A 56533-nucleotide genomic window follows, 5' to 3' on the forward strand; every position below is an offset into this window, starting at 1 on the left:
CGGCGGCTCATGAAGGGTTCGGCAAACAGTCTCGCCGTTCCGCAGAGGGTCTGCCCGTGCTGGGCGAAGAGTGCGTCACGTGAGTCGAAGTGACCGAGATCTGTCCGGACGTAGGCCGAAAGATCGCACGAGGGCCCGGTGGCCGGGCAGACCGTCGTACCGTCCCAGTCGATCGCCGTCCGGGACAGCGCCTCGAAGAGTGTCTCCGGGCCGGTGTTGGTGAAGTGGATTCGTTCAACTCGTCGAGGTCTCCGAAGAGTTCCGAGACCGTCAGCCACGGTGCGGTGGGACGGCCGTTCCGCGGCGGACCCTCTATGTGGAACTCCGGCCACGCGAGCACGACTTGGTGCGGGACCAGCCGATGGATCCGGGGGAAGCGCGGGTGCCAGAAGCTGCCGTCGACCAGCAGGCCGCGCACGCGCGTGGCCACTCCGGTTGCCCGCGCGACCGCTTCCAGCACCGCCAGCCGCTGACTGCACGAGCCCCGTCCGCGGCGCAGCACCTCCGAGACGGGTCGCTCGTCCTGCACCGAGTACACCGGCCGCACGGCCGTGGCGATCCGTCGGTGGGCCTGCCGCAGGGTCGCCGTTCGGCAGGCGTCCGAGGCGTCTTCCGTGTCCGTCGGCAGGTCGAGACGGCGCAGCAGGGACGAGACGTTCGGATGCCGCCAGTCGAGAATCCGCGTCGGAGCCGTGCTGCCCGCCGCTTCTCCCAGGTCGGAGCCACGTGTGCGGACACGGCCTCGCGGCATGAGAAGTGAGCTCGTCATGACGGTGATCCTCTCCCCCAGCATCCTTCCCGGATGGCAAGACCCATCATGGCGGAATTTTTGAACGCGTTCAACTATGAGGTGAGGGGATCCGGGTATCGGGAGATGCCTGCTGTCCGGACGCCCGAGCGCCCGGACAGCGGGCGATCACCGGGCAGAAGAGCCACAGATCGCGCGCACAGCTCTCCCGCCGACCGAGCCGTCCCAGTGGGCGGCCGCCGCCAGAACGGCCGCAGCCGCACCGGTTCCGAGGACGGCGCCGGCGACGACGTCGCCCGGATAGTGCACCCCGGTGTGAACGCGCGAGTAACCCACGGCACAGGCCAGCAGGCCGAGAGGGACCGTGACGGCCGGGAACGCGGGCCCGACCGCCGCGGCGAAGGCGACGGCGGACGCCGTGTGACCGGAGGGGAACGATGCGGACGCCGGCATGGGTACGTGCCGACCGGGGAAGGGCGAGTCCTCGGCACGGTGCGGGCGTGGCCGCCGTACAAGTCGTTTGCCCAGGAGGTTGGCCGTGGTGGAAGCGACGCCGATCGCTGCCACGCCGAGCACCGCCGCGCGGCGGGAGTGGCCGGGGCGCAGGGCGAGGGTGGCGGCGATCAGAAGGGAGATCTTGGAGTGATCAGCCGCCGCGGACAGCCGGCGCAACGCCGAGTCCAGTGCGGGTGTGCTGGTGACCGTCACGGCCTCGTAGAGGGCCTGGTCGAGGCTGGCGAGGTCGCGCAGCAAGCCCTGCGGTACTTGCTGTTGCCGAGTCCGACGGTCAATCATTTTTCTGCTCCTGGTTCTTGTCGCGTGAGGGGGCTGCCCGGTCGTGGCTCCCGCGTGCTTGGGGCGACCGGTCGAAGGCGAGGCGCATGACGCGGTACCAGTCGACGGTCGGTGCGACGTACGGTGCCCCGGGACGCTCCCGTGGCACGCGGACCCGCAGCACGCCGGGCCGTATCGAGCACACGACGGGCGGAGGCAGGACGAGTGCCTCACCGTCCACGGCCACCGGGATCACTTCCTCGTCGGACTCCACGACGACGCTGCGCGTCGTCAGGACCGTCATGCCGCTGGCCCGCTCCCCCAACAGCGCCAGTTCGGCGGCCTGTACGGCTCCCCCGACCCGGACCGCGATCACGCCGAGCTCGCCCGTGTCGAGCCGCTCCCTGCGGCCACCGGTCAGCGGGTCGGCCCGCGCGTAGGGGTTGTTGCTGACCAACACCGCCTGCGGGGCCTCCAACCGCTCTCCGTCGGTCCGGGCACTGAGTACGGCGCCCGCCTCGCCCGCCAGCAGGTCCGGCAACTGGTCGAGCGCGGTGACCGCTTTGGCGTCGCGGTAGTCGGGGCTCTGCACGATGTGCGCGTACGTACCGAACGAGGCGGTGTTGACGAAAGGCCGGCCGGCGATGTCCCCGAGGTCGACGCGGAGTTCCACGCCGTCCGAGAGCGCGTCCAGGCTGCTCACCGGATCATCCCGGTCCAGGCCGAGGTCCATGGCGAAGTGGTTGCGGGTGCCGGCCGTCACGACCATGAACGGCAGACCGTGTTCGGCGGCCACTCCCGCCACCAGGGCCTGGGTGCCGTCGCCGCCGGCCACACCGAGCAGGTCGGCTCCTTCGGCTACGGCCTGCCGGGCCAGTGCCACCGGATCCGGATCCGTGTCGAGGTCGAGCAGGATCACTCGCGCGCCCAGTGCCTCGGCCCGCTCCACCAGTCCGTGCTGCACGACCTTCCCGCCGCCGGACTTCGGATTCATGATCAGCACGGCCCGACGGGGCGGGCGTACGGTGCGGGTGTGCATGCCGTGCGGCCTGCGCAGACGGCGCAGGGCACTCCGCGCGCAGCCGAGCGCGGCCGTCCACGCCGCGAGGGCGACGACCGCGACCACCCACAGGCCGGAGACGGCGTACAGCACCAGGACGCCGACGGGTGCGGTGATCGCCAGCAGTGCACCGAGGAGCCGGGCGAATCCGCGGTGCGCCAGCGCCCACCACAAGCCCGCGCCGGCCAGTCCGAGACCCGCCAGGCCCAGCAGCAGGATGAACCAATGGTTGGTGCCGACCACCACTGCGGCCACTGCCCCCGCGATGCACAGCAGGGCGAGACGGGCCAGGGCTCGCGCCGAGCGGAGACCCTCGTCGGGTCCGTGGCGTTCCGTCTCACGCGTTGTTCTGATCTCGTTCAATGTCGATTCCCCGTCATGAATGAGGCGGACGGCCGCGATCGCGCGGCGGGTTCTTCGTCTGTCCGTCACACCGGCGATTCATGTCGGTGTCCGTGAAACCTACGCGGTGTGCCCCGCCTCGTCCTCGACCGGGCTCGGTCGGCGGCTCGTGCGCAAGCCACGAAGCGGATCGCGGGGGTGTGCCGGTCCGCGCCGGTCGGACTGCCGATGCCCACGACACGGCTCCCGCGCGACGCATCCGGGGCGCGGTCCTCACCATCTCAACGACAAGCCCTTCCAACTACGGCCTCGTGTCCCTCGATACCGCGAGTCCGGCCGGCTCCGTCCACAGTGAGACACCGCCTCGTGGCGGTGTCAGTCCTGCCGTGCACAATGCCGCCCATGAGTGAGCGCTACGAGGTCGTCTTTTCCTGCTACTTGCGCGACGACACCCCCGAATGGGTCATGGCCGCCCTGCGGTGGCACTTGGGCATGGATGCGGAGTTCCCCGAAGGGCTCGATGACGAAGATGAATATCTGTACCCACTGCTCGTCCCCGATGACTACGCCAACCGCCGGATGCCCGGTGGAGACGTCGTGTCCCTCCGTCGCGAGGTGCAGGAGTTCACGAGCTCCGGGAAGCGGTATGAATGGGAGCTCTTCGCGCACAACGGCTGGATCGACGACTCCATGCTTTACCTCCGGAGCCTGTTGGACCTGATAGCCCCACACATCGCGCGACCCGGCTACGGAGGACACTTTCGCCACATATCCGACACCGAGGTGACTGTCTTCGACTTCCACGATGGAACGTACGAGCCCATCAGAATATGGGGAATCGACCCGCGGTAAGAGGACGGCAACGGGGCCGTTCCCCCGCGTGCTCATCCGAGGAAATCAGCGGAGACCTGGTCTTCGTCCGGCGCGCCCACGGCCACCACCATTCACCGCCGTACGCGCGCTCGTTCTGACCTGCCCGGTGAACCCCTACGAACGCCTCCGGACTGCCGCGCGGACAGGCTGCAAAGCGTGTTTGTTCAACACGCGGAGATGGGCGACGGGCATAAAGCAAGTGCCGGCGCACGCGCCATGGTTGAGGATGCCGCCATGACCAACGACCTGGTGGCGTTCCTCAAGGCGCGCCTGGACGAGGACGCCGAGGTGGCCTGGCGCTGTGACATGGCCGGATTCTCTGCGGAGTGGATCGCGTACAGAGCGGCGGTCGACTTCGGCCGAGGTGATCTCACCAGCTTCCACACCGCGATCGCGCAGCACATAGCCCGGCACAACCCTGCCCGCGTGGTGCGCGAAATCGAGGCCAAGCGGCACGTGCTGAACCGGCACACACTCAGCCCGGCCGAAGACGACCCCGAGCGACCTTGGGACGACCGCGACGACTGCCAGTTCGACGGCGACCTCTGGCCGTGCGACGACCTTCTCGATCTCGCCCTGCCCTACCAGGAGCACCCCGACTTTCCCGAGCGCTACAAGTCGAACCGGGTAACCGAGGAACGGAACGACCGCACCACAAGCGCACCAGACAAGGCGGGGAACCACGGTGAAGACAACCGAGCCCGTCGAAGCCGCACATCCGCCGTACGCCCTGGTCAACGCCAAGACCAGCCCCAAATGCCCGCAGCCTCCCAAGCCTGTGGCCTGAAGCTGTGAGCAAGGACCCCGCGTTAACCACATTCCCGGCCTCGCTCCCAGCATTGCCCAGTCGATGGCTCTGACTCACGATGATCGGCGTGCCGTCCATCGCGGATCCTGCCTGCTCTGCGCAGGGACTGTCATTGCCACCGACTGCAAAAGGGCGGCGTCCCGCTTCCACGCCAAGGCGATGAGTACGCAGCGGAACAGGTCACCCCGTATCTACGGCAGCTCTCCAGCGGGGCTGTTGCTCCTCGGAGTGACACGGCTCTTCCAGATCCTCGGCGGCACTGGCGTGGCCGCTGTCGGCGTCTACGCCCTCAGCCGATAGTCCCCAAGGGCCCCACGGCTTTTCGGTTGGCCATCCCTGAACCCTCATGGACCGCTCGGCAGGGGCCACATCGACATGGGGCTACCGTCGGAATTCGGTGACCTGCGGAAACGTGACCTCTGGCCGGTGGGGATCCCGCGCGGGTCCGTGCGGTTCCCGATGACCTTCCGGCCGTCGGCTGTCGCTGGTTCGGGTGTTCTGGAGGTTGCCGGAGTGGAACCCGTCCGTCAGCTGACGGACACTCGGGCGCAACCTTCCGGTGTTCTGGCGTGTCCACGTTGCGTGCTGACGATACGTAGAACATGGCGGACAGCGACTGCCGCCGCCTTCGCGACCGCCGTCATGGCAGTCGCAACCCCGGCCGCCCACGCCGCCGGAACGACGCTCGTCCTGGACACCCAGGAGAACTACTACCTCCCCACCGGGGGCGAGGGCCCGAACCTGGATCTCGGCATCACCGCCTCGGGCGGCGACGCCCATGACGTCTCGGTCGCCATCGACGCGTCCTCCCTCGCCGGGAAGGCGACGATGGTGATCACGGGGGACTGCGTGAGCACCGGCACCCTGAAGGTGAGGTGCGACGTGGGCCCGCTGTCGGGCAAGGAATCGATCGACCCGTTCTTCCTGAAGCCCACCGCCGCCGCCAAGACGGGCGACACCGGTGCCATCACCTACACCGCCACCGCCTCCGACGCGGCCACCGTGGCGGGGAAGACGGACGTCCTGGTGGGCGGGCCGAAGCTCGTCGCCCGGCCCTACCCGGCGCTGAAGGGCATCGCGCCCGGCGCCGACTTCGAGCGCACCCCGGCCTTCACCAACGCCGGCACTGCCCCCGCCGACAAGGGCGTCATGCTGCTGGTGCAGGACTCGGAAGGCATCGCTCTCGCCCGTGACCACTCCAACTGCCACTACTCGGACCGGCCCGACATCGGCGCCTGGTGCCGCTTCGACACCCCGGTCGCGTCCGGCACGGCCTACGAGACGGACGCGCCGCTGCGCTACACCGCCGCCAAGGACGCGATGTACGGCTACAACACCTACGTCGTGTGGCCGGTCGGCGGCACCGCGCCCGACTCCTTCGACCCGTCCGACTTCCCCGACACCGGTACCGGCGCGCAACTCGGCCTGAAGTCCGTAGCCTCCGGCTCCGGATTCACCGGCTCCGGGTACGGCACCTTCGCCACCACCCAGCACGCCGACTACCAGGCGCTCGGTGACACGGTCGAGGGCAAGGTCGGCGAGACGGTGAACATCACCGTGGGCGTGCGGAACAACGGGCCGGGCCGGATGGACTTCCGGTGGATGGACGCCGACAACTCCGGCACGTTCGTGGTGACCCCGCCCGCCGGCACCACCATCACCGGCGCCCCCGGCCCCGGCGAGCAGGGCGACCCCGGACCGCGGTGGAGCTGCACTCCGGGCAAGGTCGGCGCGAAGAGCTACACCTGCGACATCGCCAGCACGGACTTCCGGCCCGGCGCCTCGGTGAGCCAGGAGTTCACGGTGCGGATCGACAAGGTCGTCCCCGACGCGCAGGGCAGCGTGCGGGCCGCGGAGAACCCCGAGTACCCCAACCGTGACGACGACGCGTCGAACGACACCGCGGCGATCGCGGTGAAGGCCACCGGCTCGGGGACGGCCAGCCCGTCGCCCAGCGCCTCCGCGTCCCCGTCGGCCACGGCCACCGCGACCCCGTCCGGCTCCGGCGCGGGAACCAGCGGCGGGACGACAACTGGCGGCGGGCTCGCCGCCACGGGCGCGGACGGCGTCCTGCTACGGGCGGGCACCGCCGTCCTGCTGATGGCGGGCGGCGCGCTGGCGTTCCTGGTGGCACGGAGGTCGCGGATGCAGCGCAGCCGCTGACGCCGGTGCCCTTGGACATCGAAGGTGGTCGCGTGCAGCGCGCCGGGCCGCTGCCGACGCTCCTTCGGTTGCATCGTCGTGACCGCAGGGCCCGGTGACTCACCTCCGCCCCGCGAGAGTTCGACCGAGTACACGTCTGCTCGCGACTCGGACGCGGAACTGGCCCAACGCCGTGGCACGCGTCGACCGCGCGCCACGGCGTCCGAGACGTCAGGTGCCGTAGACCTGGAATTCCCAGAGGGAGTAGCCGTATTGGGTGGAGCGCGCGGTGCCGTTCATCCGCACATACCGCCCGGAACCGGTGACGGCCAGTGTCTGGTTGCCGCCGGTTCCGGCTGTGGTGGTGTAGATGGTCGTCCAGCTCACCCCATCGGCCGAGGTCTGAATCTGGTACGAAGTGCCGTACGCGGCCTCCCAGTTGAGCCCCACCGAGCTGATGGCGTGTGTGGCGCCGAGGTCCACCTGCAGCCACTGGGGATCGCTGAACGCACTCGACCAGCGGGTGCCGGTGTTGCCGTCGACCGCCATCGCAGCGGCGAAGCTGGTGTTCTCCGAGGACGAGGCGGTGGCCGGCCTGCCCTGCGACAGCAGCGTCGTCTCGGGGTTCCCGCCGGTTGTCGAACCGTAGAGTCTGAACTCGTAGAGCGAGGCGCCGTAGGCCGAGTTCCTGCCCGTCGCATAGATCCGCACGTATCTCCCGGACCCCGACAGCGCGGTGTCCTGGAGCAGTTGTGGACTGTTGTTGTTGGAGTAGATCGTGGTCCACGTACTGCCGTTCGCCGACGTCTGTATCTGGTAGGCCGATGCGGCCGCCGCCTCCCAGATCACCGTCGCGTGGGTGAGGTTGTAGGTGGCGCCGAGGTCGACCTGCAGCCACTGCGGGTCGCTGAACGTGCTCGACCAGCGGGTGCTGATGTTGCCGTCGGTGGCGTTGGACGCCGGGAACGAGGCGCTCTCCGCCGACGACGCCGTGGTGGGCTTGCCCTGGGCGATGTTGGTCCCCGTGGTGCCGGCCGGAGCCTTGTTGTAGACCGCGACATAGTCGATGTTCATCGAACCGCCGGACACCGTGGCCGCGGTGGGGCCGCCGCCGTAAGCGGCCGGGAAGGCGCCGCCGATGGCCAGGTCGTAGATGATGTAGAAGCTGTGGTCGACCGCGTTGGACCAGGCGGTGGCGTCGACCTGGTTGGAGCTGAGCGTGTAGTTGAGGGTGCCGTCGAGGTACCAGCGGATCTGCTCGGGAGAGGTCGAGCGGTCGATCTCCACGGCGTACGTGTGGTACCCGGTCTGGCAGCCGGAGCAGGCGCGTTCACCGGAGCCGACGCCGGTGGACTCGTTGCACGGCCCGCCCGGACTGACACCGCAGTGCAGCGTGCCGAAGGTGGAACTCCGGCCGTTGATGTCCTCCATGATGTCGATCTCACCGGAGCCGGGCCACACCGTGCCGACCCGCAGCGGGGAGCCCAGCATCCAGAACGCGGGCCAGTATCCGAGGCCGTTCGCCGTGCTGACGTTCGGCTGCTGGATGGAGGACTGCATCCGTACGACGCCACCGGGCAGCGCGCCGAAGCCGTCCGCCTGCGTCTCGACTCGGCCCGAGGTCCAGCCGGCGACCGGGTCACTGCCCGTGTGCAGAGCCTTCAGCACCAAGTGACCATTGCCGTCCTGGTAGACGTTGGCAGTGCTGTTGGTCATGGTCTCGACCTCGCCGGTCCCGAAGGTCCAGCCCTCACCCGCGTCGTAGCGCCAAGTGCCGGTGTCCAGACCGGTGTTGGCGGCGCCGGAGAAGTCGTCGCTCCAGGTGGTGGTGAAGCCGGCGGGCGCGGCCGGTACGGCGGCGGGGGCGGCGGCGGCCGCGGGTTGCGCCGCGATGGCCGTCACCGGGGACTGTCCGGAGGCCCCCTGTTCGCCGGGCGCACCGGCCAACACGACTGTCGCGAGGGCGGATACGAGCGTGAGCAGACCAACGCCGGTTCGTCGCCTGCCTCTTCGACGCGGAAGTCGGTGCGAGCTCATGTCTCTGATGGACATCCGTGCTCCTTCCCCTCGTGGGGGGCGAGGAGAACCACTTGAACGAGGTTCCGTCCGGTGGTGTCCCTGCGGGGTGGAGGTGAGAGCGCTCTCGGGAGCGTGTTCCTTTGGTCTGGTCCATGTCAAGGGATGCGACGGTGTTCACGGGCAGCTTCTGCCCGAGGCTGCGACCCGGCCTCGGGCGGCACGGGCGACGATGGCGTCAACCTGGCGGACGACGGCCTCCGCGTCGCCTTCAGGTACCAGAAGGCGGATGGCGGTACCGAAGCGATTCGCCAACCCTCACGGCCTGAAGTGCGCGCCGCCGGAGCGGGTCCGGAGTGCGTAGCCGAACTCCAACGCGCGGGTGGGTATGGTGACCACGCAGCCGTCGGCGTACTCGGCCGCCTCGATGTCGGCGCGGATGCGGAACGGCGCCCCGAAGCCGGGCTTGGGGAGCATCGGTCCCGCGGTCGGCGGGGGTGGGCACGCGCAGGAGCTTGGCAAGCCGGGGCATCTTGGTAAAGCGGTCGGTGTGGGTAGGTGCCGGCGACCGCGCCGGAGCGCGAGCGGCACGGCGAGCCGGGCTCGGCTCGGCAGCGCGGGCAGGGGTGGCTCTCGACATCGTCCGCGTCGCTCGCAGAAGCCTCTTGAGGGACCGTCATGGTGCCGGAGACTGTCCCAAACGATTGCCAGGAGTACGCCGAACCCACCTTTGTGTGAGAACGAGTTCCGCGACCCGAACCGCCGGTTCCCGATCACTGGGACGTCATCTTTGATCTTGCTCAGGCAAAGGACCGTTTGTGATAACCGATTCCCCGGGCCGTCTTTCCGGCTGATTCCGATTGGTGGAATGACTGTCTGTCAGAGAGACGTGGCGTGGTGGTGAGGTGCGTGACGGCTCGTGGCCGACCCGATCTGCGACGGTTACTGCGCAGGAGGACCACACGTATGCCGCTCGGTGCCTTTCTCTGATCCCGTTGAGCAGTTCGGGACAGGGACCGGGGAGGTGGGCGGGTGCCAGGTGAGAATCCAGCCGGCGGTAAGTGCCGCCGCGCCGCCTGCCAGGGCGATGGCGCCGCCTGTTCCGATGCCTGCGGCCACCGAGCCGAAGCAGACCGGCCCGACGCCTTGCAGCGTCATGCCGCCGGAGCCGAGCAGACCGAAGGCCTGGCCCTGGCCATCCTGCGGCAGGGCGTCCAGGAACGGCCGTTGCAAGCCGAGACCGTAGGCGAATCCGAAGCCGCAGAGCAGCAACAGACAGGACGAGACGCCTACTCCGGGTTCGGCGGCGAAGCCGAGCAGCGGCAGTCCCATCAGCGCGATCAACGGGACCACCAGTCGCTCCCGGGTGGGTGGTGGTAGGAGTCGGCCCACCAGCAGGTCACCGACAAGCATGCCGACCGGCAGGCAGCCCATCAGTACCGCGTACCAGCCGGGCGCGAAGTGGCGTCCTCCGGCGTAGGCGACGATCAGGCCTTCCGCGCCCGCTACGAACGCGGGCGGTAGCCACAGGGCCAGCATCAGTCGTCGCACCGTGTGTCCGCGCAGCAGCAGGCCGGCACCGCGCAGGCTTGACCGGACGGCCCCGCCGTCGCCCCGAGCGCTGCCGGGTGGGCCGTCGAACTCTCCCGGCTGCGGCCGGGGTAGCCGGATGCGGATAGCGAGCGCGCAGCCGAGGTAGAGGGCGGCGCTGACCGCGAGCGCCCGGCGCGGGCCGAGTGCCGCGACGGCCGCACCTCCCAGCGCCAGACCGAACAATTGCGCGCCGGAGGCAGCGATGTTGTTCAGTGAACGGCCCAGTACATAGGCGTCGCCCTCCAGCGACTGCGCGACCAACCGACTCGACGCGCCGTGAAACACCGGCGTGGCGAGGGCGACCAGCGCCACGACACCGAGGCTTGCCACGATCGGCATCCGCACCAGGGCGAGCAGCAGGGCGGCGGCGCACGTCAAGGCATAGCCGCCGCTGATGAGCGCGCGGGGCGGCAGTCGGTCGGCCAGTGAGCCCAGCAGCAGCGAGCCGAACAGCTGCGGGATGAAGCCGATGCCGAAGGCCAGTGCGCTCAACAGCGCGGAGCCGGTGGCCGAGAAGACCAGAACCGAGAACGTGGTGATCCGCAGCGCATCCGCAGTGATCGCGACGGTGCGGGTCGAGAAGAGCAGCCGGAATCGCGGCTCGGCCAGCACCTCCCGGTAGGTGGCACGGTGGTTGTCCTGCGCGGGTTCGGCGGTTGGGGTCATGACGCCCAGCCTTGCCGTGCGGCCACACCACTCACCAATGATTCGTCGCTCGACGAATCGGAACAGAAGTCCCGCGGTAGCCTCGCGGGGTGCTGCGCTTCGAAGTCTCCGTCGACGACCTGCTGCGCAGCCGCTTCGCGCTGTCGCCCGCGATGGACCTCTGCTTCCTGCTGCGCTCACTAGCCGGCCAGGACCGGCCGCTGCCGCGAGCCTGGGCCACCCGGCTCATGCCGGCCTTTGAACGGCTTCGCCGCGAGACCGAACTGAACGCCGCCCTCGCCCTGCATACCCCGCAATCCGGACCGGACTTCGTCGCCCCGCCCCCGCGCGGCCTCAACCAGACCTGGGCAGACGACCTGGCGATGATCCGGGCCACACCGCTGGAAGCGGTCCGCCACGAAATCGCCACCAACGGGACCGGCCCGTCCGCCCGTGATCCCCGCGTACGCGCAGTGCTGGACTCGACGGACGCCGCCTCCAGGATCGCCGAGGCGATGGACCAGGCGTGGCACGAACTGCTCGCCCCGGACTGGCCGCAACTGCGCGCGATCTGTGAGCGCGATGTCGTGCACCGGGTGGGTGTGATCGGCGAACACGGGTGGGCCACGACCATCGAGAGCCTGCACCCGAGCATCGCCTGGCAAGCCGGCGGTATCGAGATCGGCCACTTCCTCCAAGTCGGCACAGTCCGCCTCGCCGGCGACGGGCTGCTGCTGATCCCCTCGGTCTTCGTCGCGAATATCGCCGCCCACCTGGAAGACCCCTGGCCCAGGACCTTGGTCTATCGTGCCCGCGGCACCTCCGCCCTGTGGGGCGAACAGGAGACCGTCCCCCGACCGGACGCCCTGACCGCTCTGATCGGCCGGGCCCGAGCCCGGCTGCTGTTGGCGCTGGACGCCCCGGCAAGTACCAGCCACCTCGCCCGAAGCCTTGCCATGGCACCCGGCGCGGTAGGAGACCACCTCGCCATCCTGCGAGGCGCGGGGTTGCTCGTCCGCGCCCGGTCCGGACGGTCGGTGCTCTACCGGCGCACTCCGCTCGGCGAGGCACTGGTCGACCACGCAGTCCGCTGAGGATGCGCACTCGACGCGAGAATCCGGGTCTGCGCGCGCAATGAATCACGCGACCCGCGCTGCTGCCCATGCCGATCCTGCTCTGCACCGCGCGGGGGTGTGACCGAGGTACGCGCGAAAGGGGCAACGAGGTGATCTTGAAGCCCTGAGCGCTCGGCCCCCGTATTTCAGAGGGATACTCGCGCTGCTCTGCCGGGGGCAGAACAGCGGGCATGACCCACGCAGATATGCCGGCACCAGGCTTGCTCGGCGTCGGGCACTCACAGTCCCCTCCCTTCACGTCCTCATAGCGCGTTTCCCCCGACGTGATCGGAGCGCCAGTGCGTGTTGACGACCGGATCGACGCGCCCGGCATGGGCACGGGCCCACGCGGCGGCCGTGCAGCAGGAGCAGGTTGGCGTCAGGGTACGGTCTGCGCCGCCAGGTCACCCAGGTCGGGAGCCGCTCGCCGTGATCGTCATCCATCGGCAACCTCCCTGTATGGCGCGGGAGTTGGCGCGCATGTCACCGGACGAGGCTCACCATTCGGCGGGGCGCCCCTTGAGTTCCTGCCAGTAGCGCCGGTGTGCGTGCCGGGCCCGGTCGCTCGTCATCCCGGCGGGGAGTTCGGTGTCGAGCGGGTCGGCGAGTTCGGCGATGTCGCGCAGGGTGGCGGCCTGGCAGGCCCGTTTGGTGAACGCGTACTGCTCGACGCAGTCCTCGGGTGTCCGCTCGGCGACGGCGATGGCACGCTTCAGCAGTTCCTCGGCCGGGGCCAACTCGTGCACCATGCCCAGCGCGTGCGCCTGCTCCGGGGTGAAGATCTCCCCGAGCAGGCAGGTGCGGGCGGCGAGCGGGTCGCCCCAGGCATGGGCGAGCATACGGACGTAGACGGCAAGCATCGGGATGCCGATCGGCACCTCGTTGAGTCCGAACCGTGCCGATCCGTCGGCGACGGCGACGCGGTAGTCGCACACGGCGGCGGTGATCAGCCCTCCGGCGAAGGCGTGGCCGTTGACCGCGGCGACGGTCGGCCGGGGGTAGGTGAACAGGCGCATGTTCGTGGCCCGGTACTCCTGGAACCAGTCGGCGACGGCCGCCGGGTCGCCGGCGAAGAGCGGGAAGTGCTCGCCGAGATCGAGACCGGCCGAGAACCGGGCGCCGGTGCCGGTCAGGACGACGGGAGACGCGGCGTGCTCGCGTTCGAGCCGGTCGAAGGTCTCGTGCAGGTCGGCGAAGAAGGCGCGGTTCTGGGCGTTGACCGGGTTGGTCGTCATCGTCACGACGGCGACTCGGCCGTGCCGTTCGATCGTCCAGCTCATCCCTGGTCCTCCATGGGGTGCGTGCGGGCATCGCCTGCCGCGGCGCCCGCGGTCCTGGCCTCCAGCGCGTGCAGGACGGCCACCATGTCCTCGCCGCCGTGCCCTCGGGCGACGGTCTCGCCGTACAGGGCATGGCAGACGTCGAGGAGAGGGGAGGCCAGTCCGGCCTCGCGGGCGGCCTCCGCGATCAGCCGGTTGTTCTTCAGCACGTCCGCGGCCGCCGCCTGGACGGTGAAGTCGCGGGTCACCAGCTTGGGCCCCTTCACCCGGGAGACGGAGCTGGCCATCGGTCCCGCGTCCAGGACGTCCCGGAGCAGTCGCTGGTCGAGCCCGTGCCGGTCCGCGAAGTGGAACGCCTCGGCCAGTCCGGTGACGAGCGTGATCAGGAACAGGTTGACCGAGAACTTCATCAGCAGGGCGCCCGGAACCTCGCCGCAGCCGAACGTCTCCTGGCAGACGGGGGCGAGCAGTGGCCGTACGGCTGCCACGGCGTCGGTGTCTCCGGCCAGCATGCCCACCAACTTGCCCTGTTCGGCGGGGACTCGGGAACCGGAGACGGGGGCCTCGACGTATCTCCCGCCCACGGCCCGGATGTCGTCCTGGAGGCCGGCCGAGTAGTCGGCCGAGGTCGTGCCCATGTGCACGACGGTGTGTCCGGCGACGCGGGCGGCGAAGTCCGCGGTGCCGCGGCCGAGCACCGCGTCCATGGCCGTGTCGTCGGCCAGCATGAGGAACACGATGTCGTCGGCCCGCTCGAACACCTCGACGCTGCTCGCCGCGACCGCGGCCCCGGCGGCACGCAGGGGTTCGGATCGGCCGGGCGTGCGGTTCCACACCACGAGGGGTGTTCCCGCGCGGGCGAGGTTGAGCGCCATGGGCTGCCCCATGACCCCGAGGCCGACGAAACCCACGTTCTCCACGACACACACCACCGTTCCCGTCCCCAGCGAAGCCGGAACGTCTCCGTCGTCACCGATCATGACGGCGGTCATAGTAGTCCACTCTATGACGACGGTCATAGAGTGGACTCCGGACAGCACACGGCATGGTGACGGAGGTAGTGGAGAGCGATGGCAGAGGTGTCCGGACACGGTCCGCGCGAGCGGATGGTCTTCAGCGCGGCGCAGCTCATCCGGCGTGACGGGGTCGCCTCCACCGGTATGCGCGAGGTCGCCGCCCACGCGGGGGCTCCGCGCGGTTCGCTCCAGCACTACTTCCCCGGCGGCAAGGAACAGCTGGTCAACGAGGCCGTCGGCTGGGCGGGCCGGTACGCGGGCAAGCGCGTCGACCGTTTCCTGGCCGCGCTGTCCGAGCCGACGCCGAGCGGGCTGTTCGGCGAGATGGTGCGGCAGTGGACCGACGAGTACGAGAGCGCGGGTTTCGCGGGCGGCTGTCCCGTGGCCGCCGCGACGGTGGACTGTGCGGAGACGGTCCTCTCCACGCGGGAGGCCGCAGCCGACGCGTTCACCACCTGGACCGGGCCGGTGACCCGAGCCCTGGTCGACATGGGCGTGCCCAAGACGCGGGCGCGCTCGCTGGCCACGCTCATGATCAGCGCCCTGGAGGGGGCCATCCTCGTCGCCCGGGCCGAGCAGGACGTCCGAGCCCTGACGACTGTGGCCCGTGAACTCGGCCCGCTCCTCGACTCGGCGACGAGGGAGAACGGCTGACCGGGTCGCCCGCCGGGCCCCGGCGGGTTCGATGCCGTCCCCGGCGCACACGCCCTCGGCCGCGCCCAGGCCGAAGTCACCGGAGAACACCGACAGCCGGTCCCCCATCAACTGCTCGGCGGCACTCCGCTCCGTCGTGCACAGTTGTGGCGAGGCCGCCACTCTCTGTGCCGCAAAATGCGAACTCCGCTCCCGCAGCGAGAAGTCAGTAGAACTCGACGGTGTCCACCCGGTTGAGCATGCTGTGTCCGTCCAGGAGACGGGTGGCGTTGGCGGCGAAGAGTTCGGCGATGAGACGGTCCTCCGCCGCGTTGAGCGCGGCCGTGTGCGGGCTCACCAGCACCTGGTCATGGTTCCAGAGCGGGCTGGCGGCGGGCAGCGGCTCCGCCTCGAAGACGTCCAGCGCGGCGAAGCCACCTGCCCGCTGTCGAGGGCCTCGATCAGGGCGGCCTCGTCGACGACGTTCCCCCGCCCGACGTTGACGAGGGTCGCGCCCGGCCGCAGGGCGTCGAAGAACCGCTTGTCCAGCAGGTGTCGGGTCGCCTCGGTCCCGGGGAGCGTGTTGACGACGGCATCCACGGCCGGGGCCACCTCGACGAGCCGGTCGGGGCTCACCACCTCGGACACACCGGGGACGGTGACGTCCCGCCTGCTCGTGCCGACGACCCGGGCGCCCAGCGCGTGCAGTTTCGCGGCGACGACCCGGCCGATCCCGCCGAGGCCGAGGATGAGCACGGTCTGCTCGCTCACCTGCTTCATCGTCCAGCGGCCGCTCCACTCGCGAGCGCGCTGCTGACGGCCCAGGCGGGCAGGTCCTTGGCTCCGGCGAGGACACCGAAGAGGGCGAACTCGGCGAGCGGCTGGCCGTGGACACCGGCCGAGGTCGTGAAGGCCACCCGGTCGAGTTCCGCGGCGCCGAGTCCCGCCGCCTTGACCTGGCTGCCGCCGCCGGCCGCCATGGTGTGCACCCAGCGCAGCCGTGGGTTGGCCCGGACCGTGCGGGCCAACGCGGTCGGGTCGACGTCGGGGATGCCGTACAGCGCGTCGGCGGAGTCGAGGAGCGCTTCGTAGGCACCCTGCTGCCGAGGTGTTCGGCGCCAGGCCGGATCGCCCGCGAAGTCGGCGGGCCAGCGCATCGGCGGGAGGAGTGCCTGGTCGACGACGAGGTCGATGCGGGGCTCCAACTCCCTTACCCCAGCTCGGCCGCCGCGGCTTCTCCCTCAGACACACGCTTCTCGACGTAACGGTGGTGCATCCGCCACAGCGGATGCGTCCATGACCTCTCGGCCGCAGAAGTCACGCCTCTCCCCCCGAAGGTCAGCTGTGGAGCACACCCTACGAGCATCCACCGACAGCGCACTTGAAACAGACGAACGGACGGGCGCGTGCAGGCGTGCAGGCGTGCGGAGATAGCGACGCCAGCCGCCGACGCGGACGGTGCCGTGGGTGGCCACTTGGGGCAGGGGGCGTCGTCCCGTCCGTACCCGGACGCGACGTGGCGTCCATCGCTCGGCTGAGGGACTCTGCCCCTGATCCGGACGAGTGGTGGGTGTAAGACGGATCGATCGGCGCCCGGGGTGTTGCCGTGTTCGTGGGCCTGGGCCGGACCTGGTTCGTATCCGCCCAAGGCCACGGGGCTCGTCGCCCCGCACCGGCACGAGCGACGAGCAGGGAATCACCATGACCTTCTACTGCACGGATCCGAACTGCCCGTTCCAGCGGCCCGCGCGGATCGCCGGTCGCGCCGCGGCAACTCTGCCGGCCACCGGTAGCGCAGGAGCAACAACCCTGATGGCATATGAACTTGCCGTCCAGAATCCTGCAATGGCCATTGCATCCGCGGCAGCGGCTACGCTGCCCGGCACCTGCACCGCCACGGTCGCCAAGTGGCTCCGCAAGGGCCGCAACAACTCTTGAGCTGCCGCTGGTCGTAGCCGTCAAGCCAGTGTCGGCCGTCAAGAACTGCGACGGTTCGTGGACCGAGTAGCGGCTACGCGACGCGCCGCACGACGAGGATCGTGCCGTGCGTGGCGACCTTCGCCACCTCGACCCGTCCTGGACCTGGTCCCGCCGGCCGCCGAAGTCACGCACGTCATGGCCTGGACGGAGTGGGGCCACTCCGCCAACCTCCGACTCAGCGGCTTCACTTCACCCGACGCCTCATGGCCTCGGCCTGCCGCCGACGGTGTACGAGAGCCCGAACACCGGTGGCGTTCAGACCCGCGGGGCTTGATCGACGCCCACGGGTACGGTGGCGGAACAGGGCAAGTCGTCCGACCGGAGAGCCCACATGACCAACAGCCCGGCAGCCGTCGCAGAAGCGGCGTTTCAGTACTACAGGTCGCAGGATCGCGACGCGGCCTTCCCGCTCTACTCCGGCGATTTCACCTTCACGAGTCCGCAGGACGATCACATCGACAAGGCGGCCTTCTTCGAGCGGTGTTTCCCGACCGCCGACCGGTTCAAGGAGCAGCAGTTGCTGCACGTCACCGCCGCGGACGAAGAACTTGTCTTCGTCCAGTACGAGTACGAGCTCACGACGGGCGGCAGGTACCGCAACGTCGAGATGATCACTGTCCGGGACGGGCTCATCCAGGAGGTGCAGGTCTTCTTCGGCGGCAAAGTGTGAGCGGACCAGCGCCCCTGTGCCCCGAGATCGTGGTACGGCGATCTGGAGAGCTGCTCGGTAGGTGCCGCCTGATCAATTCTTCTGTCACTAAAGTTGTTGGACCTGATCCGCACCGGCATCCCGGGCGGCCCGGCTCACCTCGCCTTCGTTGACCTCTACCCGCTTCTGCAGCAACGGCTCGCCGCCCGCGGCCTGCCCCGGCCCGGCCAACGCGGAACCGGCACCGCCGACCGCCACCCGTTCACCAAGAACATGGCGATCAGACCCGCCGAACCGGCACCACCTGCTACCGCCGGCTCCGTATCACCCCCTGCCACCTCGCCAGCCGGACTCCCCAGCGAACAGGCACCGAACCCAGGCAACTCGTCGAGCGCATCCACGATGAGCATCGACGAGACCCTCCGCCTCAGCCACGCGCTGGTGAACGACTACCGCAGCGCGCAACTGGCGAGTCGCGGCCTGGAGTTGGTGGAGCGGCGGGCCGTTCGCCGGATCAAAGCAGCGCAGCATAGCCGTGCCACGGTCCTGGACCTGGGCCATCTCGTGCTGGAGCGGCTCCCAGCATCGCTCTACGAGCTCACCGACCTCACGGTGCTGAATCTCGGAGGCAACTGGCTGACCGAACTGCCGTCGGAACTTGTCCGGCTCACCAATCTCACGGAGCTGAGCCTGGACTACAACCCATTCACCAAGCTGCCGGACAGCATCGGGAACCTCACGGGCCTCACTTACCTGAGTGTCCACGGGTTCCGGCTTGAGACTTTGCCGGAGGGCCTCGGCCGCCTGAACAACCTTACCCACCTTGACCTTTCCGGCCAGACGCCAAGGACGCTGCCAAAGAGCATCGGCCAGCTCGCCCACCTCACCTACCTGGACCTCGGCGGAACCATGGAGCTCAGGTGGCCGCGGCCGACGGGGGAGGTCAACCGTCTCACCCAGAGTCGCACCCTTGTGACCGCGCTGATGAAGCGCACCCCCGGCCGGTTCATCGAGTTCGTCGGGGTCGCCTCCTCGTCAGCAGCCCGTGGGCTGACTGAACTGCCCGAGGAAATCGGCCGGCTCTCAAGGCTCACCCATCTCAACCTCTGCGAGAACAAGCTGACCACGCTGCCAAGGAGTATCGGCCGGCTCACCAACCTGACCCATCTGGATTTGCGCGAGAACAGGCTGACGGAACTGCCCGAGGAGATCGGCCAGCTCACCAACCTGGTCCACTTGGACCTCAGCGGCAACAGGCTGACTCGCCGACCGCTCGGCGTCATCGCCCAGCTCCCCCATCTCCAACTCCTGGGCATCGACGGAAATCCGTTCGACAGCTCGACTCCGGAGATCTCCTGAGCGTCTGGGCCTGCGCGTCACTCATCAAAGCTGTGGGATCGCATTTCGCCGACATCCGCTGCCGCCAGGGACTCATGGGCGAGCAGCACCTGCGTGATCGCGCCGAGTGTGTTCCAGTCGACCGTGGCACTCGTGAGCAGGTCGCCGAGCCGGGCATTTTCGACGTACGTACGCTCGGACTCCGCTCTCACTCCTTGAGCAGCGAGAGCGGAGCGCAGTTCGTCCAGTTCAGCCGCGTTCAACTGGAACGAGAACATGTGCGACCGGTGAGTGAAGAGGGTGTCGGCGACCTGCCGTGCCTGGTGTGCTCGCAACCGGGTCGGGCCGATGGCCAGCCCGGTCTCCTCGGTGAACTCGTCGGCCACGACGGCCCGCGGGTCAGCCATTCCGGCCAGACCGGAGCCGGCGGGCAGTTCGCGTACGTACCCGTCGTCGGCTGCGCGTGGAGTGCGGATCTGACGACGGCGTGGCCAGGACGTCGTGCAGAATGGCCACCCGAAGTCTCCTCGCCGGGTTGGACTCGGGCGGTTCGGCCTCTGCGGAGACCGCATCGCCTCGTGTCGCCCCGTATCCTTCGTGGTGTCTACGGCGTCAAATAGCGGGCGCCGAAAATGGAGGCAACACCCCGTGCTCATTGCTCAGCGTCCGTCCCTGACCGAAGAGGTCGTCGACGAGTTCCGCTCCCGGTTCGTGATCGAGCCGCTGGAGCCGGGCTTCGGCTACACCCTCGGCAACTCCCTGCGCCGTACGCTCCTCTCCTCGATCCCGGGTGCGGCGGTCACGTCCATCCGTATCGACGGAGTGCTGCACGAGTTCACCACCGTGCCGGGCGTCAAGGAGGACGTCACCGACCTGATCCTCAACATCAAGCAGCTCGTCGTCAGCAGTGAGCAGGACGAGCCGGTCGTGATGTACCTGCGCAAGCAGGGTCCGGGTCTGGTCACCGCCGCCGACATCGCGCCCCCGGCCGGTGTCGAGGTGCACAACCCCGACCTCGTCCTCGCCACGCTCAACGGCAAGGGCAAGCTGGAGATGGAGCTCACGGTCGAGCGTGGCCGCGGTTACGTCTCCGCCGTGCAGAACAAGCAGGTGGGCCAGGAGATCGGCCGGATTCCGGTCGACTCCATCTACAGCCCGGTGCTGAAGGTCACGTACAAGGTCGAGGCCACGCGTGTCGAGCAGCGTACCGACTTCGACAAGCTCATCGTCGACGTCGAGACCAAGCAGGCCATGCGTCCCCGCGACGCCATGGCGTCCGCCGGCAAGACCCTGGTCGAGCTGTTCGGGCTGGCGCGTGAGTTGAACTTCGAGGCGGAGGGCATCGACATGGGCCCCTCCCCCGTGGACACGGCGCTCGCCGCCGATCTCGCCCTGCCGATCGAGGAGCTGGAGCTCACGGTCCGCTCCTACAACTGCCTCAAGCGCGAAGGCGTTCACAGCGTGGGCGAGCTGCTGGCCCGCTCGGAGGCCGACCTGATGGACATCCGCAACTTCGGTGCGAAGTCCATCGACGAGGTCAAGGCGAAGCTGGCCGGCTTGGGCCTCGGCCTCAAGGACAGCCCGCCCGGATTCGACCCGACGACCGCGGTCGACACCTTCGCCACCAACGACGCGGACACGAGGTTCGTGGAGACCGAGCAATACTGAGCGGTAGGAACTGGGCATGCTGTGAACGGAGGTATTCCACTCCGTCATCATGATCAGCCCGGTAGTCGAGGCGGCGTTCCACAAACTTCAGCCGGGCCGGGCATCATCGCGGGTTTCCCAACCTTGTTGCGCTGAACGCGAGTTGGACACTCCTGCGGAACGACGAAGCTCCTGGTAGACGGGTTCTCGACCAAGATGACCCGTGTCCACCAGGAGCTTTGCGTGCTTCTCCACCCGTCCTCGATCGTTCTGTCCAGCCGCACCCTGCGATACATGAGCAGACAACTCACCGCCCGACAACGGGAGATCGGGACGCGGTGGCGGCGCCCGCCGAGCGGCCGCCAGGCCCTGCCGGCCCTGGCCCATCTGCGGTGCGGCGACACCTACGCCCAACTCGCCGCCGGGTTCGGCATCGGGATCGCGACCGTGTTCCGCTCCATACGCGAGGCTGTCGAGGTGCCGGCCGCCCTCGCACCGACCCTGGCCGAGGCGATGCAGACGATCCGGGCGAAGGCCTTCGTCATCCTCGACGGCACTCTGCTGCCGATCGACCGCATCGCCGCCGACACCCCGTACCAGTCGGGAAAACACAAACGCCACGGCATGAACGTCCAGGTCCTCACCGACCTTTCGGGCGCCTGCTCCGGGCCCCGCCCGGATCGGCCTACGACCGGACCGCGGCCCGGCAGCACGCAATGATCGAGGCCCTCGCCAACGTGGGACTCAAGTGCTGGGCGGACAAGGCATGTCAGGGGGCCGGCGAGGCCGTTCGGGTCCCGTTCCGGGGCCGCCGCCTCAAGCGATGCACCAACCGCATCACCGGCATGGTGAAGGCCGTCCTCGTCCTTCACCACGCATGAAGCTGAGGTTGGAAAAGGCGCACAGCCAGATCGATTCCCCTTTCCGGAAGGCCGTGCCGCCCTCTGCGTCGTATGACATGCGGGTGTTTTCCGGACTCGTTTCCATGGCACGTCGCCGACCGTCCCGACCAAGACCGTTCGCCCGGTCCACGCGTCCGGTCCGCATGAGACGGCTCCTCCGGGATACCCGTGGGCCGTGCTGAGAATCGGAATGATCGCGGTGGTCGTGGGTGCCACCCTCGCAGGCGCGGGTGTGGCCGTGACCGTGTCGCCCTGGTGGTGGCTGTTGGCGGTGCCACTCGCCGCGCTCGGCGTGATCGGTGTGTGGGACCTGGCCCAGCGGCGGCACTCGGTGCTGCGCAACTATCCGGTGATCGGGCACGCCCGCTTCCTGCTGGAGCGCATCCGTCCCGAACTCCAGCAGTACTTCGTCGAGCGGAACTTCGACGGCCGCCCCTTCGACCGGGACATCCGCAGCATCGTCTACGAACGGGCCAAGGGCACCGCCGCCGAGGAGCCGTTCGGGACCGAACGCGACGTGTACCAGGCGGGCTACGAATACCTGGTTCCCTCGATGGCCCCGCGCCCGGTGCCGGAAGACCCGCCGCGCGTACGCATCGGCGGCCCGGACTGCACCCGGCCCTACGACATGGCCCTGCTGAACGTCTCCGCGATGAGCTTCGGCTCGCTCTCCGCCAACGCCGTACTCGCCCTCAACCAGGGGGCCGCGGCGGGCGGGTTCGCGCACGACACCGGTGAGGGCGGGCTGTCGGAGTACCACCTGCGCCCGGGCGGCGACCTGGTCTGGGAGATCGGTACCGGGTATTTCGGCTGCCGGACCCAGGACGGGGACTTCGATGCCGGGGAGTTCGCCGAGAAGGCGTCGGGCGACAGCGTCCGGTGTGTGTCGCTCAAGCTGTCGCAGGGCGCCAAACCCGGTATCGGCGGTGTACTGCCGGGCGCCAAGGTGAACGCTGAGATCGCCAAGGTGCGGGACGTCCCCGAGGGACAGACGGTCATCTCACCGCCGTACCACAGCGTGTTCTCCACGCCTCGTGAACTCGTCCGCTTCATCGCGCGGATGCGGGAGCTGTCCGGCGGCAAGCCTGCCGGTTTCAAGCTGTGCCCGGGTTCACGGCGCCAGTTCCTCGCCGTGTGCAAGGCGATGATCGAGGAGGGCACCACGCCCGACTTCATCATCGTCGACGGCGCGGAGGGCGGCACGGGCGCCGCCCCGCTCGAATTCGCGGACCACGTCGGCACCCCGCTCACCGAAGGTCTGATGACCGTGCACAACGCCCTGGTCGGCGCCGGCCTGCGGGAGCAGATCCGGATCGGCGCGAGCGGCAAGATCGCCACCGGGACGGACCTCGTCAAACGCCTGATCCAGGGCGCCGACTACGGCAACGCGGCCCGCGCCATGATGTTCGCGGTCGGCTGCATCCAGGCCCAGCGCTGCCACACCAACACCTGCCCCGTCGGCGTCACCACCCAGGACCCGCGCCGGGCCCGCGCGCTGGACGTCGGCGACAAGGCCGCACGCGTACGACGCCTCCAGGAGGCCACCGTGGGCAGCGCCCTGCAGATCATGGCCTCCATGGGAGTCACCGACCCCTCCCAGCTCCGCCCGCACATGCTGCGACGACGCGTCGACCCACAGACCGTGCGCTCCTACGACGTGCTCTACGAGTGGCTCTCCCCCGGACAACTGCTGGCCGAGCCGCCCGCCGACTGGGCCGCCGACTGGAAGGCCGCCGACCCCGACCACTTCACCATCTGACCCGCACCCGCTGCACGATCCGACCTGGAGGAACTCCGTGGCACGAACCGTCGCCCGCGTCATCGTGGACGCCCTGAGCGAACTCGGCGTCCGCCAGGTGTTCGGCGTCGTGGGAGACGCGCTCAACCCCCTCACCGACGCCATCCGCACCACCGACGACGTGGAGTGGGTGGGCTGCCGCCACGAGGAGGCCGCCGCCTTCGCCGCGAGCGCCCAGTCCCAGCTCACCGACCGCCTCGGCGTGTGCATGGGCACGGTCGGCCCCGGTTCCGTCCACCTCCTCAACGGCCTCTACGACGCGGCCAAGAGTCGTACGCCCGTCCTGGCCATCGCCGGCCAGGTCCCCCTGTCCGAGCTGGGCAGCGACGCCTTCCAGGAAGTCGACAACGACCTGCTCTTCCGTGACGTGGCGGTCTTCCGCGCCACCATCACCGACCCCGACCAGCTGCCGCAGCTCCTGGAGACGGCGGTGCGCAACGCCCTGGGGCACAAGGGCGTCGCGGTCCTCACCGTGCCGGGCGACCTCGGCGACCGGGAACTGCACCACGACCGCCCGGCCCGCTTCTCCCTCACCACGCCCACCACCCGCCCCGAGGCGTCCGCCGTACGGCAGGCCGCCGACCTCCTCGACCACGCGGACCGGATCACCCTGCTCGTCGGGCAGGGCGCCCGCGCCGCCCGCGCGGACGTCCTCGCGCTGGCGGACCGCCTCGCGGCTCCGATGGTGCTGACGCTGAAGGCCAAGGAGGGCTTCGAGGGCGACAACCCCTTCCAGGTCGGCCAGACCGGTCTGATCGGCAACCCGGCGGCGGCCGCTGCCATGCACTCCGCGGACACCCTGCTTCTGCTGGGCACCGACTTCCCCTACCGCGACTGGTATCCCGAGGGCCGCAAGGTCATCCAGGTCGACACCGAACCGGCGCACATCGGACGCCGTGTCCCGGTGGACATCGGCCTCGTCGGCGACGTGGGTGCCACCGTCCGTGACCTGCTCGGCCAACTGGCCGCCCAGCCCGGCGAGTTGGGCGACCTGGACGGCGCACGCGACCGCGGGCACCTGGAGGAAGGACGGAAGCGTTTCCTGAGCTGGCGTGAGAGCCAAGCGCGCCTCGCCGACCCCGCACACGACAAGAGTCTGGTCGGCAAGGTCCGCTCCGCGCTGGACAACCGCGAACACGGCATCCGTCCGGAAGCGCTGGCCGCCGCCGTGGACCGCGGCGCGACCGACGACGCGATCTTCACCTCGGACACCGGAATGGCCACCGTCTGGCTGTCCCGCTTCGTCGAGATGCGCGGGAAACGTCGACTGATCGGCTCCTACAACCTGGGCTCCATGGCAAACGCCATGCCGCAGGCACTCGGCGCGCAGTACCTCGACCGGGACCGCCAGGTCGTCGCCTTCTGCGGCGACGGTGGCCTGAGCATGCTCCTGGGCGACCTCATGACCCTCAAGTCCTACCAACTGCCTGTCAAACTCGTCGTCTTCGACAACCGCCGCCTCGGCATGGTCAAGCTGGAACAGGAGCAGGCGGGACTCCCCGAGTTCGGTACGGTCCTGGACAACCCCGACTTCGCCGCCGTCGCCACCGCCCTCGGCATCACCGGCATCCGCGTCACCGACCCCGCCGACCTCGACGACGCCGTACGCCGCGCCTTCGCCACCCCCGGCCCCGTCCTCCTCGACGTCCTCACCAACCCGGACGAGATCGCCGTACCCGCCAAACCCACCGTCGAACAGGGCTGGGGCTTCGCCGTCGCCAAGATGAAGGAACTCCTGCGCAGCCACGGCGACGAAACCCAGCACTGACCACGGCAGCCGCCTTCGCCTTCTCTGGTGCCGCTTGTGCGGTGTCGCCGGTGACCGTGACCGCGGAGCGGGTATGGAGCGGCGCGCGCCACCTCTCCGTCGTGGCCGCTGTCGTGACGTCTGCTCCGACAAGCGGTGAGGCGTCCTTGCCCGGGTACACGAACACACGATCAGACGGTGGCAGGAGAACGCCGGTTGGGCCTGCCGGAAACACCGACGAAGGACAGAGGTGAGCACCCATGACAGCAGAAGGCTCCCCTCGCACCGACAGTGGAGCGCAGGAACCGGTCGGCGACCTGATCCAACATGCCTCGAAGCAGTTGTCGCGGCTGTTCCACGACGAACTGCGCCTGGCTCAGGCGGAGATGACTCAGAAGGGCAAGCGGTTCGGCAGGGGCGGCGGCACTGATCGTCACCGTTGACTTGGCCGCCGACGCCGGAACAGACCATTGACAGCGTCAAGGCCGACGTGGCCGAAATCAAGGAGAGGGCACAGCGATGACCGAGGACAAGCCGCACACGGGCGATGAGGCAACACCCTCCACGGAGGAACTGCGTGAGCAGGTCGAGGCGACGCGCGAGGAACTCGGCGAGACCGTCGAAGCGCTCGCGGCCAAGGCCGACGTCAAGGCCCGCGCCCAGGAGAAGACGGACACCGTCAAGCAGCAGGTCGAGGAGAGGACGACACAGGCCAAGGCCCAACTGCGGGACACTGCATCACACGTGGTTCATGTGGTGCAGGACAAGACCCCGGAGCCGGTGCGGGCCAAGGCCGCCGCGACCACGGAGCAGGTCCGGGACAAGGCAGCCCATGCCGGTCGGCTCGCCTGGGAGAACACTCCGGAGCCGGTACGCGAGAAGGCCGGCCAGGGCCTGCGGGCGGCACGGGCCAACCGCGCCCCGCTGCTCGCCGCGGCCGGTGCACTCATCGCGCTGCTGTTCATCCGCCGCTCCAGGAAGCACCGATGAAAGCGAGCAAGATCGCTTACAAACCACTCGGCCTGGCCATGGGCGCCCTCAGCGGCATGCTGGCAGGTGCGGCATTCAAGCAGGTCTGGAAACGGCTCGGCCATGACGATGACACCCCCAACGCCACCGACGAGCATCGCACCTGGCCCCAGGTCCTGTCGGCAGCCGCCCTGCAAGGAGCGATCTTCGCCGGTGTCAAAGCCGCCGTCGACCGTGGCGGCGCCACCGCCACCCGTCGGCTGACCGGCACTTGGCCCGGCTGATCACTCCTGTCGGCGTCCCCCGCAACCCGAAGGCGGTCAGACGCCGACAGGCAGCCGAACTTCCGGTAGGGAGAAATCGTCCACCTCCTCCAGCGGGCGTTCCTCCTGCACGGCGGGCATCAACGAGCACTCCAACCGCAGATCGCTGGTGCGACTTCCAACCGACCGCGCCTACGGGTGCGTGTCCGTGATCGCGATGACCTCGTCGAGGCGGTCCAGAGCAGCCTGCATGTCGTCGATCTTGGCCTGGATGCGGTCCCGCTCAGCGCGCAGCATGGCTCGTCGATCGGCGTCGGTGTGCCCGGAGTCCCAGCGCGGAAGGAGTTCGGTGATCCTTCGGCTGGTGAGGCCCGCGGCGAACATCTGCTGGAGGAAACAGACCAAGGCGACGGCGTCCTGCCGGTAGAGGCGCCGGCCGGATGGGCTGCGCTCCGCGATGAGCAGCCCCTGCTGCTCGCAGTAGCGCACGGCGCGTACCGAGACGTCGGCACATGTGGGCAACGCTGCTGTTCAAAATCGTCTCGCCGGTGTCCGAGTTCACGCGGTACAGCGGCTCCCGGCACTCGGGCTTCGCGCGTCGGAACGCGGTCCCGTACAACTGCTTGAACGTCGCGGGCATTGGTGGCCGGTGTTCTGCGAGATACGACGGCTCCTTCCTTGCCGCTGCCCCATAGTCGCAGGGGCCACCGACAGCGCACCGGAGAGATCGACTGCCCGTGATGTCCACCCGGGTGAAAGGCCGACGTTGACCCCACCAAGTGCCGACTGCGGCTGAACGGCCGTCGCCTTCCCCGGTTCTAGCCCCGATCTCGTGATTGGCCGTCAGCTCCTGCTGGCGGCCGATCTGCGTTCGGCGGTGATTCCAGGGTGTGCCGGAGCCCCGGCTGTCGCGTCAGGTGGGTGCGGTGCTACTCGTAGGGACGGGAACGTGCTGGTCAGTCCGGGTTCGGAAGGGTTGCGAGTCGCTGGATCGCCCCTGTGGTCACATCGGTCCAAGGCCACGGGCGGGCGAACCTAAGGTGCTGGCCGGGGGGGCGGTGGTGGTGGTGACCAGCTGAGTCGCGGCGGAGGGCAAGCGGATTCGCAGGCGGCGGGCATCTGCGGGTCGAGGGCGCTCTCGACCAATCCGGGTGGGCGGGCGGTTTCGGATCAAAGGTGAGCGGGCCGGGACGGCCGGCGCTTACTCCGGAGGCTGAATCGCATGATCACTTTGGTTCTGATCGGGTTGCTGGGAGGACTGATCACAGCCGTGTCGCCGTGCATCCTGCCGGTGCTTCCGGTGGTGTTCCTGGCAGGAGGCCCAGGAGGGCAGACAGGTGCGGGTGCGGGGCCCCCTGGCGAGGCGAGGCCAACTGCGGACGGGCGCCCCGGTCCCAAGAACGGCGACGGGGCCGGCGCGGCGGTGTCGGGTGACGTCCTCGTGGCCGGTCCGCCGACCCCCGCGCCCGCTCGCAACCGCCGCCCCTACGCCGTCGTCACGGGCCTGGTGCTGAGCTTCAGCTTCTTCACTCTGCTCGGCGTGACGATCATCTCCGCGCTCGGTCTGCCCGACGACATCCTGCGCTACGTCGGTCTGGTGATGCTGGTCCTCATCGGCATGGGGCTCGTGTTCCCGCCGGTGGAGCGGCTGTTGGAGAAGCCGTTCGCGCGGATCCCGCAGCGCCAGGTCAACAAGGAGGGCAGCGCGTTCGTCCTCGGCCTCGGTCTGGGTCTCCTCTACGTCCCCTGCGCCGGCCCCGTGCTGGCGGCCATCACCGTGGCCGGTGCGCGCGGTGAACTGAGCCTGGACATCGTGGCGTTGACCGTCTCCTTCGCCGTGGGCACGGCGCTGCCGCTGCTGGTGTTCGCCCTCGCCGGACGGCGGGTGGCCGAGCGGATCGGCGCCTTCCGCAAGCGGGCCAGGAAGCTGCGGATCGTCGCGGGATGCCTGATGATGGCGCTCGCGCTCGCCCTGGCCTTCAACGTCACCGACGCGATCCAACGGGCGCTGCCGGACTACACCTCGGCGGCGCAGAAGAAGATCGAGGACAACGACGTAGCACGTCAGAAGCTGTCCGGTCTATACGACAACTCCAACAAGGAACTCTCACGCTGCGAGGACGGGGTGGACGAGTTGCGTTCGTGCGGGCAGGCGCCGCCGATCGCCGGGATCTCGAAGTGGCTGAACACTCCTGACGGGCAGCCGGTCGATCTGAAGCAGGAGCGCGGCAAGGTCGTACTGATCGATTTCTGGACCTATTCGTGCATCAACTGCCAGCGCAGCCTGCCGCACATCGAGGCGTGGAACCGCGCCTACAAGAGCGCCGGTCTTGAGATCATCGGGGTCCACTCCCCTGAGTTCGCCTTCGAGAAGAACGCCTCCAACGTCGCAAGCCAGGCACGGAAGTTGGGCGTCACCTATCCGGTGGCCCTCGACAACAAGCTGACGACCTGGGACAACTACCGCAACCGGTTCTGGCCCGCGAAGTACCTGATCGACGCCAACGGCACCGTGCGCTACTTCAAGTTCGGCGAAGGCCAGTACGCGCAGACCGAGGACCTCATCCGCACGCTCCTCAAGCAGGCGAACCCGAATGTCCAACTCCCCCCGAAGACCGGGCAGAAGGACGTCTCGCTCACCAAGGACCGTACTCCGGAGACCTACCTGAGCAACCAGCGCATCAGCGGCTACGTAGGCGACCCGCTCCAGGACGACAAAGCGACGACCTACCACTTCGCCCGTGACATCCCGGTCAACAGCCTTTCCCTGGACGGCACTTGGACCGCCGGGTACCAGTACTTCACCGCGGGCGACAGCGCCCGCCTCGCCTTCACCTACCGGGCGAAGAACGTCAACCTGGTCCTCGGCGGCAAGGGCACGGTCACCGTCCTCGTCGACGGCAAGACGGTGAAGACGGTCCCGGTGTCGGGGACCCCCACCCTGTACCGCCTGGTCGACGAGAAGACGGCCCGCACCGCGCACCTCGAACTCAGGCTCACACCCGGCATCCAGGCGTACTCCTTCACCTTCGGGTGACCCCGGCCCTGCCCAACTACGCGCCCGCCCCAGGACGTTGCGACGCCTGGGGCGGCCGTCGTTCTGGGCCGGTGAGGACGATGGCGAGGGTGGTCACCGTCCTGGCTCGGCGTCGGCACGGGTCGCTTCGGGCATCGTTGCGGGATCTGGGGTCTTGGGGGGCTCGCCGGCGAGGGTGAAGGTGATCCGGGCGCCGTCCCGGTAGTCGGGGTCGACGGAGATGGTGCCGCCGTGGAATTCGACGATCTTCTTGCACATGGCCAGGCCGATGCCGCTGCCGTCGTAGGCGTCCTTGGTGTGCAGGCGCTGGAAGATCACGAACACCTTGTCGACGTACTCGGGGCCGATACCGATGCCGTTGTCGGTCACCGTGAACCGCCACAGTTCGCCGTCCTGGGCGGCCGTGATGTGGATGGCGGGTGGCTGGCCGGGGCGGTGGAACTTGACGGCGTTGCCGATCAGGTTCTGCCAGAGCATGCCCATCTGGGTGGGGTCGGCGATCAGCGAGGGCAGCGGATCGTGCGTGATGGACGCCTCGCTCTCCTCGATGCTCATGCTCAGAGAGGACAGGGCCTGCCGCAGTACCGCGCCGAGGTCGAGGCTCTGGAGTTCGTGATGGACGCGGCCGACGCGGGAGAAGTCCAGAAGGTCGTTGATGAGGACCTGCATGCGGTTCGCGCCGTCGACCGCGTAGTCGATGTACTGGTCGGCACGGGCGTCCAACTGCCCTCCGTAGCGGCGCTGGAGGAGCTGGGTGAAGCTGGAGACCTTGCGCAGCGGCTCCTGCAGATCGTGGGAGGCGACGTAGGCGAACTGTTCCAGTTCGGCGTTGGAGCGTTGCAGGTCGGCCGCCTGTGCGTGGAGGCTCACGCGTGCTTCTTCGGTGAACGCCAGCTCCCGTACCAGGCGCCGGCGCATGAAGTCGATCTCGCCGCTGAGCCGACGCAGGTCCGCCGGCCCGGTGGGGGTGATGGGATGTGCGAAGTCGCCGCCGGCGATGGCGCGGGCGTCCGCCCCGAGCTGGCCCAGGGGTGTGGTGATGCCGCGGCGCAGTCCTTCGAAGACCAGCACGCTCAGGGCGGCGATGACGAGCGCGATCGCGGCGAAGACCCAGTTGCGCAGCAGCATCGTGGAGGAGAGGTCGCTCGCGGCCTGCGTCCGCTCCGCCCGCAGGCGTTTCTGCTGGCCGGCCAGGGCGGCACGGAGCGCGTCGAAGTCCGTCTTTCCCGCCGCGGCGCGTTCGGTGGCCAGTGGTGAGGGACTTCCGGCGGGTGCGGCGGCGATCGGGCGGGCGACCCGTGCCTGCCAGGTCTCGGCGGCATCCCGCACGGCCTTCAGATCCTTCAGGCCGGTCGCGTCACCGTGGAGCAGCTTCGTCAGGCGTACGGTGCTGGTTGCCTGGTCGGCGAGTCCCTGCCGGTAGGGGGCGAGGAAGTCGGCGGTGCCGGTGAGGCCGTACCCGCGGATGCCGGTCTCCTGGTTCAGCAGCGCCGCTTCCAGTTGCAGTGCCGCGCTCAGGGCGGGAGATTTCACGTTCACGAGGTTCTCGGTGATCGACCCCGTCCGTTGCAGCATCCACGCTCCCGTCACCCCCAGGAAGGCCAGGGCCGTCAGCGAGACAACCGCCCCGACGCGAAGCCACCGCCGGGTGGTCCAGGCGGACAACGCACTCGCCCGCGATCTCGTGCTCCCGCTCATCCCCACTGCCCCTCCGCTGTGACGGCCGCCTGCACCTTACGGGGGCAGCGGCCACTGTAGAGGATGTACGACAACTGCAGTTGTCGAACGATCAGCCCGGGGCCTAGGGTGCGGACCATGCCCGGCAAGGACTTCGCTCTGCAGACCACCCCCGAGGAGACGGCAGCCGTCGCGGACGCCGCGGTCGGGCGACTTGCCAGGCGCCTGGCCCTCCAACTCCTGGACGACGCCCCGTCCCCGCCGCAGGAGTATCCGGCGGCGCAGCCACTGGCCCTGCTGTACCTGCTGGACCAAATTCAGCACGCCGCCGAACGTCTCCAACGGGACGCGGCCGTCGCCGCGGCCCGCACGGGCGCCGGCTACCCACAGATCGGCGCCGCCTGCGGCCTGACCCGCCAGGGCGCACGGCGCCGCTGGCCAGGACTCTTCCCCAACTCTCGCGAAGCACCCCTGGAGCATCCGATGATGACCACCCCCGCACGGCCCTTCGACGTCCTCCTCGTCGAGGACGACATGGCCGACGCCCTGCTCATCGAGGAAGCCCTCAGCGAGCGCGGCGCCCGCAACCTGGTCCAGGTCACCGACGGAGTCGCCGCACTGGAACATCTCCGCGACTCCGCCACCGCGCGCCCGGACCTGATCGTCCTGGACCTGAACATGCCCCGGATGAACGGACGCGACCTCCTGCGGATCCTCAAGACGGATGAGAACCTCCAGACCATCCCCGTCGTCGTGCTCACCACCTCCACCGCGCCCGACGACGTCGCCGGCGCGTACAACAGCCACGCCAACGCCTACGTGAGCAAGCCCGTCAACCTGGACGAGTTCGAGCACGCGGTCCAGAGCATCGACGCCTTCTACCTCGACACCATCACCCGCCCGCCCCGCCCCTGACGGGGGGCCTGCGGCTGTTTGGCCGGGGCGCCGGCGGCGGGACAGACGTGCGGCGGGGGAGGTGTGCTCCGCAACTGTCTGCGGCACGGGGCTGTGGCCAAGCTCAGAGGGTGAGCGCGGACCAAGCCTGCCAGGCGCTGTGGAGGTCGGTGTGCCAGTGCAGGCGTCCGTCGTCGGTCGTGTGGGAGCGCAGCAGTTCCGGCGCGAGGAGATGCACGGTGTGGGGTCCGTCCGGCCACGGTGGATCCGGCAGGAACTCGGCCACGGGGCACCGGAGTTGACGTAGATCCAGTCCTACCACCGTAGCGTCGGCGCATCGGGCGGTCAGCTCGGCGCGCAGGGTGCGGCCGGTGGCCGGGGTCAGCGTGCCGGCCACCGCGCACCACAGCCGGGTGCCCGAGACGGCGAGGACGCGAACGCGGAAGAGTGCCGACATGTGCTGGCTCCGTCATCTCTCATGATGTTCCGCTGGCGGTAGGGAAGTTGGGTACAGCGGTGAGGGGCGGGGCAAGTGCCCCGCCCCTCACCGGCTCCCCGTCACAGGAGTCGTGCGGCCGGGCACCGCGATGTCGGGTGCCCGGTCCTGCTGGTGGTGGTCCGTCAGCTGGTGGGCATCAGGACGGTGTCGATGATGTAGACGTTGGCGTTGGCCGTCTTGACGTTGCCGCAGACGACCTTCGCGGAGTCGTTGACCATGTAGTTCTCACCCGAGCCCGAGGTGGTGACCTTCGACTTCTCCAGCGTGGTGAAGGAGCCCTTCTCCAGCTCCTTGGGCGTCAGCTGCTGACCCACGACGTGGTAGGTGAGGATCTTGGTCAGCTGGGCCTTGTCGTTGAGGACCTTGTCCAGGGTGGCCTTCGGGATCTTCGCGAAGGCGTCGTTGGTGGGCGCGAACACCGTGATGCCCTGGGCGTTGTTGAGGGTGTCGACCAGACCGGCCTTCTTCACCGCGGCGACCAGCGTGGACAGCGCGGGGTTGTTGGAGGCGGCGGTGGCGACCGGGTCCTTGGCCATGCCGTCGAAGGAGCCGGCGCCGCTCTTCGGGACGCCGGAACAGGCGGTGCCGAAGGGCTGGTCGGCGGTCGTGGCGCCGGCGTTGTTCATGCTGTCGCTCGAAGCGGAGGCGGACGCCTTGGTGGAGGCGTCGGACTTCGCGGAGTCGCTGCCGCTGCTGCCGCATGCACTGAGGGCCAGCGGAAGCACGGCGGAGGCGGCGAGGACGACGGCGGTACGGCGGATACGGGTGCTCATGGTTTTTCTCCTGTTGAGGGTGCGGCGCGTGCCGCCTGTGGACGGGGAAGACGAAAAGCGTTCGAGGTCTGCCGACCGGCCGGAGGAAATCGCCGAACGCCGGAAGAATTCCGGGTGGTTCGCGTTTTCCTTCTCGTTGTCGGTCACGTGGGGAATCCGGTTCCGAAAGCTCGGCGGATTGGCCGTTTGCCCGATCGGATGAATATTTTTCTCAGACCAATCCGCACCCTGACCGGCTACGGATATATGGGTCGCCGGGATTCGGTTCCGCCGGTGGTTCCCGTTTCCGCACCCGTCCACCGCGGTGTCCGTGACGGATTACCTGTGCGAGTGAAAGGAGCTGATGTGCCATGGAACGCACCTGCGTGAGCTTCGCTCCCGCACCGGAGAACGGTCTGTGTCCCGTGCGCGGTGCCGTGCGCGACCAACTGGAACGGTGGGGCCGCGGCGAACTCACCGACGACGCCGTGCTCGTCGTCAGCGAGCTGCTCGGCAACGCCTTCGGACACGGCACGACACCGGTCCGCCTGTCGCTCGCTCTGCACGAGCGGGCCGGTCACCAGTCGCTGATGATCCAGGTCAGCGACAGCAGCCCGGGCTTCGACACGAAGGCGATCCGGTCCGGTTGGACGCGTCCGTCCGCCGCCCTGAGCGGCGGCGGACGGGGACTCCTGCTGGTCGAGGCGCTCTCCCGAGCGTGGGGTGACCGGCACTACCGCCGGGGCCACACGGTCTGGGCCGACCTGCCGCGCGGCATCGCCTGACGGCGGACACGGCCCCGCCGAACCGCGGGGCCGTCTCCCCTCAGGCGGAGAAGCGGGTCAGGGCGAGCGGCGTGGTCGTGGGCCGCTTCGAGCCGCCCGCGGGTTCGACGGTGATGCCCATACCCGAGGCCCCGTCCACCGCGCCCCGTAGCAGGACGGCCTGGTCGGCGCGGTCGGGGTTCATCAGGCCGGCCGGCCGCATCGTGCCGCTCTCGTCGAACCAGAGCTGGTAGACCTTCCCGGCCGGCGCGTGAGCCATCCCCGAGACCACGAACACCGCCCGGTCCCGGCTGTGCGAGACGACGACCGTGCCTTTGGCATCCCCGGGCAGCGGCACGACCTGTGCCCGGGCATCCGGCGCGGCGAGCACGGCGCTGATCCGCGTCGTCCCCTGTTCGGCCCGGTGTGCCTGGGCGAGCGCGCTCTCGGCCCGCTGGTGCTGCCATACGGCGGTTCCGCCGAGCGCGGCGGCAGCGGCGAGGCAGGCGGCCAGCGCCCACCGCGACAACAGCCGGCCCCGCCGCGCCGTGCGGCCGGAGCGGAGCAGCGGGGTGCCGGCCGGGGCCTCCTGACGGACCGCGGTGATACGGCCCAGGACCCGCTCGCGCATCTCCCGGCGGGGTTCCACGGACACGGCGAGGCCCAACCGGGCCACCGTGGCGGACAGTTCGGCGGTCTCCTGGGCGCAGGCCTCACAGCCCACGAGGTGCCGCTCGAACGCCTCGCGTTCCTCGTCGGACAGGGCGTGCAGGGCGTAGGCGCCGGTCAGCAGGTGCAGGTCAGCGGTGATCACGCGGTCACTCCCAGGCAGTCGCGGAGCCGGATGAGGCCGTCTCTCAGTCGGGTTTTGACGGTGCCGAGCGGCAGCGTGAGCGCCTCGGCGACCTGGCGGTAGGTCAGTCCCCGGTAGTAGGCGAGAGTGACGGCCTGGCGCTGGATCTCGGTCAGCGTCCGCAGACAGCGCCGTACCTGTTCCCGCTCCAGCCGGGTCTCGACCTGCTCGGTCACCTCGTCGAACTCCGGGGTACGGGCCAGCAGCGCCGCCTTGTGGTCCCGAGCCGCCGCGGCCTCCACCGAACGCACCCGGTCGATGGCCCGGCGGTGGGCAAGAGTGAGGATCCAGTTCATGGCCGTCCCGCGGTCCGGGCGGTAACACGGGGCGGTACGCCACACCTCCACCAGGACCTCCTGCGCGACCTCCTCCGACTGCGCGTGGTCGCGCAGCACAGCACGGGCCACACCGAGAACCGGGCTCACGACGACGTCGTAGACAGCGGCGAACGCGTCTTCGTCCCCCAAGGCCACCCGGCCCACCAGCTCCTGCAAATCTGGCCGCATCGACGGATTTCGACCGAAACTGATGGCTTCTTTCACAAGGATCCTTCGTGAGCGGGACATCTCCGGACGTAATCCGATCCTGAACCCCACCGAGGATTGGTCCCGGAGCATCACGAGCTTCCCCAGACGGACCCATCTGGAGCGCGGGCGGCTCGACGGGACATCTCCGGCCTGGGGAGCGTCTGTCCTGCGATCGGGTGAATGGCAGTCCTTCGACCAAGCCGTCAGGCGTGCCGTACCGGAGTGACTAGTGAGGGCCGGAAACAGCGGCCCCCTGCCGCGGGCACGAGCCGTGTGTCCGGCAGCAGTGAAGCTGGACGAGGTCCCTGTCTCCGGTCCGCAGTCGTTAACGGGGCGGCGCGGACCGGACGATCCCCTCGCCCTGACCGGGGGTCATGTCACCTCGGTCAGGAGCGGCAGTGGCGGGGGGATCCGCGCGGGTGGCGGTTTCGGCACCGCCACCCGCGGCGCCTCCACATGGGCGAAGAGGCGGTGCCCAGGCTCGGTTCAGGGCTGTTTCACCGTTCGGCCCAACAGATCCCACCGTGTCGGAATCGGATTCCCCGTCGGATGGCGGCCCCGAAATCCCCACCCTGCCTGTGAATTGACCGCCGGCGAATTCCCTTCGGGCCGGGGTGCGGAACGCGCCTGTCGTCTGCCCGGCCTCGGACGTGCTTTTCTTCTGCTCGCGCAGTACTGCGTGGTGGTGTGTCCGGGCCGGCAGTCCCCGTTGCCTTTTCTGTCGTCCTGGTCAGTGCGAATTCGTTCGCCGCGGTGCCGACCGTCAATCCGCCCAGCCCCCAAACCTCCGCCGTCCGGTCCTCCGGGCAGCGGGTGGAACCCACAGTTGGAAGGAACTCCGTGAAGGCAACGACCCCCGGGCCCCGTTCGCGACGTGTCCTGGACCATTCCCTGCTCGTCCTCGGTACCGGTGCGCTGGCGACCGCGCTGGGTGTCCTGACGCTGGCTCCCGGCGTCAGTCAGGCGTCCAGCCACCGTGAGGCACCGCTCATCGCCGGCGACCCGCGGGCCGACAACACCGACGTGTACGCGTTCACCAGCCCCGACAAGACCGACACGGTCACCCTCGTGGCGAACTGGATCCCGTTCGAGGAGCCCAACGGCGGCCCGAACTTCTACGCCTTCGCGGATGACGCGCGCTACAACATCAAGATCGACAACAACGGTGACGGCAAGGCGGACGTCACCTACACCTGGCGCTTCCGCAACCTGGTCCGCGACTCGGCGGGCCAGTTCCTCTACAACACCGGCCCGGTCACCTCGTTGACCGACCCGGACCTGAACTTCCGCCAGGTCTACGACCTGGTCGTCACCGAGGGCGGACGAAGCAGGGTCGTCAAGTCCGACGTACCGGTGGCACCGTCCCGGGTCGGCGCCGCGTCGATGCCGAACTACGGCGCGCTGCGGGCGAGCGCGGTCCGCGGTCTGCCCGGCGGAGGCAGCACGTTCGCCGGCCAGGCGGACGACCCGTTCTTCGCGGACCTGAGGGTCTTCGACCTGCTCTACGGCGGCAATCTGTCCGAGCGCGGACAGGACACGCTGGCCGGGTACAACGTCAACTCCGTCGCCCTGCAGATCCCCAAGAAGCAGCTCGCGCTGCGGGGCAACGCCTCGCGCAACCCGGTGGTCGGCATCTGGTCCACGACCGACCGCAAGGGCGTGCAGATCTCCGATTCCCGCACCCGCCACGACAAGTGGCGCCAGGTCTCGCGCCTGGGCAACCCGCTGGTCAACGAGGTCGTCGTCCCGCTCAAGTACAAGGACGCCTTCAACACCCTCAACCCGGACCAGGACCGTACCGTCAAGCCGGTCGTGGCCAAGGTCTACGACCCGATCCTGCCCAAGCTGATCCAGAAGGTCTACGGCGTCCCGGCGCCCGCCGTGCCCCGCAACGACCTCGCCGAGATCTTCCTGACCGGCATCTGCAAGGTGTGCGGTCCGATCAAGGCCGACCTCAACGCCCACCGGCTGAACAAGGACGCGAACCTCAGGCAGATCGTGCCCGCCGAGGAACTGCGCCTGAACATGGCCGTGGCACCCACCGCCCAGCCTCAGCGGTACGGCGTGCTCGCCGGTGACCTGGCCGGGTTCCCCAACGGCCGCCGTCTCACCGACGACGTCATCGACATCTCGCTCCAGGCGGTCGAAGGCGCGGCCCAGACCGGCACGCTGGTGCCGGCGCTGGCCGACGGCGACAAGGTCAACGCCAACGAGGTGCCCTTCGGCACGTCGTTCCCGTATCTGGCGCTGCCCCACACCAAGTCCGTGAACAGCGGACCCGTGGGTGACCAGACCCGGCAGTCCGCGCTGCGGACCTCCGGTGTGGCCGGGGTCGGCGCGCTGGGTTCCCTGCTGCTCGGCATCGGCGGCTGGCGACTGCGCCGCCGCAACTCGGCGGTCTGACCGCCGAGTTCACGGTCTGTGCCGGTGCCCGGCCCCCGTTACCGCGGGCCGGGCACCGGCTTCATCCGCAGGGAGCACCTCATGCACGCACAAGCCTCCGCGCATCCCGCATCGCCGACACGCGCCCGGATGCGCAACACCGCCGTCGTCCTGACCCTGGGCGCGGTCATGTTCACCGTGGGCGCCGTCGGCCTGGCCCCGGTGAACGGCGGCGCACCAGAGCCGGCCGTACACCTGTCCCCTCCGCGCGGCACGCTCGCGGCTCTCCAGTTCCGCGTGCGGCACACGCCCCTCGACTCCGGCGCGTGGGCCGCCCTGGGCATGTCCTACGTCCAGCAGGCCCGCACCACGGCCGACCCCGCCACCTACGGGCGCGCCGAGAAGGCCCTGCGCCGGTCGCTGACGGTCCAGCCCGCCGACAACGCCAACGCGCAGATCGGCATGGGCGCGCTCGCGGCGGCCCGCCACGACTTCCCCAGCGCCCTGAACTGGGCCCGGAAGGCGACCAGGAGCGCCCCGTACAACCCGGTCGCCTACGGAGTCCTCGCGGACGCCTACACGCAACTCGGCCGGTACCCCGCCTCTTACCAGGCCGTTCAGCGCATGAACGACCTGCGCCCGGACGCACCCGCCCTGGCCCGCGCCTCCTACACCTTCGAACTGCGCGGCCGGACCGGCGAAGCAGCCGCCCTGATGCGCCGCTCACTCGACGCCGCCTCCACGACCGGTGAACGGTCCTTCGCCCACGCCGTGCTGTCCACCCTCGCCCTCCAGACGGGCGACCCACGCCAGGCGTACCGGGAAGCCCGGACCGGGCTGCGCGACGCACCCGGCGACTCGGCGCTCCTCGAAGCCAGCGCCCGCGCCCAGGCTGCCCTGGGCAGAACCCGGCAGGCCATCGCCGACTATCAGGCCGCGATCGCCGTGGCCCCGCTCCCCCACTACCTGCTCGGGCTGGGTGAACTCGAACAGTCCCTGGGCCACACCGATCAGGCCGAGGCCCAGTACGCGGTCCTGCGCGGACAGGAGACCATCCGCCGCTCCGGCCGCACCCCGGCCGACACGGACGCGATCCTCTTCGAGGCCGACCACGGCAGCCCCGCACAGGCGGTCACGATGGCCCAACACGCCCTGAAGACACGGGGGTTCATCGCCGTGCACGACGCCTGCGCCTGGGCACTGCACCGCGCCGGAAGGGACCGCGAAGCACTGCGGCAGGCCGACCAGGCCCTCGCGCTCGGCACCCGCAGCGCGCTCTTCCTCTACCACCGGGCGGTGATCCGACACAGCCTCGGCGACGACGCCGAAGCCCGGGCCGACCTCGAAGCCGCCCTGCGCACCGAACCCCACTTCCATCCCCTGCACGCCCCCGCGGCGCGTGCCCTGCTCCGGCGGATCGACACCACCCCATGAACCACACCCTGCGACGCGCCACGCTCACCGCGGCCTCGATCGCACTCGCCTGCGCCTGCGGTCTGCCCACCGCGAGCGCCGCGCCGGCCCACCCCCTGGGCAACTTCACCGTCAACTACCACACCGGTCTCACCCTGCGCCCCGACCGCATCGACGCCACCGTCGTCGTCGACCGCGCGGAGATCTCCACCCTCCAGGAACATGCCCTGATCGACACCGACCACGACGGCACGGTCACCCCCGACGAAGCACGCGTCTACGCCGACGCCGCCTGCCCCGCCCTCGAACACCGGGTCCAGGCCACTGTCGCCGGAAACCGGGTCGGCTGGACAGCGGTCTCGTCAGGGCTGACCTACCAACGGGGCCAGGCCGGCCTGAAGACCAGCCGCCTCACCTGTACCGCCACCGCCCGGGCCGACCTGTCCCACCCCGTCGACATCGCCGTCCGCACCGGCTACGACACCCGGCGCATCGGCTGGCGCGAGATGACCGTCCGCGGCGACGGCATCCGCGTCACCGGCACCGACCTGCCCGCCGTGTCTCCCACGGACGAACTGCGCCACTACCCCCGCGACCCGGCCGCCAGCCCGCTGAACCAGCACACGGCCCGACTGCACAGCCGGCCCGGCAGCACCACCGCGACGACCCCCGGCAGCAGCCCACTATCGGGCCCGGGCTGGTTCACCAGCCTGCTCGACAGAACCTCAGCCGTCTTCGACTCACTCGTCGGCGCCCGCCAACTCACCCTGCCCATCGGGCTGTTGGCACTTCTGCTGGCCTTGGTGCTCGGTGCCTCGCACGCCATGCTCCCCGGACACGGAAAGACCATCATGGCGTCCTACCTCGCGGGCCGCCGAGGCACCCGACGCGACGCGGTCACCGTCGGTACGACCGTCACCCTCACGCACACCACGGGAGTGCTCGTCCTCGGACTCGCGCTCCCGGCGGCCACCCACCTGGCCGGCGAGACCGTCCTGTCCTGGCTCGGAGCGGCGAGCGGCGTGATCGTCAGCGGCATCGGCCTGTGGCTCCTCAGCGCCGCCCTCCGCAAGAAACCCCAAGCCGGCCACCACCATGGGCACGGCCACCACCATCACGACCACGGCGATCACGAACACCACGTCCACGACCACGTCCACCTGCTCCCACGGCGCCGCACACCGCACACTCCCCACGCCCCGAAACCGTCCGAGCACACCAGCGTGGCCACCCTCACCACACCACCGGACACCACCGCGGTCACCCCCGCCCACCACCACCATCACCCCGCACCGCGCCCCACCGGGCGAGCCGGCCTGATTGGGATGGGCATCGCCGGCGGCCTCGTCCCCAGCCCGTCCGCCCTCGTCGTCCTGCTCGGCGCCGTGGCCCTGGGCCGCACCGCCTTCGGCGTCCTCCTGGTCTTCGCCTACGGTCTCGGCATGGCCGGAACCCTCACCCTCGTCGGCCTGCTCCTCGTACGCCTGCGCGGACACCTCGAAGCACGCGGCACCCGTGCGTCCCTCAGCGGCCACACCGCCGTACGCCTGCTCTCCCGCATCGGCCCCACCGCGACAGCCCTCCTGGTCATCGCCGTCGGCCTCGGCCTCACCGTCCGAGCGGTCACCGGGGCCGGGTGAATCCCGCCGTCCGGCCGGAGGCCGAGCCGGGCCATACGCCCGGCCGGCCAACGGGGCATCAGCTTCACCGCAGTCGCCGTCGTGAACGCGGGGGCGCCTCGGCCACCGGTGATCTACCAGTCGTGGGGAGCCTTGGCCATTCCCGACTTTCCGTCGGCTGTCGGCCGTACGCTCAGGATCTGGTCGACGCCCATCCGGTGCTCCTCGAACGCCAGGGCCCCACCGACCAGATACAGCCGCCACACCCGGGCCGTCTCCTCGCCGACGAGCCGCACGAAGTCTTCCCAGCGCTCTTCGAGAGTGCGGTGCCACGCGGTGATCGTGCGGACGTAGTGTTCGCGCATCGACTCCACCGAGCGCACCTCCAGACCGGATTCCTCCAGCAGGGCGACCGTCTCACCGAGTGGGCGCATGTGCATGTCGGGGGCGATGTACGCCTCGATGAACGCGCCGCCGCCGGGCGCCGTCGTCCCACGGGACATCTGCTGCACCAGCACGCGTCCCTGCGGCCGGACCAGCCGGTGCAGGGCGGTGGTGAACGCCGGATACTCCGCGTCCCCAACGTGCTCGCCCATCTCGATGCTGGACACGGCGTCGTAACCGCCGCCCGTGATGTCCCGGTAGTCCTGGCACACCACCTCGACCAGGTTCTCCAGCCCGCGCTCGGCGACCTGTTCGCGGACGTGCGCCGCCTGCTCCCTGGCCAGCGTGACGGCGGTGACCTGCGCCTTGTGCCGCGCGGCGGCGTACAGGGTGAGCGAGCCCCAGCCGCAGCCGATGTCCAACAGCCGTGCGCCGGGCCGCAGACCGAGCTTGCGGCAGACCAGCTCCAGCTTGGCGCGCTGGGCGTCGGCCGGGCTGAAGTCCGCCTCGTCACTGGTCCAGTACCCGCACGAGTACGCCATGGTCTCGTCGAGAAGGAGGCGGTAGAAGTCGTTGGAGAGGTCGTAGTGGTGACTGATCGCGGCCCGGTCCCGGCTCCTGCTGTGCAGACCGCCGCGCAGTCGCGCCTGCGACGCGGGCGCGGGCGGGCGTGGGCCCGCCGCACCGAGGGACACGGCCGACCCGGTGGCGCGGGCCAGCTCCGCGAGTCCGAGCCGGGGCGCGTGCAGGCGCCGCTCCCGTGCCGCGGCCCACATCTTGCGCAGCCCCTGCCCGAGATCTCCCTCGACATCGATCTCGCCGGTGACGTACGCCTGGGCCAGGCCCAGTTCGCCGGGCTGCCACAGCAGGCGCCGCAGTCCGCGCCGGGAGCGGACCACGACGACGGGTCCTCCGGCCGGACCTGTCTCGCTGCCGTCCCAGGCGCGCAACCGCAGCGGGAGAGGGCCGCCGAGCGCGGTCTCGGCAAGCTCGGCGAGCCGGTGGGCGACACCGGGCCGGGTGCGGGTGGTCAGGGTGGTGTTCATCGTGCCGGGTTCTCCTTGGTCAACGGGTACTGCTGCACGTCGAGGTGTCCGCAGCGGAATCCGGCTTCGGAGCGGGCGAGGTGGAGGATCCACACACCACCGCCCGTGACGGCGAGGCTTCACCGCACGTGGTCACCACGGCTGGCCGCCTCCCACCACTCCTCCGGGCCGCCCCTGGAGCGCGTGACATCGCCATTCCTCCCCAGTCGGCAGCGGACACTCGTCCCGCGTAATCCGAAGCCGCCGCGGGAGCGGATTGGCCGGGAGTCCGGTCTCCCTTGGAATCGGAGAAGGAAGATCCGACGCACGGTGAACCGACTGAGGCAGTACGGCGGTGAGGATGCCGAGGTGCCGCGTCGAGGGGTGCCGGGCCCGCGCTACGACCGGCCTCCGTGAGCGGCACGCTCCGGCGAGGTGACGGGGCAGCAGCTCTAGGCGAAGACGGGCCCCGGACTGGACCACGCTCGATATGGTCCCGGCGCCTGAGGCTGTGAGACTTGGCGTACCGCGGACAACGCGGTGCGATGCCAGGTGCCGGCCCGTCGCACCATCCACGGGCCACCACCCCGGACGACCACAACACCAGCCCTGGCGCCTGCCGCGCGAGCCCGCTCCGCATAGCCCCACGCCTGAACCCCGGCAGCTCGGCCGTCGTGTCCCTGCACCAACAGAACACTCCGGCCGCCCAGTTGGGCGACCGGCTCTCCGGCGGGCAGCCACGGAGCCAGCGCCACCACGCCCCGCACCTGAGGGTGCGCAGCGACCCGCAGGGCGGCACGGCCACCCATCGCGTGCCCCACCAGGACCACGGGGACATCACCGACCAGCCGGCCCAACTCGCTCAGCGCCCGCAGCGCGTCCCGCTCCGCGTCACCGTCGTTCCACCCCTGACACCGATAGCGGACATGGCCCAGCAGCGCCTCGTCCAACGACACGGCCGACGCCGTGGACCGCAGCACGGGCCGCATCCGCAATGCCGCCAACTGCCAAGGGTGCGCGGGGCGATGCCCGGAGACCGGACCGTCATGCAGGGTGATCACGGCCGCACGCGTCCGCTGTGGCAAGTGACGCACGCACAGCGCCGAGCCCGCCGCCGAATCCCACCACACGGGCATGACACCTCTCCCCCTGCACGGACGCGGATCTCGCTCCGCGGGGAATCCGTTGCCGCCGCCGTCCTTGCTTGCCCGGATCCTGGACTCGATCGGGTGAACCACCAGGGCCCCAAGTGCCTGCGCGGCATCGAGTACACGAAGAGGTGGGGCCGAGGACTGTGGGACTGGCGGTGGTGTGCGTGGTGAGGATTTCGCCGTTCAGGGTCGCTCAGCGGGCTCCCGCCGGGGCACGGAGCTGTTCGGCCAGCCGCTCAAGTTCGGCCGCCATGGCAGGCGACAGGTCGCTGAGTCCGCTGTGCACGGCCGTCGGGCTCTTCAGGAAGCGCCTGAGCACGGCCACAAGGAGCCCTTGCGGCAGAGCCCGCAACGCGGCGAACGCGCGAGGTACCGGCGGCGTCTCCATCGCGGCGAGGTTCTGCCGTATGAGGTGGAGCATGCCGCGTACCGCGTCCGGGGCGTCGGCCAGCGCTACCGGGCCGCCCGCCGCGTAGACCGCCTGACCGAGCGGGACCTCGAACGCGGCGTGCGTCCTGAGCCAGGCATCCATCCGCGGCTCGGCCTTGGCGTTGATCCCGGCCGCACGGAACGTCTCCACGATCCGTTCCAGTCGCGGGGTGGTACGGCCGTCGGGCTCGCCGATCGGCATCGCGACCCGGCGGGTGATGAAATCGGTCTTGCGGTAGCGGACCACGTCGCCGTCCATCGTGCCCCCGGTCGCGGGGAAGCCGAGCAGCACCCGCTCGTGGCCGATCACCGCACCCAGCGCCTTCGGGCCGGCTGCCCAGTTGAGCAGGAACAGCACGTCACCTTGGACACCGGCGAGTGATTCCAGCACCGCATCCATCTGGTGGGTACGGACGAAGACGGTGATCAGGTCGTACCCACCGTCCGGGTGCTCTGTCACCGGTACCGGCACCCGCCTGACAGGACCGTCTTCCTCGGCAAGCCGCACTCCCTGCCGGCGCAGGGCGGTCAGGCGTTCGCCCCGGGCGAGGAGCGAGACGTCGTGGCCGGCCTCGTGCATGCGGGCGGCGAACATACTGCCGCAAACCCCGGCGCCGTACACCAGCAGTTTCATGACCATCCACCTTCATACAATCGTTTGATTCATACGTTCGTTTCATACAACCATATGTAGAGTCCCTCGTGTGGCGACCCCAGACACCCGCACCCAGATCCTCGACGCGGCCGAGCTCCTCTTCGCCGAGCACGGATACCGCGGCACCTCGGTCCGCGCGATCACCAAACTCGCCGGAGCGAACCTGGCCGCCGTCGGCTACCACTTCGGCTCGAAGGCGGAGCTGATGGCGGCAGTCGTCCGCCGCGTGGTCGATCCCATCACCGCCGCCCAGTGCGCCGGGCTCGACATACTGCTCGCCCGGACCCCCGACCCACCGGTCAGCGAACTGGTGGAGGCATTCGCGGGGCCGCTGTTCGACGAGATGCCGGCCGGCGACGAGGGCGGCGCCCGGACGTCCCGGCTGATCGTGACGATCCTCAGCGACCCGGCCGAGGAGGCACGCAGTTGGACCAGCCCGGCCGAGGACTCCGTCCGTGAGCGCTACTTCGCGGCCTTCGCGCGCGTACTGCCCGGCCTTTCCCCGGAGGAGCTGTGGTTCCGGATGCGGGGAATCTTCGCCGTGACGGCCGTCGACCGCCTCCAGGTCCACCAGCAGCCCTCCCCCGGCTGCGTGTCCCCGGTAGGGGGCGAGGCGGCCCGGCGATGGGCGATCACGTTCCTGACGGCAGCGATGAGTGCGCCACCGATCCGGCCCTGACGACCCGAGCCGGACGCCGGCGGCGCGGGTCAGGCGACGGTCGCCCTGCGGACGAGGGCAGTGAGGCGCTTGTCGGCGGCGTTCTTGTCCCGCCGGACGATCCCGGCGTTACTGGCAGCCGCACACGCGCCGACCTGCTGGCAGCGCTTGGTCGTCGGGCCGACGCCGAACCAGAAGCACCCGATCCCGCGAACGGGCCGCCGCCTTTCCGTAGACGTCGCCGTAGCCATAGCCATGGACGCCCCTGTGGCTCGGCCTTCTTCTGCGGTGGTGTGGTGTGCGGCCCAGGACCTCGTCGTACCGACCGATACCCGGGACTGCACACCACACGTCCGACAGGAGGTGCTCTCCCTCCTCGGAACCGCATGTCCGTCGGTTCCGACTCTGCGGTCTCAGCGCGTGGTCAGCTCTTGCCGAGCAGTCGCCAGATCTGGTTCTTCTTGGTGCTCAGTGCGCTCGCCGCGTCGCAGGTCCACTGGTGTATCTGCGCGCCGGCCGTGGTCGAGACGCCGGTGACGTCGACGCACTTGCCGCTGTGGACGGCGACCAGTTGGTAGTCGTGGGTGTTGCCGAGTGCGGTGACGGGGTTGAGGGTGAACTGCTGGTTGGCGGCGCCGTTGCAGGTGTACTGGATGACTGCGGCACCGTCGGTGGTGGAGGCGCCGGAGACGTCCAGGCACTTGCCGCTCAACTCGTCGACCACGGTGTAGGTGTTGGTCTTTGCGGTGACCGGCTTGAGGTCGAGCATCTGCTGGTAGCCGCCCTCGCAGTAGTACTGCTGGTACTGCGTGCCGTTGGCCGTGCTGACTCCGGTGTCGTCCAGGCACTGGCCGCTGTTCTGGCTGACGGCGACCGTGGACACCGTGGCGTTGGACGGGGGCAGCAGCGTGACGGTGTAGCCGTCCTTGGCGTTCGTCCAAGGGAGGCTCACCGAGGCGGCGTTGCCGCTGACCGTGAGGGTGGTGTCGGCGATGGTCTCCGGGCCGGTCACGGCGGCCCCGCTGTTGTACGGGACGCGCTGGACGACGGCACGGACCTGGCTGTTCTCCACGACCGACGTGGTGTTGAGCCCCGTCAGATTGACGGTGACGGTACCCGTGTTGCCGCTGCTGCCGAGCAACACCTTCGCGTTTCCTGCCGAGTTGTCCTTGGTGGCCAGACCGTCGGTGCCGGTGCCCGGGGTGAGCTTGACGATGTTGCCGGTCTGGGAACCGTAGTAGCGGTACATGAACCACTCGCCGAGCGGCAGGTACTGGCCCGCGCTGTTCTTGGTGAGCAGGTTGGCCTCGTTGTCGTGCAGGGCGGTTCCGGAGGCCCAGTTGCCACGCAGGCCGTCGGCGCCGGCGCGCTCCAGGCGGCCGATGAACCAGGCGCCGCCGCCCGGGGACTGCATGGACAGGGTGGCGTACTCGTTGATCTGGTAGGCGCGGGTGTTGGTCAACCCGGCGGCTGCGAGCGTGGAGTTGGCGCGGCCGACGTCGGTGGCGGGGTCACCGGGTTCGTCGTGCCAGCTGTAGATGTCGGGGGCGACGTTGTTCGCCTTGACGTAGGTCAGGTACGTCGTCCACCAGCTGTTGGAGGAGTTGGGCTGGCCCGCGATGCTCGGGCCGACGATGAGCTGCGAGGGGAACGCGGCACGTACCCTGGCGTAGAAGCGCGACCACATCTGGAGGTACTGCGTCTGGGACGCGCCCCAGAAGCCGCTGCCGTCGGGCTCGTTCCACAGGTCCCACTGGACCGTCATGTTGTTGGCCTTGACGTCACTGATGAGCTGGGTGACGAAGGCGTCGAACTGGGTCCAGTCACCGTTGTCGCCGGGCCAGCCCTGGCTGGTGGTGCCGTCGGCGCCCCACAGGTCGTGCGGCAGGAGGACGAAGGTGCCGCCGAGAGCTGCGGTGCGCTTGTACTGGGCGAGAGTTGAGGCCCAGCGGGTCTGGTAGTCGGCGAGGCTGGTGGCGTAGCCGCCGCTGTTGAGCTGGGCGCCGCCGGCTCGCATGAAGTGCCACTTGATGTCGGTGAAGAAGTGGTCCTGCGGCAGCGAGCCGTCCGGGGTCATCCCATAGATCATGCCGGAGGCGTGGTAGGTGGGGGCGCCGCCGGCGGTGGAGAAGTCGACGGTGACGGAGGTGTCGGCGGCGTGGGCCGTGGTCGCGGGGAGGGTGACGGCGGCGAAGGAGGCGAGGAGCGCCGCGATCACGGCGGTCCTACGGCCTCTCGGGACGGGTGGTCTGCCGGTGCGTCCGGCTGGGGAAAGGAAGCGAGATATGCGCATGTGCGGGTCTCCCGAAGGGGGAACTTCCTGGGCGCGGCTCGCCCAGGGGGTCTGTCAGCCGACGGCCTCCGTGGCCTCGGCGCGCCTCAGCTCGTGGGCCTCGGCGAGGAGGAGGTAGCTGCTGGCGGTCCAGGTGTAGGCGCGGTCGCGCAGTCCCGCGCCGGTGAGGGCGTCGAAGTTCTCGGCGAAGCCCGAGGTCTCGCACAGGGCGCGGAAACGGGTGCTGATCTCGTCCGCGAGGCGCTCATGTCCTGCGCGGCGCAGGCCGTCCTCGATCAGGACGGTGGACGGGGCCCAGATGGGGCCGCGCCAGTAGCCGTCGTCCAAGTAGTGCGGCGAGGTGGGCAGTTCGGTGGCGAGGCCGTACGCGGTGAGGTGCGCCTCGATGCGCTCGGCCAGTGCGTCGCCGATGCTCTCGGGCAGATGCTCGCCGAGCACGACGGGCATCAGGTCGAGCAGGCTGGAGCTGGTCCAGGTGGCCCCGCTGTCCGCCGAGCGGGCGACGAACCGGTCGCCGGTCCACAGTTCGTCGAGTAGTGCGGCCTGCGTCGCGTCGGCCGTTCGGGTCCACTTGCGCAAGTCGTCCGGCAGCCCCAACTCACCTGCCAGTGCGGCGAGTTCCCGCAGTTGCAGGACGAGAAACGCGGCGAGGTCGGCGCTGACGATCACGCGCTCGGGGTCGAAGGTGGTGGCGTTGTCCCAGCCGCTGTCGTTGCCGTGCTGGTAGTGCGGGAGGGCTGACCCGGGTGCGCGTCGCATGGTGAGCCAGAAGTCCGTCCAGCGGGCCAGCCGGTCGTACACCTCGGTCAACTCGGCCTGGGTGAGCGGCTCGTGGAGCCGTCGGCGCAGGTGGTGCAGGGCCCAGCCGTGGATGGGGGGCTTGACGAAGTTGTGGAGGATCTCCGAGTGGGTCACCGAGTCGGGCAGCGCGCCGGTCTCGTCCTGGTGGTCGAAGGGCAGCGAGAACTGGTCCAGGGCGAGTGCGGGGCATCCGGCAGCCAGGGCAAGGGAGTTGAAGCAGTGGTCCCAGCTCCACACCTTGTCCATCCAGTGCTTCGACATCAGCACCGCGGGCCGGGTGACGAAGCCCAGTGGGCGGACGGTCGCGGACCACAGCACGTAGGCGGCGAGTTCCGCGGCGGGCGTCTTCGACGTACGCCAGGGCGCGACCGCATCGGCGAAGGCGCCGAACGCGTCGCGCGCGGATTCCACGACCTGGTCGAAGGATGCCGAGGGCGTGTAGGGACGGCGCGCGGTCTGGTACTCCTCGACCGCGACCTCCCAGGCCGCGCCGTCCCCGGCGCCGATCGTGACACCTCGCGCCGCACTGCCCAGACTCTGCGTGCCGGACGCCTCGGTCACGGTTCCCGAGAGCACGGTGACGCGGTAGCGGCGGCCGGTCTCGTAGGAGGTGAACACGTGGGCCCCGGTGCCGGGTTCGCGGTAGAAGTAGGTGCCGCTGAACGGGGTCAGTACGGCCGCCGCCGCGCCGATGCGCAGGCCGAGCCCGGCACCGCGCAGCCGTACGGTGTCCGGTGACTCGTAGGTGAGGTCGGTGCGGCCTTCGGCGCCGGTCCAGCTGAGCAGGCTCGGTGTCGCGTGCGGGCTGGTGACGGCGCGGTCGCCGGTGGCCGGGTCGAGCGGGACGAGGCGCAGCACGGCGTGCATGCCGTTCTGGTGCGAGACGAGGTGCAGGTCTTCGGCGTACGTCTTCTCCGCCACCACGGGTGAGATGCCGAACCATGACCCGCGCGTGCTGAACGGGATGTCGTGGACGGAGAAGGCCGGGCCGGACGGGGCGGCGGTCATGCAGCGTGACTCGTTTCTGGAGCAGGGGCGATCGGCACGTGGGCAGGGGTGATCGGCACACGGGCGAGCGGGAAACAGGGAGACGTCAGTCCTTGACGGCGCCAGCGGTCACGCCGGCGGCCACGTAGCGCTGGGCCAGGACGAGGATCACCGTGGCGGGCAGTGAGGCCACGACGGCGGTGGCCATGATGGCGTTCCACTGTTGGTTGTTGTTGCCGATGTAGTGGTAGATACCGAGAGTGATCGGCTCGTGGGCGCCGCCGTTGGCGAGGGTGCTGGCGAAGACGAAGTCGGACCAGGACCACAGGAACGCGAACAGCGACACCGTGACGATGGAGTTGCGACTCATCGGCAGCACGATCGACCGGAAGGTGCGCACGGGCCCGGCGCCGTCCGTCTTCGCGGCCTGGAGGAGTTCGCCGGGGATGCCGGACATGAACGCGGTGAAGATCAGCACGGCGAACGGCACGGCCAGCGTGGAGTCCGCGACGATCAGTCCGGGCACCGACTGGAGCAGGCCGAGGCTGAGGTAGATGGCGTAGAAGCCCATCGCCATGATGATGCCGGGGATCATCTGGGCGACCAGGAAGAGGAAGCTGAGCACGCCGCCACCGCGCGGGCGCAGTTTGGCGAGTGCGTAGCCCGCCGGCGCGGCCAGGGCCACGGTGAGGACCACGGTTCCCAGGCCGATGACGAGGCTGGTGCCGAGGTAGGGCAACTGCTGGTCCAGGACGGCGCGATAGCCCTCCAGGGTGCCGTGCACGGGGATCAGGTCCGGCGGGCTCTTGCGCATGTCCTGGTCGCGGGTGAAGGACACGTTGAGCATCCAGTAGACCGGGAAGAGCATCACCGCGGTGAGCAGGACGCCGATGGCCGTCTGCCACCACGTGCGGTTGGCGCGTCGGTTCATGACAGTGCCGTTCATGACAGTGCCTGCTTCCGCTGAACTCTGACGTAGACCAGGCCGAACACCAGGGCGGCGACCACGAGCAGGTTTCCTACGGCCGCTCCCGGGCCGAAGGCGGGCAGCAGGTTGCCGAAGCCGAGCTGGTAGGACCAGGTGGCGAAGGTGGTGGACGAGTCAGCCGGGCCACCCTTGGTCATGATCCAGATGATGTCGAAGACCTTGAGTGTGTAGACGAGGCCGAGGAGGAGGGTGATCGCGGACACCGGGCGGAGCAGTGGGAAGGTGATCCGCCAGAACCGCTGCCAGGCGTTCGCGCCGTCGAGGGCGGCGGCCTCGTGGAGGCTCGCGGGGATGGACTGGAGGCCGCTGTGCAGGACCACCAGGTTGAACGGGACGCCGATCCAGATGTTCGCGATGATCACCGAGGCGAGCGACCAGCCCGGTGTGGTCAGCCAGTTGACCGGTCCGATGCCGACGGCGTGCAGGGCGGCGTTGACGACGCCGGAGTCGCTGTTGAGCATCCACGACCAGGTAGACGCGGAGACGATCAGCGGCAGCAGCCAGGGGACGAGGAAGAGCGCCCGCAGGGTCGCGGAGAGCCTGAAGCGCTGATTGAAGAAGACCGCGAGGGCCAGGCCGATGGCGTACTGGAAGAACAGGCACACGACGGTGAAGACCACGGTGTGCAGCAGGGCCGGGGCGAAGGTCGGATCGTCGAGGACCGTGCGGTAGTTGGCCAGTCCCGTGAAGGGCGCGTCGCCCTGGACGAAGGACCGGACCGTGTAGTCGCGCAGGCTCAGGTCGATGTTGCGGTAGAGGGGATAGGCGTAGAAGAGGACGAGGTAGAGGGTCACCGGGGTGAGGAATCCCCAAGCGGCCCACTGCTGGGAGGTGGGACGACGCCGGGCCCGGGATGGTGCGGTGGGGGCCGCCCCACTGGCCCGGCGCACGGGCCGCCGGTGCGGCACTTTCGTCATGTGACTCATCAACAGGCTCTGGTTCCCGGCTACTTGACGGCGGACTGCGCCGCGGCCAGCGCGTCCTTCGGCGACTGCGCGCCACTGAGGGCGGACTGGACCGCCTTCCACAACTGCTCGGAGATCTTCGGGTACTTGGTGCCCAGGTCGTCGCTGGTGCGTCCCTTGGCGGCCTTGACCGCGTCGACCCAGGGCTTCAACTCGGCGTTCGCGGCGACCTGTTTGTCCTGGACCTCGGTGGTGGGGGCCACGTAGGACAGCGTGGTGTCGGTGTTGAGGAGGTTGTCGGTGCTGGTCAGGCAGGTCACGATCTTCTGGGATGTGGCGTAGCGGTCGGTCTTGCCCTGGACCGGGATGGTGACGAACTCGCCGCCGGTCGGGGCGGACGCGTTGCCGCCGTCGGCGGCGGGGACGGGGATCACCCCGTAGTCGAAGCCGGCCTTCTTGGCGTTGGCGAGCTGCCAGGTGCCGTTCTCGCTGAACGCGTAGGTGCCGGTGGCGAACTCCTGCCAGCTGGTGGTCTGGGTGTTGTTGAGGACCGAGTTGGGGGCGTAGCCGTTCTTCAGCCAGTCCTTCCACAGCGTCAGCGCGGAGACGGCCTTGTCCGAGTCGAGCGCGGTCAGTCGGGCGCCCGATCCCCAGTACCAGGGCAGGAACTGGAAGGTGCCCTCCTCCGTGCCGATCGCGGAGAACGTGATGCCCTTCTTGCCGGCCTTCTTGACCTTCGCGAGCGCGGCGGTCAGCGACGTCCAGTCCTTGACCGTGGCTATGTCCACCCCGGCCTGCTTCAGCACCTTCTTGTTGTAGTAGAGGGCGAGGGTGTTGGCGCCGATCGGTGTGCCGTAGGTCTTGCCGCCCGCCTGTCCGGCGGCGAGGAGGTTGGGGTTCACCTTCGAGGTGTCCAGCTTGTTGTCCGCGGTCGTGGTGAGGACGCCGGCCTCGGCCAGGGTCGACACCACCGGGTTGTCGACGATCAGGACGTCGGCGGAGTTGTCCTGCTGGGCGGCGAGCAGCGCCTTGTTCGCCAGGTCGCTGGTGTCGAACGCGGTCCGCTTGATCTTCACCCCGGCCTTGCTGCCGCAGGCGTCGAGCAGCTTGGCCCATGCGGAGCTCTTGTCGAACTGCGGGTACGGGTCCCAGATCGTGTAAGTACCGCTGTCCGCCGCCTTGGTGCCGGTGCTGCCGGAACCGGAGGAACAGGCGGTGGCGGTGCCCGCGACGGCGAGGACGGTCACGGTCGCGGCGGTGAGGCGGAGCCGTCTGAGGGAGCTGTGCATGGCGCGTTCCTTCGATTTCGGGCACGGGTGTGCCGAGGGAGGGTGACGAGCGGGGGAAACGGGCATGCCGGACTGCCACGGCGGCGATGAGGGGACGGCGGTGCCCGTGATCCGTGGTGAGGAGGTCGTGCGCGGCGGGGCTGGGTCAGTGGGTCTCGGTGGACGACGGCGTGCCGGGCCCTGTGCTCGCGCGCAGCGAGATGGGCGGGGCCAGCAGGCGGTGTCGGGGCGGTGCGTCGGGGTGGTCGAGCCGCTCGACGAGGAGGTCGACGGCGTGTCGGCCCATCTCCTCCGCCGGCACGTCCGCCGCGGTGAGCTGCGGGGTCACCGTCTCCGCCCACCTGCCCGCCACGACGCCGGTGACGGAGAAGTCGCGCGGTACGTGACGGCCGGCCTGGGACAGCCCGCGGTACAGGCCGCCGAGCGCGGCCTCGTTGAGGGTGACCAGGGCCGTGGTGGCCGGGTCGTCGTGCAGGATCTGTTCCAGGCAGGCCTGGCCGGACGCGGCGTCGTCCCCGCAGCAGTACGTCCGGACGGTGAGCCCGCGTTCGGCCGCGGCCTTGGTGAAGCCGTCGAGCCCGCGGTGGGCGGACTCGTAGCCGGCCCGCAGCAGCTGTTCGGGACGGTTGACGAAGGCGACCCGGCGGTGGCCGAGGTCCGCGAGGTGGTGGACGCACGCCGCCGCCAGCGCGGTGTGGTCCAGGCCGACCCACCAGGTGCCCTCGGGGTGCGCGGTCCGGCCGATGGCGACGGAGGGGAAGTCGAGGGCGGCCAGGTGATCGACCCGGTCGTCCTCCAGCCTGATCTCCATCAGGATCGCGCCGTCGACCCGCCGCTCCCCCAGCATCCGCTGGAACGAACGGTCGCTGTCGACACCGCTGGGAGACAGCAGTACGTCGTAGTCCTGGGCGGCGGCCGCCTCCACCACGCTGCCGATGAAGTCGAGTTGCATCCCGGTGTAGTGGTTGCCGGCCGGCGGGAAGACCAGGCCGATCGTGTTGGTCCGGCCGTTGGCCAGTGCGCGGGCGCTGGCGTTGGGCCGGTAGCCCAGCTCGTCGATGACGCGCTGGATCTTCCGGCGGGTGTCCTCCGACACCGGGCGCTTACCGCTCAGCGCGACGGACACGGTGCTCCGCGAGACACCGGCTCGCCGGGCGATCTCACCGATGTTCACGGACACTCCTTGGCTGGGTCGAACCGGTTCGACGTTGCGTAAGCGCGACAGCCGGTCATCGAACCGGTTCGCGTGAAGTGAAGGTAGGAACAACCCCAGCCGCTGTCAACACCTCGCGCGGCACTTCTCGTAACGCCCCTGGAATCCAGGGGGAACGACAGAGGGAGCTGCGGGGAGAGCTGCCGCAACCACCTCCGCCGCAGGTATTGCCGGTGGATTTCCGCGCTGCTAGGTTCCGTCGAACCGGTTCGACCGGACCGGGGCCGCGAGTGACCCGCATACAGAACGCGGCAGGCACGGGCGGCCGTCAGGGCCCGTGCCTGCCGCGCTTCCTGGAGGGGGCTGCATCGGGCAGGTGTTCTGGAAGGCGACGGTGTTGGGGTCGTTCGGGGTCGGGCACAGGAACTGGTCGTAGCGGGTGTCGTTGTCGATGAAGCGCTTGAGCCAGCTGATGCTGCATTTCGCGACCGTGGTGTTGGCGCCGGCGAAGGTGAAGTGGTCGGCGTTCCTGATCTCGATGAACGCCTTGTCACGGCCGTTCGTCAGGGCGTTGTAGACGGGCAGGGTGAAGGTGGAGACGGGGGCGACGGTGTCACCGTCGGCGCCGTAGATCATGGTGGGCACCGTGATCTGGTCGCCGACGTTGACGATGTCCCAAGGCGCGAGCGCGATGGCCGCCTTGAGCGACGGGGTGCTGGCCGCGCTCTCCAGCGTGCCGCCGCCGCCCATCGACCAGCCCATCACGGCCGTTCGGGTGGGGTCGATCTCATTCTTCACCGCGCTCTTGGTCGTCAAGTAGCTGAGCGCGGCGAGTTGTTGGTTGCTGCGGTCGGTCGGGAAGTCCCACAGCGCGTTGCTGTCGAGGGTCATCACCACGAAGCCCTGGGAGGCCAGCCGGGGTCCGTACCAGGCGATCTCGGCCTGCGGGGCGACGAAGCCCGGCATGATGACGACCGCGCCGAAGATGCCCTGGCTGGTGTCCGTGGGGAAATAGCTGGTGCCGTCGTTGAACCCCTGGCCGCTGCCGGACGGCACGTTGACCTGGGCGACGGTGAACGGGCCGGTCTCGGCGGTGACGTTCGCCTCGGTCGGGGCCGGGCCGCGCTGGTAGGGGTTGCCGGCGGCGGCCTGGGCGGGGCCGATGAGGGCGAGGACGATCGAGGTGACGATCGCGAGGATCGCCATGAGCGCTCGGGGGCGGAGCAGTTTCACGGGATTCCTCTCGCACGCTGTCAGTTGGTGTAGACGGCGGGGGCACCTTCGACGCTGCTGTCGGTCACGGGGGCGTAGGTGGCCGAGAAGTAGCCGTTGGCCGCGCACAGCACCGAGCCGGAGAACTTGGTGAACGCCTGGTTGGTGAAGGTCAGGCTGGTGGCGCTGTCGGAGCTCACCGCGGCGAGGCTGGGCGCCCGGTACACGCAGGTGACGGAGCCCAGCAGCGTGGAGAGCACCACCGTGGTCCGGATCGCGCTGCCCGAGGCGGGGGTCACCGTGACGGTGCCGTCGGAGGAAGCGGCGGTGCTGCAGGGCAGGCCGTTGACGGTGATGTTCCGTACCGCGGTGACGCCGAAGACGTTGCTGGTGCAGTGGGATCGCCAGCAGGCGGATCCGGGTTTCGGGATCGCCGCCGTCCGCGAGGAGGCCTCGGAGGGTTTCCCGGATCCGCTTCGCCAGTCCGCAGCGGAGAAGGAACCCGTCGTCCAGGTCGATCGACCGCACCGGAGCAAGTGCGGGTTCCCTTGAGTCGGCGTCTTTCCAGCGCCTCGATGTCCCCGAGGCCGCCCACAAGGGTCGACGTCGGGTGTTTCATGCAGTGCCCGTCTTCCAACTCGGCCATCCGCTTGGTCTGTCCGCACTCCGAGATCAGCCTGTGCGTCCAAGACCCTGCATGGCAGGTCCCGCTGTTCACGGAGAACGCAGATGCCATGAGAAGCATGCCGAAGGGCCCCGTCCGGCCCATAAGACCAGTTCAGAGCCCCGCCGACAGACACGCCAGGCTATAGCCGGGGAGTGTCACCGCAGTGCTGTGGCCTACGCAAACGGGCAGGGAGTGGGCTTGTGCGTGCGGCTACCTTGATGGCTGCATAAGACACACCCCCGGGCCGTACGGGGTCACCAGGTGTGAGCCACGTCCACCACGAGATGGTTGGCCGTCTGGAAGACCTGGAACGGCAACCGGGCACGGACGCCGAGTCCGGCCTGGGTGTATCCCTCGGAGCCGCCGGTGACCTTGAACTCCCGGAAGGTCCGGTACCCGGTGACGTCGACGGACGGAAGCGGCGGGTAGGGCTGTCCGGTCGCCGGGTCGTAGCGCGAGGAGAACAGCGAGATCTCCAGAATGGCTCCGCCCTTGATCGGAACCACGATGTCGCTCGGGTCCTGGTGCAGTACGTCCACGTAGCGGACCGTGTAGCCGATCGGGTCGGCCGTCGTGCCCTGGGCGTCGAAGACCAAGCGGTCGAAGCACTCGTGCTGTCCGGTCCGTACGTCGGTCAGTCGCCTGGAGGCTACGGCGTCACCGGTCTTGTCCAGGCTTCCCCACGTCACGGCACAGTCCACGGCCGTCGGCGCGGCCACCGCCGGAACCGTGCCGGCCAACAGGCCGCCGCCCGCCAGCACTGTCGCGGCCAGTGCAGTACCTATCCGTCGCATGACTACCCCCGGTAGCTCGCGTTGGTGTGTGTCTGTTCAGACCGGCGGCCTTCCGGAAGGTTGTGCGCCTCCTGCCGTTCTTCCTGTCCTGTCCTGTCGTCACGGCTCACGCGGTCGTTACGGCTTGCGTGCGAGTCCACCGTGCTCGGCAATGACCTCCGGGGCTCCCGAACCGGGCTCCGGACGCCACCGGGTCACCGGGACGACACCGGGCTCGGCAAGCTCCAGGCCGTCGAAGAACGCGGTGATCTCATCAACGGAGCGCAGGTTGTACGGAACGGCGCCGCTGTTGTTGTAGTCGTCCTGGGCCTGCTCGAAGACAGGGTCGATGCCGCGCGACCCGTCGTTGATGGAGAGGTAACTGCCCGAGGCCAGGGCTTCCATCAG

At 69.5% G+C, this 56533-nt stretch carries 53 protein-coding genes and 3 pseudogenes (1 of these 56 only partly in view); 23 read left to right on the forward strand and 33 right to left on the reverse strand.

All coding sequences use genetic code 11. The features are described from left to right. Positions 1–7 precede the first annotated feature (7 nt). From OG226_RS02390 to OG226_RS02400, 3 genes are all read right to left on the reverse strand, one after another. Positions 8–793 carry a transglutaminase domain-containing protein gene (locus OG226_RS02390; RefSeq protein WP_329347622.1) on the reverse strand — a complete coding sequence of 262 codons (786 nt, stop codon included), beginning with the start codon at positions 791–793 and terminating at the stop codon, positions 8–10. Positions 794–916: 123 nt separating this feature from the next. Beyond that, on the reverse strand, positions 917–1543 hold the full coding sequence (locus tag OG226_RS02395) for a phosphatase PAP2 family protein (RefSeq protein ID WP_329347623.1): 627 nt from the start codon (positions 1541–1543) through the stop codon (positions 917–919). Continuing rightward, a complete protein-coding gene (locus OG226_RS02400) occupies positions 1536–2936 on the reverse strand; it encodes a diacylglycerol/lipid kinase family protein (protein WP_329353298.1) in 1401 nt (466 codons plus the stop codon). Before OG226_RS02400 ends, OG226_RS02395 begins: the two co-directional genes overlap by 8 nt. A gap of 390 nt (positions 2937–3326) precedes the next feature. Between OG226_RS02400 and OG226_RS02405 the strand changes: the two genes are divergently transcribed. The 4 genes from OG226_RS02405 (at position 3327) to OG226_RS02420 (ending at position 6768) form a co-directional block, all read left to right on the forward strand. Then, positions 3327–3776, forward strand: coding sequence for a hypothetical protein (locus tag OG226_RS02405; RefSeq protein WP_329347624.1), 450 nt, complete (start codon positions 3327–3329; stop codon positions 3774–3776). A 255-nt stretch (positions 3777–4031) separates the two neighbouring features. Beyond that, positions 4032–4592, forward strand: a complete 561-nt coding sequence (locus OG226_RS02410; protein ID WP_329347625.1) for a DUF6221 family protein — start codon at positions 4032–4034, stop codon at positions 4590–4592. 172 nt (positions 4593–4764) lie between these two features. Then, positions 4765–4905 carry a hypothetical protein gene (locus OG226_RS02415; RefSeq protein WP_329347627.1) on the forward strand — a complete coding sequence of 47 codons (141 nt, stop codon included), beginning with the start codon at positions 4765–4767 and terminating at the stop codon, positions 4903–4905. 342 nt (positions 4906–5247) lie between these two features. Continuing rightward, complete coding sequence (locus OG226_RS02420; RefSeq protein ID WP_329347629.1) at positions 5248–6768, forward strand: hypothetical protein; 1521 nt, start codon at positions 5248–5250, stop codon at positions 6766–6768. 210 nt (positions 6769–6978) lie between these two features. On the opposite strand, the gene OG226_RS02425 is transcribed toward OG226_RS02420, so the two are convergent. The 3 genes from OG226_RS02425 to OG226_RS02435 all read right to left on the reverse strand — a co-directional run bounded on the left by OG226_RS02425 (position 6979) and on the right by OG226_RS02435 (position 11022). Further along, a complete protein-coding gene (locus OG226_RS02425; protein ID WP_329347630.1) occupies positions 6979–8649 on the reverse strand; it encodes a discoidin domain-containing protein in 1671 nt (556 codons plus the stop codon). Between the two features lie 432 nt (positions 8650–9081). Then, complete coding sequence (locus tag OG226_RS02430; protein ID WP_329347632.1) at positions 9082–9240, reverse strand: hypothetical protein; 159 nt, start codon at positions 9238–9240, stop codon at positions 9082–9084. A gap of 465 nt (positions 9241–9705) precedes the next feature. Continuing rightward, positions 9706–11022, reverse strand: coding sequence for an MFS transporter (locus OG226_RS02435; protein ID WP_329347634.1), 1317 nt, complete (start codon positions 11020–11022; stop codon positions 9706–9708). A gap of 89 nt (positions 11023–11111) precedes the next feature. Here OG226_RS02435 and OG226_RS02440 point away from each other — a divergent pair, with 89 nt between their 5' ends. Then, positions 11112–12095 (forward strand): ArsR/SmtB family transcription factor, encoded by a 984-nt coding sequence (locus OG226_RS02440; RefSeq protein WP_329347635.1) that lies wholly within the window; start codon positions 11112–11114, stop codon positions 12093–12095. A gap of 518 nt (positions 12096–12613) precedes the next feature. Here OG226_RS02440 and OG226_RS02445 read toward each other — a convergent pair. Next, positions 12614–13396, reverse strand: coding sequence for an enoyl-CoA hydratase/isomerase family protein (locus OG226_RS02445; protein ID WP_329347637.1), 783 nt, complete (start codon positions 13394–13396; stop codon positions 12614–12616). Then, complete coding sequence (locus OG226_RS02450; RefSeq protein WP_329353299.1) at positions 13393–14316, reverse strand: NAD(P)-dependent oxidoreductase; 924 nt, start codon at positions 14314–14316, stop codon at positions 13393–13395. The genes OG226_RS02445 and OG226_RS02450 overlap by 4 nt, the downstream gene beginning before the upstream one ends. 150 nt (positions 14317–14466) lie before the next feature. Here OG226_RS02450 and OG226_RS02455 point away from each other — a divergent pair, with 150 nt between their 5' ends. Continuing rightward, the gene (locus tag OG226_RS02455) at positions 14467–15066 is read left to right on the forward strand and encodes a TetR/AcrR family transcriptional regulator (protein WP_329347639.1); all 600 of its coding nucleotides are present in this window, start codon (positions 14467–14469) and stop codon (positions 15064–15066) included. A 205-nt stretch (positions 15067–15271) separates the two neighbouring features. Here the strand turns inward: OG226_RS02455 and OG226_RS02460 are convergent, their stop codons facing one another. The 3 genes and pseudogenes from OG226_RS02460 to OG226_RS02470 form a co-directional block, all read right to left on the reverse strand. Next, entirely contained in the window at positions 15272–15403 is a 132-nt protein-coding gene (locus tag OG226_RS02460) for a hypothetical protein (RefSeq protein WP_443067033.1), read from the reverse strand. Between the two features lie 42 nt (positions 15404–15445). Then, positions 15446–15825 (reverse strand): annotated as a pseudogene (locus OG226_RS02465) (NAD(P)-dependent oxidoreductase); the annotation flags it as partial. After that, entirely contained in the window at positions 15822–16250 is a 429-nt protein-coding gene (locus OG226_RS02470) for a hypothetical protein (RefSeq protein ID WP_329347641.1), read from the reverse strand. The pseudogene OG226_RS02465 and the gene OG226_RS02470, both read right to left, overlap by 4 nt. A gap of 1106 nt (positions 16251–17356) precedes the next feature. On the opposite strand from OG226_RS02470, the gene OG226_RS02480 reads away from it, so the two are divergent. Further along, positions 17357–17695, forward strand: a complete 339-nt coding sequence (locus OG226_RS02480; RefSeq protein WP_329347643.1) for a nuclear transport factor 2 family protein — start codon at positions 17357–17359, stop codon at positions 17693–17695. A gap of 96 nt (positions 17696–17791) precedes the next feature. Continuing rightward, the gene (locus OG226_RS02485) at positions 17792–19033 is read left to right on the forward strand and encodes a leucine-rich repeat domain-containing protein (protein ID WP_329347645.1); all 1242 of its coding nucleotides are present in this window, start codon (positions 17792–17794) and stop codon (positions 19031–19033) included. Between the two features lie 17 nt (positions 19034–19050). On the opposite strand, the gene OG226_RS02490 is transcribed toward OG226_RS02485, so the two are convergent. Then, positions 19051–19419, reverse strand: coding sequence for a hypothetical protein (locus OG226_RS02490; protein ID WP_329347646.1), 369 nt, complete (start codon positions 19417–19419; stop codon positions 19051–19053). A gap of 241 nt (positions 19420–19660) precedes the next feature. Here OG226_RS02490 and OG226_RS02495 point away from each other — a divergent pair, with 241 nt between their 5' ends. The 7 genes and pseudogenes from OG226_RS02495 to OG226_RS02525 all read left to right on the forward strand — a co-directional run bounded on the left by OG226_RS02495 (position 19661) and on the right by OG226_RS02525 (position 26359). Then, a complete protein-coding gene (locus tag OG226_RS02495) occupies positions 19661–20680 on the forward strand; it encodes a DNA-directed RNA polymerase subunit alpha (protein ID WP_329347647.1) in 1020 nt (339 codons plus the stop codon). Between the two features lie 222 nt (positions 20681–20902). Continuing rightward, a pseudogene (locus OG226_RS02500) lies at positions 20903–21540 on the forward strand (transposase family protein). Positions 21541–21751: 211 nt separating this feature from the next. Beyond that, positions 21752–23320 carry an FMN-binding glutamate synthase family protein gene (locus OG226_RS02505; protein WP_443066980.1) on the forward strand — a complete coding sequence of 523 codons (1569 nt, stop codon included), beginning with the start codon at positions 21752–21754 and terminating at the stop codon, positions 23318–23320. Positions 23321–23357: 37 nt separating this feature from the next. Beyond that, entirely contained in the window at positions 23358–25127 is a 1770-nt protein-coding gene (locus OG226_RS02510; RefSeq protein ID WP_329347649.1) for a thiamine pyrophosphate-dependent enzyme, read from the forward strand. A gap of 239 nt (positions 25128–25366) precedes the next feature. Next, on the forward strand, positions 25367–25549 hold the full coding sequence (locus tag OG226_RS02515; protein ID WP_443066852.1) for a phage holin family protein: 183 nt from the start codon (positions 25367–25369) through the stop codon (positions 25547–25549). Between the two features lie 76 nt (positions 25550–25625). Then, positions 25626–26096: a DUF3618 domain-containing protein gene (locus OG226_RS02520; protein WP_329347650.1), complete on the forward strand. Its 471-nt coding sequence runs from the start codon at positions 25626–25628 to the stop codon at positions 26094–26096. After that, complete coding sequence (locus OG226_RS02525) at positions 26093–26359, forward strand: DUF4235 domain-containing protein (RefSeq protein WP_329347651.1); 267 nt, start codon at positions 26093–26095, stop codon at positions 26357–26359. Before OG226_RS02520 ends, OG226_RS02525 begins: the two co-directional genes overlap by 4 nt. A gap of 171 nt (positions 26360–26530) precedes the next feature. On the opposite strand, the gene OG226_RS02530 is transcribed toward OG226_RS02525, so the two are convergent. Together OG226_RS02530 and OG226_RS51475 are read right to left on the reverse strand one after the other, a co-directional pair. Beyond that, the gene (locus OG226_RS02530) at positions 26531–26860 is read right to left on the reverse strand and encodes a MerR family transcriptional regulator (RefSeq protein WP_329347652.1); all 330 of its coding nucleotides are present in this window, start codon (positions 26858–26860) and stop codon (positions 26531–26533) included. 434 nt (positions 26861–27294) lie between these two features. Further along, positions 27295–27458: pseudogene (locus OG226_RS51475) on the reverse strand (IS1380 family transposase); the annotation flags it as partial. 102 nt (positions 27459–27560) lie between these two features. Here OG226_RS51475 and OG226_RS02535 point away from each other — a divergent pair. Further along, entirely contained in the window at positions 27561–29375 is a 1815-nt protein-coding gene (locus OG226_RS02535) for a cytochrome c biogenesis protein CcdA (protein WP_329347653.1), read from the forward strand. A 93-nt stretch (positions 29376–29468) separates the two neighbouring features. Here OG226_RS02535 and OG226_RS02540 read toward each other — a convergent pair whose 3' ends face one another. Further along, positions 29469–31073 carry a CHASE3 domain-containing protein gene (locus OG226_RS02540; RefSeq protein WP_329347654.1) on the reverse strand — a complete coding sequence of 535 codons (1605 nt, stop codon included), beginning with the start codon at positions 31071–31073 and terminating at the stop codon, positions 29469–29471. Positions 31074–31190: 117 nt separating this feature from the next. On the opposite strand from OG226_RS02540, the gene OG226_RS02545 reads away from it, so the two are divergent. Further along, positions 31191–31967 carry a response regulator gene (locus OG226_RS02545; RefSeq protein ID WP_329347655.1) on the forward strand — a complete coding sequence of 259 codons (777 nt, stop codon included), beginning with the start codon at positions 31191–31193 and terminating at the stop codon, positions 31965–31967. A 103-nt stretch (positions 31968–32070) separates the two neighbouring features. Here OG226_RS02545 and OG226_RS02550 read toward each other — a convergent pair whose 3' ends face one another. Together OG226_RS02550 and OG226_RS02555 are read right to left on the reverse strand one after the other, a co-directional pair. Continuing rightward, a complete protein-coding gene (locus tag OG226_RS02550) occupies positions 32071–32403 on the reverse strand; it encodes a hypothetical protein (protein ID WP_329347656.1) in 333 nt (110 codons plus the stop codon). A gap of 164 nt (positions 32404–32567) precedes the next feature. Further along, positions 32568–33218: a fasciclin domain-containing protein gene (locus OG226_RS02555; RefSeq protein WP_329347657.1), complete on the reverse strand. Its 651-nt coding sequence runs from the start codon at positions 33216–33218 to the stop codon at positions 32568–32570. A gap of 350 nt (positions 33219–33568) precedes the next feature. On the opposite strand from OG226_RS02555, the gene OG226_RS02560 reads away from it, so the two are divergent. Then, positions 33569–33982, forward strand: coding sequence for an ATP-binding protein (locus OG226_RS02560; protein WP_329347658.1), 414 nt, complete (start codon positions 33569–33571; stop codon positions 33980–33982). 40 nt (positions 33983–34022) lie between these two features. Here OG226_RS02560 and OG226_RS02565 read toward each other — a convergent pair whose 3' ends face one another. Next, positions 34023–34775, reverse strand: a complete 753-nt coding sequence (locus OG226_RS02565; RefSeq protein WP_329347659.1) for an anti-sigma factor — start codon at positions 34773–34775, stop codon at positions 34023–34025. Continuing rightward, positions 34772–35356 carry a sigma-70 family RNA polymerase sigma factor gene (locus tag OG226_RS02570; RefSeq protein ID WP_329347660.1) on the reverse strand — a complete coding sequence of 195 codons (585 nt, stop codon included), beginning with the start codon at positions 35354–35356 and terminating at the stop codon, positions 34772–34774. The genes OG226_RS02565 and OG226_RS02570 overlap by 4 nt, the downstream gene beginning before the upstream one ends. An 825-nt stretch (positions 35357–36181) precedes the next feature. On the opposite strand from OG226_RS02570, the gene OG226_RS02575 reads away from it, so the two are divergent. From OG226_RS02575 to OG226_RS02585, 3 genes are all read left to right on the forward strand, one after another. Continuing rightward, positions 36182–37744 carry a DUF4331 domain-containing protein gene (locus OG226_RS02575; protein ID WP_443066853.1) on the forward strand — a complete coding sequence of 521 codons (1563 nt, stop codon included), beginning with the start codon at positions 36182–36184 and terminating at the stop codon, positions 37742–37744. An 81-nt stretch (positions 37745–37825) separates the two neighbouring features. Next, the gene (locus tag OG226_RS02580; RefSeq protein ID WP_329347661.1) at positions 37826–39157 is read left to right on the forward strand and encodes a tetratricopeptide repeat protein; all 1332 of its coding nucleotides are present in this window, start codon (positions 37826–37828) and stop codon (positions 39155–39157) included. After that, complete coding sequence (locus OG226_RS02585; protein ID WP_329347662.1) at positions 39154–40776, forward strand: HoxN/HupN/NixA family nickel/cobalt transporter; 1623 nt, start codon at positions 39154–39156, stop codon at positions 40774–40776. Before OG226_RS02580 ends, OG226_RS02585 begins: the two co-directional genes overlap by 4 nt. 113 nt (positions 40777–40889) lie before the next feature. Here OG226_RS02585 and OG226_RS02590 read toward each other — a convergent pair whose 3' ends face one another. From OG226_RS02590 to OG226_RS02600, 3 genes are all read right to left on the reverse strand, one after another. Then, positions 40890–42185: a cyclopropane-fatty-acyl-phospholipid synthase family protein gene (locus OG226_RS02590; RefSeq protein WP_329347663.1), complete on the reverse strand. Its 1296-nt coding sequence runs from the start codon at positions 42183–42185 to the stop codon at positions 40890–40892. Between the two features lie 431 nt (positions 42186–42616). Further along, positions 42617–43225, reverse strand: coding sequence for an alpha/beta hydrolase (locus tag OG226_RS02595; RefSeq protein ID WP_329347664.1), 609 nt, complete (start codon positions 43223–43225; stop codon positions 42617–42619). A 283-nt stretch (positions 43226–43508) separates the two neighbouring features. Next, complete coding sequence (locus OG226_RS02600; protein ID WP_329347665.1) at positions 43509–44378, reverse strand: ketopantoate reductase family protein; 870 nt, start codon at positions 44376–44378, stop codon at positions 43509–43511. Positions 44379–44448: 70 nt separating this feature from the next. On the opposite strand from OG226_RS02600, the gene OG226_RS02605 reads away from it, so the two are divergent. Beyond that, a complete protein-coding gene (locus OG226_RS02605; protein ID WP_329347666.1) occupies positions 44449–45078 on the forward strand; it encodes a TetR/AcrR family transcriptional regulator in 630 nt (209 codons plus the stop codon). Positions 45079–45107: 29 nt separating this feature from the next. Here OG226_RS02605 and OG226_RS02610 read toward each other — a convergent pair whose 3' ends face one another. From OG226_RS02610 to OG226_RS51480, 9 genes are all read right to left on the reverse strand, one after another. Continuing rightward, a complete protein-coding gene (locus OG226_RS02610) occupies positions 45108–45314 on the reverse strand; it encodes a hypothetical protein (RefSeq protein ID WP_329347667.1) in 207 nt (68 codons plus the stop codon). A gap of 167 nt (positions 45315–45481) precedes the next feature. Next, entirely contained in the window at positions 45482–47275 is a 1794-nt protein-coding gene (locus tag OG226_RS02615; RefSeq protein WP_329347668.1) for an RICIN domain-containing protein, read from the reverse strand. Positions 47276–47404: 129 nt separating this feature from the next. After that, positions 47405–49159, reverse strand: coding sequence for an amylo-alpha-1,6-glucosidase (locus tag OG226_RS02620; protein WP_329347669.1), 1755 nt, complete (start codon positions 49157–49159; stop codon positions 47405–47407). 85 nt (positions 49160–49244) lie between these two features. Further along, the gene (locus OG226_RS02625; protein ID WP_329353303.1) at positions 49245–50069 is read right to left on the reverse strand and encodes a carbohydrate ABC transporter permease; all 825 of its coding nucleotides are present in this window, start codon (positions 50067–50069) and stop codon (positions 49245–49247) included. Between the two features lie 11 nt (positions 50070–50080). Then, a complete protein-coding gene (locus OG226_RS02630; protein WP_329347670.1) occupies positions 50081–51052 on the reverse strand; it encodes a carbohydrate ABC transporter permease in 972 nt (323 codons plus the stop codon). 20 nt (positions 51053–51072) lie between these two features. Next, positions 51073–52320: a sugar ABC transporter substrate-binding protein gene (locus tag OG226_RS02635; RefSeq protein WP_329347671.1), complete on the reverse strand. Its 1248-nt coding sequence runs from the start codon at positions 52318–52320 to the stop codon at positions 51073–51075. 145 nt (positions 52321–52465) lie between these two features. Beyond that, a complete protein-coding gene (locus tag OG226_RS02640) occupies positions 52466–53494 on the reverse strand; it encodes a LacI family DNA-binding transcriptional regulator (protein WP_329347672.1) in 1029 nt (342 codons plus the stop codon). Between the two features lie 228 nt (positions 53495–53722). Then, positions 53723–54679, reverse strand: a complete 957-nt coding sequence (locus tag OG226_RS02645; protein ID WP_443066981.1) for a dienelactone hydrolase family protein — start codon at positions 54677–54679, stop codon at positions 53723–53725. 47 nt (positions 54680–54726) lie between these two features. Continuing rightward, entirely contained in the window at positions 54727–54885 is a 159-nt protein-coding gene (locus OG226_RS51480; RefSeq protein WP_443066854.1) for a hypothetical protein, read from the reverse strand. Here OG226_RS51480 and OG226_RS51485 point away from each other — a divergent pair. Beyond that, the gene (locus OG226_RS51485; RefSeq protein ID WP_443066855.1) at positions 54866–55237 is read left to right on the forward strand and encodes a hypothetical protein; all 372 of its coding nucleotides are present in this window, start codon (positions 54866–54868) and stop codon (positions 55235–55237) included. The two genes, OG226_RS51480 and OG226_RS51485, sit on opposite strands and share 20 nt — an antisense overlap. Positions 55238–55606: 369 nt before the next feature. Here the strand turns inward: OG226_RS51485 and OG226_RS02655 are convergent, their stop codons facing one another. Both OG226_RS02655 and OG226_RS02660 read right to left on the reverse strand, forming a co-directional pair. Then, the gene (locus OG226_RS02655) at positions 55607–56146 is read right to left on the reverse strand and encodes an AMIN-like domain-containing (lipo)protein (protein ID WP_329347674.1); all 540 of its coding nucleotides are present in this window, start codon (positions 56144–56146) and stop codon (positions 55607–55609) included. A gap of 117 nt (positions 56147–56263) precedes the next feature. Beyond that, on the reverse strand, positions 56264–56533 hold the end of the coding sequence (locus OG226_RS02660) for an SAM-dependent methyltransferase (protein WP_329347675.1). Its footprint extends 546 nt past the window's final position; the window shows 270 of its 816 coding nt (coding positions 547–816); its start codon lies off the right edge, out of view; its stop codon occupies positions 56264–56266.

This window comes from Streptomyces sp. NBC_01261 (genome assembly GCF_036226385.1).
Classification (GTDB): Bacteria; Actinomycetota; Actinomycetes; order Streptomycetales; family Streptomycetaceae; genus Streptomyces.

Bases quoted from the DNA above. Each gene is read 5' to 3' on its own strand.
- OG226_RS02390 (WP_329347622.1), bottom strand. From the start codon at position 793: ATGCTGGGGGAGAGGATCACCGTCATGACGAGCTCACTTCTCATGCCG.
- OG226_RS02395 (WP_329347623.1), bottom strand. From the start codon at position 1,543: ATGATTGACCGTCGGACTCGGCAACAGCAAGTACCGCAGGGCTTGCTG.
- OG226_RS02405 (WP_329347624.1), top strand. From the start codon at position 3,327: ATGAGTGAGCGCTACGAGGTCGTCTTTTCCTGCTACTTGCGCGACGAC.
- OG226_RS02410 (WP_329347625.1), top strand. From the start codon at position 4,032: ATGACCAACGACCTGGTGGCGTTCCTCAAGGCGCGCCTGGACGAGGAC.
- OG226_RS02415 (WP_329347627.1), top strand. From the start codon at position 4,765: ATGAGTACGCAGCGGAACAGGTCACCCCGTATCTACGGCAGCTCTCCA.
- OG226_RS02420 (WP_329347629.1), top strand. From the start codon at position 5,248: ATGGCAGTCGCAACCCCGGCCGCCCACGCCGCCGGAACGACGCTCGTC.
- OG226_RS02430 (WP_329347632.1), bottom strand. From the start codon at position 9,240: ATGCTCCCCAAGCCCGGCTTCGGGGCGCCGTTCCGCATCCGCGCCGAC.
- OG226_RS02435 (WP_329347634.1), bottom strand. From the start codon at position 11,022: ATGACCCCAACCGCCGAACCCGCGCAGGACAACCACCGTGCCACCTAC.
- OG226_RS02445 (WP_329347637.1), bottom strand. From the start codon at position 13,396: ATGAGCTGGACGATCGAACGGCACGGCCGAGTCGCCGTCGTGACGATG.
- OG226_RS02455 (WP_329347639.1), top strand. From the start codon at position 14,467: ATGGCAGAGGTGTCCGGACACGGTCCGCGCGAGCGGATGGTCTTCAGC.
- OG226_RS02480 (WP_329347643.1), top strand. From the start codon at position 17,357: ATGACCAACAGCCCGGCAGCCGTCGCAGAAGCGGCGTTTCAGTACTAC.
- OG226_RS02490 (WP_329347646.1), bottom strand. From the start codon at position 19,419: ATGGCTGACCCGCGGGCCGTCGTGGCCGACGAGTTCACCGAGGAGACC.
- OG226_RS02505 (WP_443066980.1), top strand. From the start codon at position 21,752: ATGATCGCGGTGGTCGTGGGTGCCACCCTCGCAGGCGCGGGTGTGGCC.
- OG226_RS02515 (WP_443066852.1), top strand. From the start codon at position 25,367: ATGACAGCAGAAGGCTCCCCTCGCACCGACAGTGGAGCGCAGGAACCG.
- OG226_RS02520 (WP_329347650.1), top strand. From the start codon at position 25,626: ATGACCGAGGACAAGCCGCACACGGGCGATGAGGCAACACCCTCCACG.
- OG226_RS02525 (WP_329347651.1), top strand. From the start codon at position 26,093: ATGAAAGCGAGCAAGATCGCTTACAAACCACTCGGCCTGGCCATGGGC.
- OG226_RS02535 (WP_329347653.1), top strand. From the start codon at position 27,561: ATGATCACTTTGGTTCTGATCGGGTTGCTGGGAGGACTGATCACAGCC.
- OG226_RS02540 (WP_329347654.1), bottom strand. From the start codon at position 31,073: ATGAGCGGGAGCACGAGATCGCGGGCGAGTGCGTTGTCCGCCTGGACC.
- OG226_RS02545 (WP_329347655.1), top strand. From the start codon at position 31,191: ATGCCCGGCAAGGACTTCGCTCTGCAGACCACCCCCGAGGAGACGGCA.
- OG226_RS02550 (WP_329347656.1), bottom strand. From the start codon at position 32,403: ATGTCGGCACTCTTCCGCGTTCGCGTCCTCGCCGTCTCGGGCACCCGG.
- OG226_RS02555 (WP_329347657.1), bottom strand. From the start codon at position 33,218: ATGAGCACCCGTATCCGCCGTACCGCCGTCGTCCTCGCCGCCTCCGCC.
- OG226_RS02560 (WP_329347658.1), top strand. From the start codon at position 33,569: ATGGAACGCACCTGCGTGAGCTTCGCTCCCGCACCGGAGAACGGTCTG.
- OG226_RS02580 (WP_329347661.1), top strand. From the start codon at position 37,826: ATGCACGCACAAGCCTCCGCGCATCCCGCATCGCCGACACGCGCCCGG.
- OG226_RS02585 (WP_329347662.1), top strand. From the start codon at position 39,154: ATGAACCACACCCTGCGACGCGCCACGCTCACCGCGGCCTCGATCGCA.
- OG226_RS02590 (WP_329347663.1), bottom strand. From the start codon at position 42,185: ATGAACACCACCCTGACCACCCGCACCCGGCCCGGTGTCGCCCACCGG.
- OG226_RS02600 (WP_329347665.1), bottom strand. From the start codon at position 44,378: ATGAAACTGCTGGTGTACGGCGCCGGGGTTTGCGGCAGTATGTTCGCC.
- OG226_RS02610 (WP_329347667.1), bottom strand. From the start codon at position 45,314: ATGGCTATGGCTACGGCGACGTCTACGGAAAGGCGGCGGCCCGTTCGC.
- OG226_RS02620 (WP_329347669.1), bottom strand. From the start codon at position 49,159: ATGACCGCCGCCCCGTCCGGCCCGGCCTTCTCCGTCCACGACATCCCG.
- OG226_RS02625 (WP_329353303.1), bottom strand. From the start codon at position 50,069: ATGAACCGACGCGCCAACCGCACGTGGTGGCAGACGGCCATCGGCGTC.
- OG226_RS02630 (WP_329347670.1), bottom strand. From the start codon at position 51,052: ATGAGTCACATGACGAAAGTGCCGCACCGGCGGCCCGTGCGCCGGGCC.
- OG226_RS02635 (WP_329347671.1), bottom strand. From the start codon at position 52,320: ATGCACAGCTCCCTCAGACGGCTCCGCCTCACCGCCGCGACCGTGACC.
- OG226_RS02645 (WP_443066981.1), bottom strand. From the start codon at position 54,679: ATGGCGATCCTCGCGATCGTCACCTCGATCGTCCTCGCCCTCATCGGC.
- OG226_RS02655 (WP_329347674.1), bottom strand. From the start codon at position 56,146: ATGCGACGGATAGGTACTGCACTGGCCGCGACAGTGCTGGCGGGCGGC.